Origin of the sequence: Streptomyces sp. URMC 129 (genome assembly GCF_051386415.1) — a bacterium.
Classification (GTDB): domain Bacteria; phylum Actinomycetota; class Actinomycetes; order Streptomycetales; family Streptomycetaceae; genus Streptomyces.
Map to the genome: position 1 here is coordinate 1 of NZ_JBPQTQ010000022.1, position 53,618 is coordinate 53,618.

The window sequence follows — 53,618 nt, forward strand, 5'->3', positions numbered from 1 at the left end:
GGTCGGTCGCTGCCACGTGCAGCCCGGGGGCGGACCTCGGCGGGGGAGGTGTTGACGCGGGGGAGCGCGTAGGGGTGGTTGTCGCGCAGCCAGGCGATCAGCTCCTCGCGGACCGCGCAGCGCAGCGTCCAGGCGTCGTCGGCGTTCTGCGTGGACATCGACGCCCGCACCTGGATGGTGGTGGGGGTGGTGTCGGTCACCACGAGGTCCCAGTGGCGGCCGTCCCAGTCCTTGCGGCCGGTCAGGAAGTCGCCCAGGCGCTTGCGCAGCTCGGGGACCGGGGTGGTGTGGTCGAGGTGGAGGAAGACCGTGCCGGTGATCTGGTTGCCGCCGCGCGACCAGTTCTCGTAGGGCTTGCTGTTGAAGTACGACACCGGCATCGTCAGCCGCCGGTCGTCCCAGATGCGGACCGTGAGGAACGCCAGGGACATCTCCTCGACCGTGCCCCACTCGCCGTCCACGACGACCGTGTCGCCGATCTTCACGGAGTCGCCGAACGCTATCTGCAGCCCGGCGAACAGGTTGCTCAGCATGGACTGGGCGGCGACACCGGCGATGACGCCGATGACGCCGGCGGAGGCCAGCATCGAGGCGCCCAGGGTCCGCAGGTCCGGGAAGAGCAGCAGCATGGTCACGGCCACCGCGACCACCGTGAGGATGGTGGTCACGACCCGGCGGATCATCGCGAGCTGGGTGCGGAACTGCCGCACCCGGGCGAGGTCCGTGGTGCGCGACTCGTAGCGGGCGAGCGAGTTCTCCGCGACGGCGCCCGCGGCCCGGACCGTCAGCCAGGCGGCCGAGAAGATCGCGAGTGTGGCCAGGGCGGACTCGATGATGTGGTCCCGGCGCAGATCGACGTTGAACGCGTCGTACGCCACCTGCCCGATCGCCGAGCCGAGCAGGAACTCGAAGGGGAGCTTGCAGCGCCGCAGGAGCTGCCAGAGCCGGGTGTGGGGTTCTCGCGCGTCGGCCGCGCACAGGGCGCGGTCGATGAGCCAGCCGATGACCACGGTGAGGGTGATGGTGCCGCCGAGGACGAGTAGCGGCCGCAACACATCATCCATGAATTCCTTCAGCTCCTTCGGCGCTCGAGTCGATTTGTCTCCGTCCGCCAGGCTAACTGGCAGGATGGGCGACCAAGGAGCACGCGTACCACTGGAAGGGCCCAGCAGACCGTGAGTAACGTCATGCTTTTCCACTCCGCGTACGGCCTGCGGCCGGCCGTGCACGAGGCGGCGGAACGGCTGCGGGAGGCCGGGCACCACGTCGTCGTGCCCGATCTGTACGACGGCCGCACCACGGACACCGTGGAGGACGGCATGGCGATCAAGGACGAGATCGGCCGGGACGAGCTGCTGCGGCGGGCGGTCGCCGCCACCGCCGAGCACTCGGACGCGGGTGTCGTCTACGCCGGGTTCTCGCTGGGCGCCTCGCTCGCGCAGACCATCGCGCTGGGGGATGTGAAGGCGCGCGGGCTGCTGCTGTTGCACGGGACCGGGGACATCGCGGAGGACGCCGTGACGGACGGGCTGCCGGTGCAGCTCCACGTCGCGGACCCGGACCCGTTCGAGCCGCACGACTGGCTGACCGCGTGGTATCTGCGGATGCGGCGGGCGGGCGGGGACGTGGAGGTCTTCCGCTACCGGGGGGCCGGGCACCTGTACACCGATCCCGGGCTGCCCGATTTCGACGCGGAGGCGGCGGAGGCCACCTGGCGGACGGCGCTGGGGTTCCTGGCCGGGCTGGACTGAGGCTCGCCGCGCGTCGCGGGGCGGGCAGCGGGGGTCCTCGTACAGGGTGAGGGTGTTGGACTGAGGCTCGCCGCGCGTCGCGGGCCGGGCGGGACGTGCCGCCCGGCCCGCGGTGGGCTTACCCGGCGTCGGTGCCCTGTTCCTCGACCAGCGCCGTCAGGTCCTCGGCGGTCTGCGGCGTCTCGACGACCTCGCCGTTGAACTTCACGGTCGGCGTGGAGGTGACGCCCTCGCTGCTGTCGAACGTGTCGGACATCCGCAGGGCCCAGACGGCGAAGGTGTCGCCGGTCACCGCGCGTTCGAAGTCCGCGTTGTCCTTCAGCTCGGGGACGGACTGGGCTATCTCGATCAGCCGCTCGTCGTCGGCGAAGGCGTCGTCGGTCTCCGCGGGGTGGAACTCCTCGGAGTACAGGGCGTCGTGGAAACCGGCGAACGCCTCGGGGCTGACGTCGAGGGCGGCGCCGAGGGCGTTGAGCGCGCTCTTGGAGCCGGAGCCGCCCAGGCTGCCGTCGAGGAAGGTGCCGAAGACGTACTCGACGGCGAAGTCGCCGTTCTCCACCCCCTCCTTCACCGCGTCGCCGAGCCGCTGCTCGAACGAGGCGCAGGCCGGGCAGCGGGGGTCCTCGTACAGGGTGAGGGTGTTGGCGGCGTCCTCCTCACCGAGGCGGATGGTCAGGCCGTCGTCGCCGGAGGCGTGGGCGGGGGCGGCGGTGGCGAAGTCGCCCTCGGCCGGTGCACCGCTCTCGCCGTCCTCGATCTGGGCGCGGACGGCGCTCCAGTCGGTGCTGTCGTTGCCGTCCTCCATGCCCGCGACGGCGACGCCGATGCCGGCGGCGATGGCCAGGATGGCCACGACCGAGCCGGCGACCGTCACCTGGCGGCGGATTTTCGCCCGCTTCTGCTGGCGTTCGCGTTCGGCGCGCAGCCGTTCGCGGGCGGCGCGCTTGGCCTCGGCGGAATTGCGCTTGCTCATGGGAATCGTCTCCGTGAAATCCGTACGTCCGTGCGACACGTGGGTGCGGAGAGCGCGCTCGCTCAGGCCGCGAGAGCGGCGGGGAGCGCGCGGCGGGGCGGCGGCCCGCGGCGGAGAACGGGGAGGAGCGGCGGGGCGGTGGCGGGCGTGACCCGGTCGCGGCGCGGGGCGCGGACGGCGGGCGGCGCGGCCGGGACGGTCGCGGTGGCGGCGCGGGCGGCGACCGCCAGCAGCAGCGGACGGAAGCCGGCGGCCACGGCGGCGCGCAGCAGCCGGACCAGGGCCCGTTCTCCGCAGCGCAGCCAGGCGGCGGCGGCCAGGCCGACCGCCAGGTGGACGGCGAGCAGCAGCCAGGGCGCGCCCGGGTGGGCGGCCGGGTCCGGGATCCCGTCCAGCGCGGGGAACGGGCTGCCCAGGTCGCCGCCGGCGCAGACCAGATCGACGCCGAGCAGCCGCAGCGGGCCGGTGACCGGGCCGCCGCCGGGGCCGTAACAGGTGGCCTGCCCGGTGGTGAACACGGCGTCCGCGCCGAGCTGGAGCGGCAGCAGCAGCGCGGCGATCGGCCGGAAGCCGCGCTCGCGATCGCCGGCGAGCGCCAGGGCGAGTGCCAGGACGACGGCCGAGACGGCGGCGACGGGCGCGACGGGCAACGGCGTTCCGGACAGCAGGACATGGGCCCCGGCGGACAGCGTCACGCAGAGCGCGGCGAACACCGCCGCGCGCGTCACCCGGATCCAGGAAGCCGATATGCCCATCGGAAGCGAGTGTGCCACGGCGCCGCGCACGGGCGGGACCAGGGGACCGCGTTGACCTTGGACGATGTCCCGCGCACCCCGTCTGACCTGCGGAAACGCCCAGGTTACGAGTCCGTTCCCGGGGGCTGCGGAGGGCGGGCGCCGATGTAGGGTTCGGGTATCCCTGACCCTGCTGCGGAAGGCCCGTGGAGTGACCAAGCCCTTCACACACCTGCATGTGCACACCCAGTACTCGCTGCTCGACGGGGCGGCGCGGCTGAAGGACATGTTCAAGGCGTGCCAGGAGATGGGCATGTCACATATCGCGATCACCGACCACGGCAACCTCCACGGGGCATACGACTTCTTCCAGCAGGCGCGCGGCGCCGGGGTCACGCCCATCATCGGGATCGAGGCGTACGTCGCGCCCGAGTCGCGGCGGCACAAGCGGCGTGTGCAGTGGGGTCAGCCGCACCAGAAGAAGGACGACGTCTCCGGCTCCGGCGGTTACACGCACAAGACGATCTGGGCCTACAACAAGACCGGCCTGCACAACCTGTTCCGGCTCTCCTCGGACGCCTACACCGAGGGCTTCTTCGTCAAGTGGCCCCGGATGGACAAGGAGACCATCGCGCAGTACAGCGAGGGCCTGATCGCCTCCACCGGCTGCCCCTCGGGCGAGGTGCAGACCCGGCTGCGGCTCGGCCAGCCGGACGAGGCGCTGAAGGCGGCGGCCGAGTACCAGGACATCTTCGGCAGGGACCGGTACTTCCTGGAACTGATGGACCACGGCCTGGAGATCGAGACCCGGGTGCGGGACGGGCTGCTGGAGATCGGCCGCAAGCTCGGCATCAAGCCGCTGGTCACCAACGACTCGCACTACACGCACGCCCACGAGGCCGACGCGCACGACGCGCTGCTGTGCGTGCAGACCGGCAAGAACCTCTCGGACCCCGACCGGTTCCGGTTCGACGGCACCGGCTACTACCTGAAGTCGCCGCAGGAGATGTACGCGATCGACTCCTCCGACGCCTGGCAGGAGGGCTGCGCCAACACGCTGCTGGTCGCCGAACAGGTCGACATCGACGGCTGGTTCGAGCCGCGCGACCTGATGCCGCGCTTCGACGTGCCCGACGGGTACACCGAGGTCACCTGGTTCCGGGAGGAGGTCAGGCGCGGGATGGCCCGCCGCTACCCGGGCGGGGTGCCGGAGGACCGGCAGAAGCAGGCCGAGTACGAGATGGACGTCATCATCCAGATGGGGTTCCCGGGGTACTTCCTCGTCGTGGCCGACTTCATCATGTGGGCCAAGGAGCAGGGCATCGCGGTGGGCCCCGGGCGTGGTTCGGCGGCGGGCTCGATCGTCTCCTACGCGATGGGCATCACCGACCTGGACCCGCTCGACCACGGCCTGATCTTCGAGCGGTTCCTCAACCCCGAGCGCGTCTCCATGCCGGACGTCGACATCGACTTCGACGAGCGCCGGCGCGGCGAGGTCATCCGGTACGTCACGGAGAAGTACGGCGCCGACAAGGTGTCGATGATCGGCACCTACGGCACCATCAAGGCGAAGGCCGCCATCAAGGACGCCTCCCGCGTGCTGGGTTACCCGTACGCGATGGGCGACCGGATCACCAAGGCCATGCCCGCCGACGTGCTCGGCAAGGGCATCCCGCTCTCCGGCATCACCGACAAGGACCACCCGCGCTACAGCGAGGCGGCCGAGGTCCGGGGGATGTACGAGAACGAACCGGACGTCAGGAAGGTCATCGACACCGCGCGCGGTCTGGAGGGCCTGGTCCGGCAGATGGGCATGCACGCGGCCGGCGTGATCATGTCGAGCGAGCGGCTGGTCGACCACGTGCCGCTGTTCGCGCCGAAGAACGACGGCGTGGTCGTCACACAGTGGGACTACCCCACCTGTGAGGCGCTCGGCCTGCTGAAGATGGACTTCCTGGGCCTGCGCAACCTCACGATCATGGACGACGCGGTCAAGCTGATCAGCAAGAACAAGAACGTCGAGATCGAGCTGCTGAAGCTGCCGCTGAACGACCCCAAGACCTTCGAACTGCTGGGCCGCGGCGACACCCTGGGCGTCTTCCAGTTCGACGGCGGCCCGATGCGCTCCCTGCTGCGCATGATGAAGCCCGACGAGTTCGAGGACATCTCCGCCGTCGGCGCCCTGTACCGGCCGGGCCCGATGGGCATGAACTCGCACATCAACTACGCGCTGCGCAAGAACGGCCAGCAGGAGATCACCCCGATCCACCCGGAGCTGGAGGAGCCGCTGCGGGAGGTCCTGGACGTCACCTACGGCCTCATCGTCTACCAGGAGCAGGTGCAGAAGGCCGCGCAGGTCCTCGCCGGGTACTCGCTCGGACAAGCGGACCTGCTGCGGCGGGCCATGGGCAAGAAGAAGAAGGAGATCCTCGACAAGGAGTTCGTCCCGTTCCAGAAGGGCATGCGGGACAACGGCTACTCCGACGAGGCGATCCAGGCCGTGTGGGACGTGCTGGTGCCGTTCTCCGGCTACGCGTTCAACAAGGCGCACTCCTCCGCGTACGGCCTGGTCACCTACTGGACCGCGTATCTGAAGGCCAACTACCCGGCCGAGTACATGGCGGCGCTGCTGACGTCGGTCCGCGACGACAAGGACAAGTCCGCGATCTACCTCAACGAGTGCCGCCGGATGGGCATCCGGGTGCTGCCGCCGGACGTCAACGAGTCGGAGGCGCACTTCACGCCGCGCGGCGACGACGTGATCGTCTTCGGCCTCACCGCCGTCCGCAACGTCGGGCAGAACGTGGTGGATTCGATCGTCGCGACGCGCAAGGCGAAGGGCAAGTACAGCTCCTTCCCGGACTTCCTGGACAAGGTCGAGGCGGTCGTCTGCAACAAGCGCACCGTCGAATCGCTCATCAAGGCGGGCGCGTTCGACACCCTGGGCCACACCCGCAAGGGCCTGACCGCGCACTTCGAGTCGATGATCGACAACGTGGTGCAGGTCAAGCGGAAGGAGGCCGAGGGACAGTTCGACCTCTTCGGCGGCATGGACGAGGACGGCGGCAGCGACGGGCCGGGCTTCGGCATGGACGTCGAGTTCTCCGAGGAGGAGTGGGACAAGACGTATCTCCTGGCCCAGGAGCGGGAGATGCTCGGCCTCTACGTCTCCGACCACCCGCTCTTCGGCATCGAGCACATCCTCAACGACAAGGCGGACGCCGCGATTTCGGCGCTGACCGGCGGTGACTACCCGGACGGCGCGATCGTCACCATCGGCGGCATCATCTCGACGCTCCAGCGGAAGATGACCAAGCAGGGCAACCCCTGGGCGATCGCCACCGTCGAGGACCTGGCCGGCTCCATCGACTGCATGTTCTTCCCCGCCAGTTACCAGCTCGTCTCCACGCAACTCGCCGAGGACGCCGTGGTGTTCGTCAAGGGCCGGCTGGACAAGCGGGAGGACGTGCCCCGGCTGGTCGCCATGGAGTTGATGGTGCCGGACCTGTCGGAGGCGTCGGCGGACGCGCCCGTGACGATCACCATCCCGGGGGTGAAGATCACGCCTCCGCTGGTGGCGCAGTTGGGGGAGGTGCTCGGGCAGCACCGCGGGGCCACCGAGGTGCGGCTGAAGGTCCAGGGCGTGCGCACCACCACGGTGCTGCGGCTCGACCGGCACCGGGTGCAGGCCGATCCGGCGCTCTTCGGCGACCTCAAGGCCCTGCTCGGACCAGCCTGTTTGGCCGGTTGATGGGCTGCTTGGCGGGTTGATGCCCGCCTGTTGGCGGGATGATGGACGCCGCTTTACCCCAACGCGGTGCTCTTCACATTAGCTTCGAAAGCGGAGCGAAATCACCGCGTGAGGGGTAGAACCGCCATGGATGTGCGGATGGTCCACAAGGCCATGTTTCTGATCCGTGAGGTGCACGCGTCCCGCCAGGACGCCGTGCACGCCCTTCTGGAGTATTTCCCGGGCACGGCTTTCGAGGACCGGCTGCGCTGTGTCCACGAAGCCTGGGACATGCTCAGCCGGACGGCGCACCGCGTCTAGCGGAAGCGGACCCGGCGGTCCCGAGGGGCGCACCCCGCGCGGTGCGCCCCTCACGGCGGTCCGGGCCCCGGTGCGTGGCCGGCCGTCAGTTGTGGCCGAATCGCTTCTCGCGTTTGCGCGACTTCGCGGACTCCGCCGGGGCCTCCGCCGTCCGGGCCTGTCCCGGCGGGGGTTGGGGTGCCGGAGGTCGGCTGCGGTTCTTGTTCTTGGCCATGATCGCCTCCTGATCGCAGTCGTGCCGTGGCGCGGAACGCTTGGCCGCGTTCAGGTTCGCACGAGCGGGCACAGTTCGCATTCCGGGTGGTATGGGGGTGGATTCGCCACGCCGAAGATCGAGTTGGCACAGATAACGGCGGCCGGGTCGGGCAGACTCAGGGAAAACCGCTTCCCGTGAAAGAAGGTGTGCAACGTGGACCGCTGCGTCGTCCTGGTGGACGCCGGGTATCTGCTCGGTGCCGCCGCCAGCCTTCTCGCCGGTGAAGCCGCCCGCCCCCGCATCTCCGTCGACCACGCCGCGCTCATCCAGGGGCTGCGCGAGCGGGCCGAGGCCGACACCGGCCGCGAGCTGCTGCGGATCTACTGGTTCGACGGCGCTCCCGACCGCGTCCCGCAGCCGGAGCACCGGCGGTTGCGCGTCATGCCCCGCGTCACCGTCCGCCTCGGCGCGCTGACCCGGTCCGACGGCCGCTGGGCGCAGAAGGGCGTGGACGCCGCGATGCACGCCGAGCTGACCGAGCTGGCGCGCAACCGGGCCTGCGCCGACATCGTGCTGGTCACCGGTGACGGCGACCTGCTGCCGGGGCTGATGTCCGCCAAGGAGCACGGCGTCGCCGTCCACCTCTGGGCCGTCCAGGCCGCCGGCGGCGACTACAACCAGTCCGAGGACCTGGTCGCGGAGGCCGACGAGCGCCGGGTGCTGGACCGGGCCTGGATCACCCGGGCCGTCCGCGTCAACGAGACGTCGGTGGCCGAGGCCCCGCACAGCGCGACCCGGCCGGAGATCGCGGCCATCCTGGCCGCGCCGTTTCCCGAGACCGCCTCCCCGCCCACCCCGGCCGAGCCGCGCGAGCGGCCCGCCGCCGCGAAGAACGGCGTGCACCGGGAGAACGGCGAGCACCCGTTCCCGCAGGCCGGGCGCGAACCGCAGGGCGCGTCGCCCGCCGCCAAGGGCGTGCCGACGCCCAAGGACCTGGCCACGCTCGGGCGTTCCGTGCAGCCCGCCGCCACGGCCACGCTGCGCTGGTCGTCCGACCGGGGCTGGGTGGACCGGGGCGTTCCCGAGGAGCCTCCCGAGATCGCGGCCCTGCCCATGCTCTCCCAGCTCACCACCGCCGAGCAGCGGTGGGCCGACCGGGAGGAGGACATCACGGCCGTCAGCGGCGACTCGTTCGAGGTGGGCCAGGTCTTCGCCCGCCGCTGGGCCGAACGCCTCGCCAACGCGGCGCACTTGGAGCGGCTGTCCAACGAGTACCCGCGCATCCCGCACCGCATCGACGGCGAACTGCTGCGGTACGCGGCCCGCTTCGGGCTGCTCGCGCACAAGGACGACCAGATCGACGAGCAGGACCGGTACGCGATCAGGGCCGGTTTCTGGCGCGAGGTGGACGCCCGCACGGGCACCGTGCGCACCTCCTGACAAACGCCGCGCCGCCCGCTGCGACATGTCCGGAACGTACCCCCGGGTCCTGGCACCCCTGTGACCCGCGTAGGCTCGTGCACCGTGGCCTCATCTATCGCACGGCCCTGGCCCCGGATCGCAGCACCCGAGCACACCCCGGACGGCACCGCGTCCGCCCCGGCGGCGTTCACCGTGCGCGGCCTGACCAAGACCTACCCGGCCCGCCGCCCGCGCGCCGGCACGGGGCAGGCGGCCCCGGCCAGCGACCGGATCACGCTGGACGTGGCGCGCGGCGAGATCTTCGGCCTGCTCGGCCCGAACGGCGCGGGCAAGACCACCCTCGTCAAGCAGCTCACCGGGCTGCTGCGCCCGGACGCCGGAAGCATCACCCTGCTCGGCCACGACCTGGTGCGCCACCCCCGCCGCGCGGCGCGGCTGCTGGCGTACCTGGGGCAGGAGTCCACCGCGCTGGACGAGCTGACCGTGGCCCTGGCCGCCGAGACCACCGCCCGGCTGCGCGGCATGGACGCCGGGGCGGCGCGCCGGGAGCGGGACGCCGTCATCGAGGAACTGGGGCTGGGCCCGCTGGCGTCCCGGCCGCTGAAGAAGCTCTCCGGCGGCGAGCGGCGGCTGGCGTGCGTGGCCGCGGCCCTCACCGGCAGCCGTCCGGTCCTGGTGCTGGACGAGCCGACCGCGGGCATGGACCCCGTCGCCCGGCGCGCCGTCTGGGCCGCGATCGACCGGCGCCGCGCGCTGGACGGCACGACGGTGGTGCTGGTCACGCACAACGTCATCGAGGCCGAGACCGTGCTCGACCGGGTCGCCGTGCTGGACGCCGGGCGGGTCATCGCCTGCGACAGCCCCGAGGGCCTGAAGGCGCTGGTGGGCGCCGAGGTGCGGCTCGACCTGATGTGGCGCGGGGACGCCCCGCTGGGCATCCCGGAGATCGCCGCGCTGCGCCGCACGGCCGCCGTCGCGGGCCGCCGCTGGACGCTGCGCCTGCCGCCCGAGCGGGCCCGCGCGGTCGTCGTCGCCGTCACCCAGGGCCCCGCGTTCTCCGCACTGGACGACTTCACGCTGGCCACGCCCACCCTGGAGGACGTCTACCTGGCGCTGGGCGGCCGGGGCGAGGGGCTGGTCCGGTCATGAGCTCCGCCGTGCCGCTGGCGTCGCGGGCGCGGCTGTGGCCCTCGCTGGTGGCCGTGTACCGGGCGCAGCTCTCGCGGGCGCGGGTGGCGCGGATTCCGCTGCTGTTCGTCGCCACCTTCCAGTCCGTCGGGATCATGGTGCTGATGCGCGGCGTCGTGGACGGCGGCGACGGGGACGAGGCGCGCGCCGTCGTCGCCGGGTCGGCCGTGCTGGTCGTGGCGTTCGTCGCGCTCAACCTCCTCGCCCAGTACTTCGGGCAGCTCCGGGCCGCCGGCGGGCTGGACCACTACGCCACGCTGCCCGTGCCCCCGGCCGCCGTGGCGCTGGGCACGGCCGCGGCGTACGCGTCGTTCACCGTGCCGGGCGTCGTCGTCACCGCCGTCTCCGGCGGCCTGCTGTACCGGCTCCCGCTGGGCGGCCTGTGGGTGCTGCTGGCCGTGGTGCCGCTGGCCGGGGCCGCGCTCGCCGGGCTGGGGGCCGCGCTGGGGCTGCTGGCCCCGCGCCCGGAGCTGGCCACGCTGTGCGGGCAGCTCGGCATGTCGGCGGCGCTGCTGCTCGGCGTGCTGCCCGCGGCGCGGCTGCCCGAGCCGGTGCGCTGGCTGCGCGAGCTGCTGCCCTCGACCTACGGCGTGGACGCGCTGGCCACCGCGCTGGAGCCCAGCCCCGACTGGGGCTCGGCCGCGGCCGACCTCGCGGTCTGCGCGGGCGTGGGCGTGGCGGCGCTGGCGCTGGCCACCTGGGCGTACCGCCGGGCCGCCCTGCGGTGACCGGCGGGGCGACCATACGCTCATACGCCCGAACGGTCGTCCCCCGGCCCGAACAGACGCCCGTACCTGGCAGGATGACAAGGTGACCGTTCCGCAGCCCACTCCCGACCACCGCGCCGCCTCCGGCACCGCCGCCGAGACCCCGGACGGAGGACAGGATCCCGGCGGCCCGGTGACCCGCCGGGCGGGCTGGGGACGGGAGATACGCGAGGTCCTGGTGGTGGCGCTGCCGGTCGCCGCACTCACCGGTCTGGTGCTCGGGCTGCTGTGGCTGTGGCGGGCACCGCGCGTGCCGCTGGTCTCGGACGGCGAGTCGGTGCTGCTGGCGAACTCCGAGGGGCAGCAGGCCATCGGCGCCGACGGCACCTTCCTGCTGCTGGGGCTGGCCATCGGGGCCGTGACCGGGGTCGTCGTCTTCCTGCTGCGCCGCGCCGGCGGGGTCGCCGTGGTGCTCGGGCTGCTGGCCGGGGCGCTGCTGGGGTCCGTGCTGGCCTGGCGGCTCGGCGTGTGGCTGGGCCCCACCGGCGACATCACGGCGCGCGCCCGGTCGGTGGGCGCCGACGTGGTGTTCGACGGCCCGCTGAAGATCAGGGCGTTCGGGGTGCTGCTGGGCCTGCCGTTCGCGGCCGTGGCCGCGCACATGTTCTGCGTGTCGGTCTGGGGCCCCCGCGACCCGGAGCTCCTTCCCGTGGAGCTGCCGCACTGGCGCGACCCCGGCCCCGGCGGGGCTGCCGGACCGGCCGGGGACTGAGCGGTCAGTCCCGGGCGATCGGGGCGGTGATCGCCGAGGTGAGGGCGATCAGGTCGGCCGGCGGCACCTCGATCTCCAGGCCGCGGCGGCCCGCCGAGACGAAGACCGTGGCGTGGGCGGTGGCCGAGGAGTCCACCACCGTGGGGAGCCGTCGGCGCTGGCCCAGGGGGGAGATGCCGCCCAGCACGTAGCCCGTGGCACGCTCGGCCGCCGCCGGGTCGGCCATCGCCGCCCGCTTGCCGCTGGCCGCCGCCGCCAGCGCCTTCAGGCCGAGGGACGCCGACACCGGCACCACGGCCACCGTCAGCGCGCCGTCCACGTCGGTGACCAGCGTCTTGAACACCCGGGCCGGGTCCGTGCCCAGCGCCCGCGCCGCCTCCTCGCCGTAGGACGGGGCGGCCGGGTCGTGCGCGTAGGAGTGCAGGGTGAACGCCACCCCCGCCCGGCCCGCCGCCACGGTCGCGGGGGTGCCTCCCCCGGACGCCGCCCCGCTCCGCTTCCTCGCCACGGGATCAGTTGAGACTCGTCGGGCGGATGGTGTACTCCGCCCCGGGGACGGACGGGAGCTTGCTGATCAGCGCCGTCTCCTGCCGCAGTATGCGCAGCTCCTCGGCCAGCCGGGTCGCGGTGTCCTTGGCCTGGAGCAGCCGCTGCTTGTCGCCCGTGTACAGCATCGTCGCCGCCGCCACCAGGTACGACACCACCGACGGGTCCTCCGGCAGGTCCTGGCCGGGCGCCAGGGTGCGCTCGTTCGCGCCGGCCAGCACCTTCTGGTACGCGCGGAACGCCCGCAGCACCCCGGACGCCAGCGCCCCCGCGCCCTCCCCGGCGACCTCCGGCAGCGGCTCCACCTCGGCCGTCAGATACGGGCCGCTCGCGTCCACGGACAGCAGCCGGAACCGCGTCGTGCCCGTCGCCAGCACCTCGTAGCTCTCGGCCGGCTGCCCGCTCTCGCCCGGTCCGGAACGGCCGCGGATCGTGGAGGCGTCGGCGACGCAGCCCACCGCGTGGAAGGAGCGCATGGGGTCGTCGGACGCGAACCCGGCGGCCGGCCCGGCCTCCGTCTCCTCCGTGGGGTCCGGCAGCCCGATGCCGCTGGGCGCCACCTCGTACCCGTCCTTGATGGCGATTACGCCGAACGGCCGCGGGCCGTCCTCGGGGAGGTCCAGCAGATCGCGCATCAGCGCCCGGTACCGGGCCTCGAAGACGTTCAGCGGCAGCACGAGCCCGGGGAACAGCACGGTGTTCAGCGGAAAGAGCGGCAGGCGCGTGGTCGTCACGACCGGCCAGCCTATCGGCTGCCTCGCGGGGCCGGGCCCGCATCGTGAAACGCGGCGGCGGCCCCGCGCGGCGTTCTGCGAGACTGGTTCCGTGCTGAACCGAATCGATCTGCGCGGTTCGTCGCCCGCCCCCGGCGGGATCGACCGCGACCTGCTGCCCCGCGCCGAGCTCGACGTCGAGGCCGCCCTGGAGAAGGTGCGGCCCATCTGCGACGACGTGCGCCATCGCGGCACCGCGGCGCTGATCGAGTACGCGCGGCGGTTCGACCAGGTCACCATCGAGCGGACCCGGGTCCCGGCCGAGGCGCTCACCCGCGCCCTGGCCGAGCTGGACCCGGCTGTGCGGGCCGCCCTGGAGGAGTCGGTCCGCCGCGCCCGCCTCGTCCACCGCGACCAGCGGCGCACGGACTCCACCGTGCGCGTCGTGCCCGGCGGCACCGTCACCGAGCGGTGGGTGCCCGTGGAGCGGGTCGGCCTCTACGTGCCGGGCGGGCAGGCCGTCTACCCGTCGTCCGTCGTCATGAACGTCGTCCCGGCGCAGGAGGCGGGCGTCGGCTCCCTCGCCGTGGCCTCCCCGCCGCAGAAGGTCCCGGGCAACGACTGGGGCGCGGGCCTGCCGCACCCCACCATCCTGGCCGCCTGCGCGCTGCTGGGCGTGACGGAGGTGCACGCGGCCGGCGGCGCCCAGGCCGTCGCCATGTTCGCCCACGGCACCGAGGAGTGCGCCCCGGTCCGGCTGGTCACCGGTCCCGGCAACGTGTACGTCGCCGCGGCCAAGCGCCTGCTGAAGGGCGTCATCGGCATCGACGCCGAGGCCGGGCCCACCGAGATCGCCGTGCTCGCCGACGACAGCGCCGACCCCGCGCTGGTGGCCGCCGACCTCATCAGCCAGGCCGAGCACGATGTGCTGGCCGCCGCCGTCCTGGTCACGCCGTCCGTCGCGCTGGCCGACGCCGTGGACGCCGAGCTGCGCACGCGGGTCCCGGCCGCCAAGCACCACGGCCGCATCGCGGAGGCCCTGGCCGGGCGGCAGTCCGGCGTCGTCCTCGTCGACGACCTCGACCACGGGCTGGCCGTCACCGACGCCTACGCCGCCGAGCACCTGGAGATCCACACCGAGAACGCGGCCGAGGTCGCCGCCCGGGTCCGCAACGCGGGCGCCGTGTTCATCGGCCCCTGGTCCCCGGTCTCGCTGGGCGACTACTGCGCGGGCTCCAACCACGTCCTGCCGACCGGCGGTTGCGCCTGCCACTCCTCGGGCCTGTCCGTGCAGTCCTTCCTGCGCGGCATCCACGTCGTGGACTACAGCCGCGACGCCCTGGCCGAGGTGGCGCACCACGTGGTGACCCTCGCCGAGGCGGAGGACCTTCCCGCCCACGGCGCCGCGGTCAAGGCACGGTTCGGATACGGAGAGGTTCCGCACAGCAAGTGACCCGCATCGACGATCTCCCCATCCGCGACGAACTGCGCGGCAAGACCCCGTACGGCGCGCCGCAGCTCGACGTCCCGGTCCGGCTGAACACCAACGAGAACCCGTACCCGCTGCCGGAGGCGCTCGTCCGGCGCATCGCGGAGCGCGTCTCGGAGGCGGCCCGCACCCTCAACCGCTACCCCGACCGGGACGCGGTGGTGCTGCGCACCCAGCTCGCCGCCTACCTCTCCCGCACCGCCGGGTACCGGGTCGGCCCGACCCAGGTCTGGGCGGCCAACGGCTCCAACGAGGTGCTCCAGCAGCTCCTCCAGGCGTTCGGCGGCCCCGGCCGCACGGCCCTCGGCTTCGACCCGTCCTACTCGATGCACCCGCTGATCTCGCGCGGCACCGGCACCGAGTGGATCTCCGGGCCGCGCACCGAGGAGTTCGGCATCGACGTGGCGGCGGCCGTCGCCGCGATCCACGAGCACCGGCCGCACATCGTGTTCATCTGCTCGCCCAACAACCCGACCGGCACGGCCGTCGCGGCCGAGACCGTTCTCGCGCTGTACGAGGCCGCACAGGCCGCCGCGACCGGCGGGCACGGCGCGCTGGTCGTGGTGGACGAGGCGTACGCCGAGTTCAGCCACCGGCCGTCGCTGCTGCCGCTGATCGAGGGCCGGCCGACGCTGGTGCTCACCCGCACGATGTCCAAGGCGTTCGGCGCCGCCGGGCTGCGGCTGGGGTATCTGGCCGCCGACCCGGGCGTGGTCGACGCGGTGCAGCTGGTGCGGCTGCCGTACCACCTGTCCGCGGTCACCCAGGCCACGGCGCACGCGGCGCTGGAGTTCGCGGATACGCTGCTGGGGTACGTCGCGGAGCTGAAGGACGAACGGGACCGGGTCGTCACCGAGCTGACCGACCTGGGGTGCGAGGTCACCGAGTCCGACGCCAACTTCGTGCAGTTCGGCCGCTTCGCGGACGCGGGGGACGTCTGGCGGCGGCTGCTGGAGCACGGGGTGCTCGTCCGGGACAACGGTGTGCCGGGGCGCCTGAGGGTCAGCACCGGGACCCGTGAGGAGAACGACGCGTTCCTCGACGCGGTACGCGCAGTGATGAAGGAGATCGGCCAATGACCCGCGTGGGCCGCGTGACCCGCAGCACCAAGGAGACCTCGGTCGCCGTCGAGATCGACCTCGACGGGACGGGGCAGGTCGACGTCTCCACCGGCGTCGGCTTCTTCGACCACATGCTGGACCAGCTCGGGCGGCACGGGCTGTTCGACCTCACCGTCAAGACCGAGGGCGACCTGCACATCGACAGCCACCACACGATCGAGGACACCTCGCTCGCGCTGGGCGCCGCGTTCAAGCAGGCGCTGGGCGACAAGCGGGGGATCGTGCGGTTCGCCGACGCGTCCGTGCCGCTGGACGAGTCGCTGGCACAGGTGACCGTGGACCTGTCGGGGCGGCCGTATCTCGTGCACCGCGAGCCGGAGGGCATGGCGCCGATGATCGGCGCGTACGACACGACGATGACCCGGCACATCCTGGAGTCGTTCGTCGCCCAGGCCCAGATCGCGCTGCACGTCCACGTGCCGTACGGGCGCAACGCGCACCACATCGTGGAGTGCCAGTTCAAGGCCCTGGCCCGCGCGCTGCGGTACGCCAGCGAGCTGGACCCGCGGCAGACGGGCATTCCGTCGACGAAGGGCGCCCTGTGAGCGACGCACGCGCGGCTGCCGGGCCGAGGGTGACGGGGTTGCTCGCGGGGTGCCGCGAGGGCGGAGAAGCGAACGGGGAGACGCTGTGAGCGGGTCGGCGGCGCTGTTTCTCGCTGTGGGGCTCTTTCTCATGGGCGGGGTGTACTCGTTCGCCAAGCAGGGGCTGCCCAAGGGTGTCGTCGTGCTGCTCGCTCTCGCCAGCGGGCTGTGTCTGGTCGCCGGTGTGCTCCGGCTGGAGGTGTGAGGTCGTGACCAGCAAGAAGGTCGTCGTCTTCGACTACGGCTTCGGGAACGTGCGTTCTGCCGAGCGGGCCGTCGCCCGCGCGGGCGCGGAGGTCGAGATCACGCGTGACCTCGACGCCGCCATGAACGCCGACGGGCTGCTCGTGCCCGGCGTCGGCGCGTTCTCCGCCTGCATGCGGGGCATCCGTGAGGCGCGCGGCGACTGGGTGGTCGGGCGGCGGCTGGCCGGTGGCCGGCCCGTGCTCGGCATCTGCGTCGGCATGCAGATCCTCTTCGCGCGCGGCATCGAGCACGGCGTGGAGACCGCGGGGCTCGACCAGTGGCCGGGCACCGTCGGGCCGCTCCAGGCCGGCATCGTGCCGCACATGGGCTGGAACACGGTCGACGTCCCCGAGGGCTCCGTGATGTTCGCCGGGCTGCCGTCGGACGCGCGGTTCTACTTCGTGCACTCCTACGCGGTGCACGACTGGGAGCTGCCCGCCGACAGCGGCGGGACGGCGGCCGGGCTGGCCGCGCCCCGCGTCACCTGGTCCACGCACGGCAAGCCGTTCGTCGCCGCCGTGGAGAACGGCCCGCTGTGGGCCGCCCAGTTCCACCCCGAGAAGTCCGGCGACGCCGGTGCCCGCCTCTTCACCAACTGGATCGAGACGCTCTGAGATGTCCACGCTGACGCCCACGCTGGAACTGCTGCCCGCCGTCGATGTCCGCGGCGGCCAGGCCGTGCGCCTGGTGCACGGCGAGTCCGGCACCGAGACCTCCTACGGCGACCCGCTCCAGGCCGCCCTGACCTGGCAGCGCTCGGGCGCCGAGTGGCTGCACCTGGTCGACCTGGACGCCGCGTTCGGCACCGGGAACAACCGGGAGCAGATCGCGGAGGTGGTGCGCGCCATGGACATCAAGGTCGAGCTGTCCGGCGGCATCCGCGACGACGACACGCTCGCCGCCGCGCTCGCCACCGGCTGCACCCGCGTCAACCTGGGCACCGCCGCGCTGGAGTCGCCGGAGTGGGTCGCCCGGGCGATCGCCGAGCACGGCGACCGGGTGGCCGTCGGCCTCGACGTGCGCGGCACGACACTGCGCGGCCGGGGCTGGACCCGGGACGGCGGCGACCTGTACGAGACGCTGGCGCGGCTGAACGCCGAGGGCTGCGCGCGGTACGTGGTCACCGACATCAACAAGGACGGCACGCTCCAGGGCCCGAACCTGGAGCTGCTGCGGAACGTGTGCGCCGCCACCGACCGGCCCGTCGTGGCCTCCGGCGGGGTCTCGTCGCTGGACGACCTGCGGGCGCTGGCCGGGCTGGTCGGCGTCGGCGTCGAGGGCGCCATCGTCGGGAAGGCGCTGTACGCCGGGGCGTTCACCCTGGAGCAGGCGCTGGAGACCGTGGCCGGATGAGCGTCGAGCGCGCGCCGGACACCGGCTCCTGGGACGAGGCCCTCGGTGCCGCACGCGTGGTCGCGGCCGGCGACCTGGTGCTGGTCGGCGGGACGCTGCCGCCCGCGACCGGGGCCGCCGGGGGCGACCCCTACGAGCAGGCCAGGTCGGCGCTGGCCGAGGCCATCGCGGCGCTGGAGCGGTTCGGGCTCGGTGCCGATTCCGTCATCCGCACCCGGATCTACATCAGCCACGCCCGCGACGCGGAAGAGGTGGCGCGCGCCCATCAGGACCTGCTGGGGTCCGTCCGTCCGGTCGCCACACTGGTCCTGGTGGGCGGCTTCGCCGACTCGCGGGCGCTGGTCCAAGTCGAGCTGGAAGCCTACCGAGGAGCCGCGACGTGAGCCTCGCCGTACGAGTCATCCCCTGCCTGGACGTGGACGCCGGCCGGGTCGTCAAGGGCGTCAACTTCGAGAACCTGCGGGACGCGGGCGATCCGGTCGAGATGGCCAAGGTCTACGACGCCGAGGGCGCCGACGAGCTGACGTTCCTCGACATCACCGCCTCCTCGGGCAACCGCGAGACGACGTACGACGTCGTGCGCCGGACCGCCGAGCAGGTCTTCATACCGCTCACGGTGGGCGGCGGTGTCCGCACGTCCGACGACGTGGACCGGCTGCTGCGCGCGGGCGCGGACAAGGTGGGCGTGAACACGGCGGCGATCGCGCGCCCGGAGCTGATCCGGGAGATCGCGGAGCGGTTCGGCAACCAGGTGCTGGTGCTGTCGGTCGACGCCAGACGCTGCCCCGAGGGCACGTCGACGCCTTCGGGGTTCGAGGTGACCACGCACGGCGGGCGGCGTGGCACGGGGATCGACGCGGTGGAGTGGGCGCACCGGGCGGCCGGGCTGGGCGCGGGGGAGATCCTGCTGAACTCGATGGACGCCGACGGCACCAAGGACGGGTACGACGCCGCGATGATCGCGGCGGTGCGCGAGCGGGTGACGGTCCCGGTGATCGCCTCCGGCGGGGCGGGGCGGCTGGAGCACTTCCCGCCGGCGATCCGGGCCGGTGCCGACGCGGTGCTGGCCGCGTCGGTCTTCCACTTCGGCGATCTGCGGATCGGCCAGGTCAAGGGCGCGCTGCGCGGGGCCGGTTACACGGTCCGCTGAGAGAGTGGGCGGGGGCGGTCCTCCGGCGCGGGGAGCCGAGCCGCTCCCCCAGCCATGGGGGCCCCTCCCGGACGTCGGTCCGGGGAGGCTGGGAGGTGCCCCCACCGCTGCGGGGGACCGCCCCCGCGTTCCGGGGGGAGGGCGTTACGCGCCCCTGCCGAGCGCGCGCAGGTATTCGCGGTTCATGGTGGTGATCGAGGTGAGCGGGATGCCCTTGGGACAGACCGTGGCGCACTCGCCGGTGACCGTGCAGCCGCCGAAGCCCTCGCCGTCCATCGTCCCGACCATGTTCAGCACCCGGCTCTCGCGCTCCGGGGCGCCCTGCGGCAGGGAATTGAGGTGGACCACCTTGGCCGAGGTGAACAGCATCGCGGAGCCGTTGGGGCAGGCCGCCACGCAGGCGCCGCAGCCGATGCACTCGGCGTGCTCGAACGCCGTGTCGGCGGCGGGCTTGGGGACCGGCGTGGCGTGCGCCTCGGGGGCGCTGCCGGTGGGCGCGGTGACGTAGCCGCCGGAGCCGATGATGCGGTCGAACGCGGACCGGTCCACCACCAGGTCCTTCACCACGGGGAACGCGGCGGCCCGCCACGGCTCGATGTCGATGGTGTCGCCGTCCGCGAAGTGCCGCATGTGGAGCTGGCAGGTCGTGGTCCGCTCCGGGCCGTGGGCCTCGCCGTTGATGACCATGCCGCAGGCGCCGCAGATGCCCTCGCGGCAGTCGTGGTCGAACGCGACGGGCTCGTCGCCGCGCAGGATCAGCTCCTCGTTGAGGGTGTCCAGCATTTCGAGGAACGACATGTCCGGGGAGATGCCGGTGACCTCGTAGGTGGTCATGGCCCCCGGGGCGTCGGGGCCCTGCTGGCGCCAGATGCGCAGGGTGAGGTTCACGCGTAGCTCCGCTGGGTGGGGTGGACGTGATGGAAGACCAGGTCTTCCCTGTGCAGCACGGGCGCCTGGCCGGGAGCGGTGAACTCCCAGGCGGCGGCGTAGGCGTAGGTGTCGTCGCGGCGGGCCGCCTCGCCGTCCGGGGTCTGGCTCTCCTCGCGGAAGTGGCCGCCGCAGGACTCGGCGCGGTGCAGCGCGTCCAGGCACATCAGCTCGGCCAGCTCCAGGTAGTCGGCGACGCGATGGGCCTTCTCCAGCGACTGGTTGAGCTCGGTGCCGCTGCCGGGCACCTTGATCCGCTCCCAGAACTCGGCGCGCAGGGCCGGGATCCGGTCCAGCGCCTTGCGCAGCCCGGTCTCGTTGCGGGCCATGCCGCACTCGTCCCACAGCAGCTCGCCCAGCTCGCGGTGGAACGAGTCGGGGGTGCGGTCGCCGTTGTTGGACAGCAGCTGGTAGAGGCGGTCGGTGACGGCGAACACGGCCTCGGTGACCGCCGGATGGTCGGCGGGGACCTCGTCGTTCGGGGTGCGGGCCAGGTAGTCCGCGAGGGTCGCGGGGAGGATGAAGTACCCGTCGGCCAGGCCCTGCATCAGCGCGGAGGCGCCCAGCCGGTTGGCGCCGTGGTCGGAGAAGTTGGCCTCGCCGATGGCGAACAGGCCCGGCACGGTGGTCTGGAGGTCGTAATCGACCCACAGGCCGCCCATCGTGTAGTGGATCGCCGGGTAGATGCGCATCGGCACGCGGTACGGGTCCTCGGCGGTGATCCGCTCGTACATCTCGAAGAGGTTGCCGTACTTGGCGGCCACCGCGTCGCGGCCCATGCGGGCGATGGCGTCCGCGAAGTCCAGGTAGACGCCCTGGCCGCCGGGTCCGACGCCGCGGCCCTCGTCGCACACGTTCTTCGCGGCGCGGGAGGCGATGTCGCGGGGGACGAGGTTGCCGAAGGAGGGGTAGATCCGTTCCAGGTAGTAGTCGCGCTCCTCCTCCGGGATGTCGGCGGGGGGGGGGGTGTCGCCCGCCCGCCGCGGCACCCAGATGCGGCCGTCGTTGCGCAGCGACTCGCTCATCAGCGTCAGCTTGGACTGGTGCTCGCCCGAGCGCGGGATGCAGGTGGGGTGGATCTGGGTGAAGCAGGGGTTGGCGAAGAACGCGCCGCGCCGGTGGGCGCGCCAGATGGCGGTGGCGTTGGAGTTCTTGGCGTTGGTGGAGAGGTAGAAGACGTTGCCGTAGCCGCCGGTGGCCAGGACCACGGCGTCCGCGAGGTAGGTGTCGACGCGGCCGGTGATCAGGTCGCGGGCGACGATGCCGCGGGCCCGCCCGTCGACCACGATCAGGTCCAGCATCTCGGTGCGCGGGTGCATCTCCACGTTCCCGGCGGCGATCTGGCGGGAGAGCGCCTGGTAGGCGCCGAGCAGGAGCTGCTGCCCCGTCTGGCCGCGGGCGTAGAAGGTGCGGGAGACCTGGACGCCGCCGAAGGACCGGGTGTCGAGCAGGCCGCCGTACTCGCGGGCGAACGGCACGCCCTGGGCGACGCACTGGTCGATGATCTCGACCGACACCTGGGCCAGGCGGTAGACGTTGGACTCGCGGGCCCGGAAGTCGCCGCCCTTGACGGTGTCGTAGAAGAGGCGCCGCACCGAGTCGCCGTCGTTGCGGTAGTTCTTCGCGGCGTTGATGCCGCCCTGGGCGGCGATCGAGTGGGCGCGGCGCGGGGAGTCCTGGTAGCAGAACTGGATGACGCGGTAGCCCTGTTCGGCGAGGGTGGCACCGGCGGCGCCACCGGCCAGGCCGGTGCCGACCACGATGACGGTGTGCTTGCGCCGGTTGGCCGGGTTGACCAGCTTGGCCTCGAAGCGGCGGCGGTCCCACCGCTCGGCGATCGGGCCGTCCGGGGCCTTGGTGTCCACCAGGGCGTCGCCCGTGGTGTAGTCGAGGTAGCTGCTCACGCTGATCACTCCGCTACTTGACGAGTCCGGTCATCACGCCGAAGGGGACGGACAGGAAGCCGGCGGTCAGCACGAGGGCGAGACCGTTGCCGGTGGCCCTGAGCGCGCGGTCGCGGGCGCGGCTGCCCGCGCCGAGCGTCTGGGCGGCGCTGTAGAAGCCGTGCTGGACGTGCAGGCCGACGGCGATCATCGCGACGGTGTAGATCACGTTGCCGTACCAGGTGTCGAACGTGGCGACGATGTTCTGGTACGGGCGCCCGCTCTCGCCGTTCGGGTTCACGGTGCCGGTGGTGAGGTCGAGGATGTGCCAGACGATGAAGAGGGCCAGGATCACGCCGCCCCAGCGCATGGTGCGGGTGGCATAGCTGCTCCGGCGGGGCCGGTGCGCGTACTTCACCGGGCGGGCCGCGCGGTCCAGGCGGCTGAGCTGCCAGGCGGCCAGCCCGTGGGCGCACACGGCCGTCAGCAGGACGGCCCGCAGGATCCACAGGAACCACTCGTGGTGCAGCACCGGCTCGCCGAGGGTGCGCAGCCAGTGCGCGTACCCGTTCATGTCGTCGGGGCCGAAGAAAACCTTCAGGTTTCCGATCATGTGCGCGATCAGGTAGAGGAGCATGATCGCGCCGCTGACGGCCATCACCGTCTTCTTGCCGATCGTCGACTGCCACAGCCTGCCCGCCGCGGTCGTCGGCCGGCGGTCCGTGCGCGTGGTGGTGCGGGGCCGCGTCGCCAGTGCCATGACACCAGACGGTAGGACCGTCCCCGGAAGGCCGTCCAAGACAGAGAAGAGCTGCTTTCGATAGGCTGTGCCTATCGGGGACCGACCGCCTCCCGGGACGGATCACATGCAGCTCCAGCAGCTCCGTTACTTCACCGCCGTCGCGGAGACCCTGCACTTCACCCGGGCCGCGCGCCGTGAACACGTCGCCCAGCCGTCGCTCTCGCAGCAGATCCGCTCCCTGGAGCGGGAGCTGGGCGCCGAGTTGTTCCACCGGGCGCGCGGCCACATCTCCCTGACGGACGCGGGCGCGGCGCTGCTGCCGCTGGCCCGCCGGATCCTCGCGGACACGGAGACCGCGCGCCGCGAGGTGCAGGAGGTGGCCCAGTTGCGGCGCGGGCGGGTGCGGCTCGGCGCGACGCCGAGCCTGTGCGCCAGCCTGGTGCCGGGCGTGCTGCGGTCGTTCCGCGACAGCTATCCGGGGGTGGAGCTGTTCGTGCACGAGGACGGCTCCCAGGACCTGGTGCGGATCCTGGCCGCCGGTGAGCTGGACCTGGCGCTGATCATCACGCCGCTGCCCGGGCAGGCTCCGGCGCTGGCCACGCAGGAGCTGCTGCGGGAGGACCTGGTGGTGATCTCCTCGCCCACCGCGCCCGCGCCGGTGGCGGGCCCGCGCGTCCGGGTCGCGGATCTGCGGGACCGGCCGCTGGTGATGTTCCGGCACGGCTACGACCTGCGGGAGCTGACGGTGGCGGCGTGCCACGGGGCCGGGTTCGAGCCGTCGTTCAGCGTGGAGGGCGGCGAGATGGACGCGGTGCTGGGCTTCGTGCGGGCGGGGCTCGGGCTGGCGGTGGTGCCGAGCATGGTCGCGGACCGTTCCGGGCTGCGCGTCACGCCGTTCGCCCCGCCGGGCCTGCACCGCACGATCTCGGTCGCGCACCGGGGCGACGTGTCGCCGCCGCGCGCGGCGCGCGAGTTGCAGCGGATCCTGCTGACGCACCGGCGGCAGCCGCCGGGTCTGCCCGGCCGGGCCCTTCCGGCGTCCGGCCCCGACCACGGGGGCGCGGCATGAGACACCTGGGCATCCTCGGCCACAGCGCGGAGGGCGCGGCGCTGTGCTTCCGGGCGTTCTGCCGGGAGGGCTTCCGCCGCATCGGCCCCGACGAGCACCCGGACGTGACGCTGGACGTCATCGCGCTGGCCCGCAGCATGCCGGGCTGGGACTCCGGGGACCACGCGTCGGTCCGGGACGTCCTGGCGGTGAGCGCGGAGCGGCTGGCGCGGGCGGGCGCCGACTTCTTCGTCTGCCCGGACAATACTGCCCATATGGCTCTGGAACTGCCGGGCACAGAGCTGCCGTTGCCCGGTCTGCACATCGCGGAGGCGGTGGCCGACCGGGCGGCGCGCGAGGGGCGCACCCGGGTGGGCGTGCTCGGCACCCGGTACACGATGGAGGGGCCGCTCTACCCGAGGGCGCTGGCGGCCCGGGGCATCGCCGCCGAGGTGCCGGACGCGGACGACCGGCTGCTCGTCCACGAGGTCATCTTCCGTGAGCTGCTGAACGGCGTGCTCCGCGCGGAGTCGCGCCGCGCGTACGTGCGGATCATCGGGGACCTGGCGGCGCGCGGCTGCGACGCGGTCGCCCTCGTCTGCACCGAGATCCCGCTGCTGGTGACGCCGGACGTCTCGCCGCTGCCGGTGCTGGACTCGACGCGGCTGCTGGCCCGCGCGGCGTTCGACGTCGCGGTCGGCGAACGGCCGTTCCCCGCGTGGCGCGGCGGCCCGGTCAGCGCGTGAGGACGTCGGCGAGGGCGCGGCGCGGCTGCGGGCGCGCGGGCGGCCCGTAGCCCAGGCGCAACAGGACCTGCGGGTGGCCGGGGCGGCCGGTGAGGGCGGCCGTCCTGGGGCGGAGGGCGGGTACCTGGACGGGCTGGTTGAAGAACGAGGCGGCGGCCCCGGCGGCGGTGGCGCGCAGCAGCACCCGTTGCAGGGCCTGCCCGGCGGTCAGCCAGTCGCGCGGGGTGTCGCCGCCGGTGCCGAGCACCGCCAGGGCGGCGGACCGCCGGGCGTCCCCGCGGTCCCGCGCGGCCCGGCGGGTGCCGGTGTCGAGCGCCCGGACGAGGAGCGGCGCGGCGAACGACGCCGGGAGGCCGAGGCCGAACCCGTAGCCCCGGATCCCGTCCGGGCGCCGGCCGCGATTGGGCGCCATCCACCGGGCCAGCTCCGCGCGGTAGGCGCGGTCGGCGTGCTGCGCGCGGTCGCCCTCGGCCACCAGGGCGGCCAGCATCGCCTTGCCGCGCGCGTCGGGCACCAGGTGCAGCCAGGCGCCCTCGCGTTCGGCCTCCGCGACGAGGCGGGACGCGAGGTCGGCGGGCAGGTGCCGCCGCCGTTCGGACGGCGCCCGGTTGGTGTGGCGGCGCGGGATGAACGCGGCCAGGACGGCGTCGTCCGTCCGCCGGTCGGCGGGCGGACCGGGCCGTACCCGGGCCAGCAGGTCGGGCTCGGCCGGTTCGGGGAACGGCTGGACCAGCGGCGTGTGCCCGAGCCGGGTGAACGCGAGGCGCAGGTTGAGCAGCGCGGCGCCGCAACTGATGACCAGCTCCCGGCCGTCCGGGTCGACGACCGGGAGCAGCCGGGCGCGGTCGGCACACAGCTCGACCGCGCCGCCGCCCACGCGGAACCGCCACGGCTGGGTGTTGTGCGAGGAGGGCGCGAGCACCGCGTACCGCACGGCCAGCCGGGCGGTCTCGTCGCCGCCCGCGCGGGCGGGCCGTGCCAGCGGGTCGACGTCCCAGGCCGTGAACGGGTCCGACCGGTGATTCCGCATGTCCGCCTCCGCGCCGCCGTGCCCGTTCCGGTGCGGCCATTGATACCGCCCGGGGCTCCGGCGCCCGGTCCGCGACACCCGGCCCGGTCGGCCGCTCACCGGGATGGGGCGACCGCGGCGGGTCCGGTCCGTCAGGCGCCGGTCGCGCGGCCCGGCGCGGGCCGGGACCGCGGCCGGAGGGCCGGCACCACGGCCGGGCCGAAGGCCGCGAGGAGCGCCGCGACGGCGAACGTCCGGTGCGTGCCGCGGGACCCGGTGGCCACGGTCCCCGAGCGCCGCACCGCGAACCCGCGGCAGGGGGTGTGGTCCTTCCCGCTGCCGTTCCGCGTGCCCGGACCGACGGTGTCGCCGCTGGGGCACGCCCGGCTCGGCGCGGACCCGGCCCACCGGTGGCCGCGCGACCGCGTGTTCGCGGTGTGCCGCGCCGGAGGAGAGGACTGGCCGGGAGAGGGGTGAACGGGCGCGGCGGAGAGTGCCGCGCCGGGCGTCAGACGCTGCCGACCGGGTCCGGGTCGAGGCGGGCCAGGAGCTGGGCGCGATGGAGGTCGGCGACCGGCGCGACCAGGTCGGGGTGGCGCAGCAACATCGCGGCCCGGCGGTCGGGTTCGGCCGGGAACGTCAGGCGGCGGAACTCGATCGGGGTCTCGGTGGCGTGCTCGCCGCCGGCGACCGCCGCCACGGCCTGCGCCGCCAGGGCCGGGGAGCTGAGCAGGCAGGCGGCCCAGCTCGCCACGGCCTCGTCCACCCAGGAGCGCCAGGCGAACTCGTCGCCCTCGGGAAGCACGGTGTCCGCGCCGACGACCCAGTCCAGCCGGGCCGAGCCGCCCGGCCCCGCCATCGCGACCAGCGCGGCGTCCACCGGCGTCGGGTAGCGCAGCCAGGCGGCGACCGTCACGGCCTGCCGGGCCTGCACCTCCGCGAGCACCTCGCTCAGCGTGCCGTCAGCGGCCGGGTAGGCGCGCAGGAGCCACTGCGTGGTGGCGGCTATGACGGGGGAAAGATCGGCGCACACGGACGAACACCCTCCCGCTCCTGCGTGCGAAACGTGGCAAGCGTACTCCCCCGTTCCGGTGAGCGGGATGACCGGGGTCACGTTCTGTTGCTCCCGTGCCGTCAGCCTTTCGGCCCAGTCCGGCGTGCGGCTCGCCGGGCAGTCACACAGAGTAGCGGCGGGGGCGCGCATCGCGCCCCGAGTCCACAGAAACGGAGTGTCACCGTGATTCCTGCCCGACTGGCCGTGGGTTCGCTCGCCGCCCTCTTCCTCGTCGGCGCGACGGCCGGCCTCGCCCGCGCGGACCGGGGGATATCCCCGGTGGACGCGACCTTCCTCAAGAGCGCCCACCAGGGCAACCTGGCGGAGATAGCCGCGGGCACCGACGCCGGGGCGCACGCGACCACCGACTGCGTCAAGGAGGTCGGCGCCACGCTGGTGCGCGAGCACACGCGCCTGGACGACGCCCTCACCGCCCTCGCCGACCGGCTCCATGTGCCGCTGCCCGAGAAGCCGACCCCCGAACAGCAGCGGCAGCTGGAGGAGATACGCGCCAAGGCCGGGACGCCCGCGTACGACGAGGCGTGGCTGGCGGCCCAGGACGCCGCGCACCGGGAGACCCTGGCCCTGATCGACGAGGAGCTGAACGACGGCGAGAACGACGAGGTCAAGGCCGCGGCGGAGGCGGCCCGGCCGGTGGTGGAGGCGCATCTGGAGCTGGTCGCGGGCGGCGAGTGCCACCTCGGCGAACAGTCCGGTGACAGCTCGGGCACGGCGTCCGGCTCGGGCACGGCATCCGGCTCCGGAGCGGGCGCCGGGGCGGGATCGGCGTCGGATCCGGCACGCATCCCGGCCGGTGCCGGCGGGCATGCGGACGAGGCGGCCGGTGACCGGGCCGGGGCCGGTGCCGTGGCGCTGACCGGCGGCACGCTGCTGACGGTGGCGGGCGCGGTCTGGCTCGCGCGGCGGCGCGGGGCGGAACCGGCGGATCCCCGGTGAGCGCGCGGTGCCGGGCGGACGCCGCCCCGCCGCGGCCCTGACGGCGTTCGGTATCTGCGCGGCACTGGCCGGCTCCCTCCTGCTCTGGGCGGAGCCGGCCCGCCTCGCGGACGAGGGCGTGCTGCCGGGGCTCGCCCCGGACGGTGCGGAGGCGCGGGCCGCCGCGCCCACCGCCTCGCCGCCCGAACTCCTCACGCTGCCGGGCCGGTCGCGGGCCGAGGTGGTCCCGGTCGCGGCCGGTGCCGACGGGGCCCTCGACCTGCCCGAGGCGCCGCACGCGGTGGGCTGGTGGCAGGGCGGCGCCCAGCCGGGCGCCGCGCGCGGCACCGTTCTCATCGCGGGCCATCTCGACACGGCGGGCGGCGGCGACGGCCCGTTCGCCGCGCTGCCGGACGTGCCGGTGGCGGACCGGGTGGAGATCACCTCGGCGGACGGGCGGCGGCACGGGTACCGCATCACCGCGCGCCGCACGTACGACGGGGACGAGCTGCCCGCGGACCTGTTCGCCGCCACGGGCCCGGCCCGGCTCGCCCTGGTCACCTGCGCCGGCCGGTACGACGAGCGCACCGGCCGGTACGAGCAGAACCTCGTGCTCTACGGCCGGCCGGTGTAGGGGCCGGTGATGTTTCCGCCGTGCGCCGCGGGACACCCGGCGGCGCGCGGCGGACCACCCTTCACGCGCCGCGGAAAGGCAGGAGACGTCATGGGCCACGGAGGAGACATCGTCCGGGAACTCGTCGCGGACCACCAGGAAGTGGAGGACATGTTCCGGGAGATCGAGCGGCTGCCGGTCGGCGAGAAGCGCCGCAAGCTGCTGGTGGACCAGGTGACCATCGAGCTGGTCCGGCACTCGATCGCGGAGGAGATGCACCTGTATCCGGCCGTGCGCGAGCACCTCACGAACGGGGACCTCATCGCGGACAAGGAGATCGAGGACCACGCGACCGCCGAGCGGATCATGAAGGAACTGGAGCGGCACGACGCGGACGATCCGGAATTCGACCGGCTGATCGACCAGTTGACGATGGAGATCCGCAGCCATCTGCAGGACGAGGAGGACAACCTCTTTCCCGCGCTGCGGATCTGCTGCCCGGAGGAGAAGCTGGAGCAGCTCGGGGAGAAGGTCCGCCACGCCAAGAGGACCGCGCCGACCCGCCCGCACCCGGCGGCTCCCGACAAGCCGCCGTTCAACAAGCTGCTCGCGCCCGGCACCGGCCTGGTGGACCGCGCCCGCGACGCGCTCTCGGGACGCGGCAGGCGCTGAGCACGCCGGGCCGCATGAGCCGGGCCGTTCCGGGGAACCCCGGATCGGTGTCGTAGCGTGTCCCCCCGGGCGGGAGTCCGCCCGCGCAATCGCTGAAGTGCCAACCAGTCAGGGGGGATTGATGGCAAGGAAGACGCGTGGCGGCGGGCCGGCGGTGGTGGCGGCCTCGGTGGCCGTACTGCTCGTCGCGGGCGGCGCGGTGTTCATGGCCCGGGGCGGGGACGACGGCGGCACGGACGGGGCCGGGGCGGACGCGGTCGCCCCGGACGGCGAGGTGCTGACCGGGCTGTGGCGCACCGGTGCCGTGCCCGCCGGGGAGCCGCCCCGGGAGATGGCGGTCCCCCGGGTGTGGGCCACGGACGACGTCGTGACCGGGGTCCTGGCGAGCGGACTGCGGGGCTATGACCCGGCGACCGGCGAGGAGCTGTGGGCGCTGACGGCCCCCGATCGTATCGGGGCGCCGTGCGTCGCGGCTCCCGCGCCGAACGGGCAGGGCGTCGGCGCCGTCGTCCACCGGGACGAGGACGGCGCCTGCTCCGTGGTGAGCGCCGTGGACACCCGCGCCGGGGAACTGCTGTGGAGCCTCCCGCTGTCGGCCGAGGCCGCCGGCGAGGCGGCGGTGACCGTCGGGGACGAGGTGATCACGGTCGACACGGGGAGCGCGGCCGTCGTCCAGCGGTTCTCGGCGGCGGGCGAGGAGCTGCCGTTGCCCGAGGTGCCGGGCGGCGCGGAGTGCGGGCCGCTGGCCGAGTGGACCCACAGCGCCGACCACCTGCTGGCCATCAGCTCATGCGGCGTGGCGGGCGACGTGGGCCAGGTGACCGCGTTCGACGCGGACAGCGGGCAGGAGCTGTGGACCGCGTCCGCGACCTCGGAGGTCGCCACGGGACCGGTGAGCATCGTGTCGGACGAGCCGCTGGCGGTCCTGGCCCGGCAGCGGGTGGTGACGTTCGGCGACGACGGGCGGGTGGTGGCCGACGCGGCCCCGGCGGAGGGCGGGGTGGGACTCGCCGCCGCCTGGACGCTCGCCCGGGAGCCGGCCGTCGTCATCGGCGGGACGGCACCGCACTCCTCGGAGTACCTGGAGGTCCTCGTCGGGGTCGACCCGGCGACCGGCGAGGAGCTGTGGCAGCGGGAGCTTCCCCAGTTCGCCGTGGCGATCGGCTCCGGGGACGGCCTGGCGCTGGCGCTGTGGGCGTCCGGCACCATCGACGCCCCCGCGTTCCACCTGGTGAGGGTCGCGGCCGACACCGGACGGACGGCGCCCGAGGCGCGACTCCCGGCGGACGCGGGCACTCCGGTCCCCGAGAACGCGGGCCGCCCGGCCCCGCTGACCGTGCTGAACGGCACGCTGTACGTCCTGGCGGAGCCGCGCGACGCCGAAGGTCAGGTGCGGATCGAGGCGTACCGGCTGCTCCCGGAGTAGCGGCCGGGGCGGCGGGTTATCGGGCCGCCCACTCCGGGTCCCTGAAGTGGGGGGTCAGGGTGCCGGGCGCGACCTCCTCGCGGCAGGAGCCGCAGACGACCACCGGCTCCAGGCGTGCGCCGCAGGCATGCTCGAACGTCACCGGCGGCTGCTCCGACACGTACCGGTCGCCCCAGGCCATCAGCATCATCAGCACCGGCCTGAGGTCCTGACCCGCCTGGGTCGGCCGGTACTCGAAGCGCCGGGGCCGCTCGTTGTACGGGACCCGCTCCAGCACGCCCGCGTCCACCAGGCGCCGCAGGCGGGCGGTCAGGATGTCGCGGGGCGCGCCGACGTTGCGGGCGATCGCGTCGAACCGCCGGACGCCGAAGAAGATCTCCCGGAGCACGAGAACGGAGTACTTCTCGCCGATCACACCGAGCGTGGCGGCGATCGAGCAGGGGCGCTGGGTCTTCATGGCCTCCAGCGTAAGTCACCCCACCCAGTCCGTTGGATTTTCCAACTCACCTGCGTATGGTGGTACTCGCGAGTAAGTCCAGTTTTCAAACCCTGAGCGAGGAGTCGACCGTCATGCGCGACGCCGTCATCGTCGAAGCCGTCCGCACCCCCATCGGCAAGGGCAAGCCGGACGGGGCGCTGGCCGGGGTCCACCCCGTGGACCTGCTCGGGCACACCCTCCGCGCCCTCGTCGACCGCAGCGGCGTGGATCCCGCCCTCGTGGACGACGTGATCGGCGGCTGCGTCGACCAGGTCGCGGAACAGGCCATGAACACCACCCGGCTCGCCTGGCTCGGGGCCGGGCTCCCCGAGTCCGTGCCCGCCACCACCGTCGACCGCCAGTGCGGCTCCTCGCAGCAGGCCGCGCACTTCGCCGCGCAGGGCGTCATCTCCGGCGCCTACGACCTCGTCGTCGCCTGCGGCATCGAGTCCATGAGCCGTGTCCCGATGTGGTCCAACGTGCCGCCCGGCGCCGACCCGTTCGGCGCCGCGCTCGCCGCCCGTTACCCCGAGGGCCTGGTCCCGCAGGGCATCAGCGCCGAGCTGATCGCCGCCAAGTGGTCCCTCGGCCGCGAGCAGATGGACGAGTTCGCCGTCACCTCGCACCGCCGCGCCGCCGCCGCGCACGCCGCCGGCCTCTTCGCCGACGAGATCGTGCCCGTGCCGACCGGGGCCGGCGAGGTCACCGCCGACGAGTCCGTGCGCCCCGGCACCACGCCGGAGGTGCTGGCCGGACTGCGCCCGTCGTTCGTCGACCCGGCCAGCGCCGAGCGCTTCCCGCAGATCGACTGGTCCGTCACGGCGGGCAACAGCAGCCCGATCAACGACGGCGCCTCCGCCGTCCTCATCACCAGCGGCGAGACCGCGGAACGCCTGGGCCTGCGCCCGCTCGCCCGCCTGCACAGCTTCGCCGTCACCGGCTCCGACCCGCTGCTGATGCTGACCGGCGTCATCCCCGCCACCGAGAAGGTGCTGCGCCGCGCGGGACTGCGGCTGGACGACATCGATCTGTTCGAGGTCAACGAGGCGTTCGCCAGCGTCGTCCTGGCCTGGCTCCAGGAGACCGGCGCCGACCCGGCGAAGCTCAACGTCAACGGCGGCGCCATCGCCCTCGGCCACCCGCTGGGCGCCAGCGGCACCCGCCTGATGACCACCCTGGTGCACGCCATGCGGCAGCGCGGCGCCCGCTACGCCCTCCAGACCATGTGCGAGGCCGGCGGCCTGGCCAACGCGACCGTCCTGGAGAACCTGGACGCCGCCTCCTGACAGCGCGGCGCGGGGGCGGGAGCGCGGGGCGGGGGCGCGGCGGCGTCAGGCGATCGCCTCGTCCGGGGACAGGGCGGCGCCCCTGGCGTGCTCCGCCGCGAACCCCGCCCCGCCCGGGGCCGCGCGCACCCGGGCCGTGACGCGGTCGACGTCCGCGCGCTCGCCCGGGGGCCCCGACCGAGCGGGCCGCCGCGCAGCCGTCCCGTTGCAGGCGCAGCGCCTGTTCCGCGTCGCCGCGCGGCTCCCCGAGGAAGCCCGGCTCCGCCAGGACGAACGCCACGCCCGCCGTTCCCCGGACGCCGCCGAGCCGGCTCAGCCGGCCGCGCAGCTGCCGCTCGGCGTCGTCCAGACGGCCCCGGCGCCGGGCCACCAGCCCGAGGCCGAACCTCCGCGAACTCCTCGGCTGGTCGGCCGGAGTGAGCACCCCTGAGCGCATGACGCCGGGTCACCTCAGGCCAAGGCTCGCCGGTGACCGCGCCGGAAGCTCGGCGCGGTCACCGAGGACCCACCGCGGGCCACCGGTAGCCCGCCCCGCAGCGCGCCCGTGGCCGTCCGGAAGCGCGATCGCGCAGGGTGACAACCGCGCGCACAAGCGAAGGGTGAAAGAAGGGACGTCCTGGCGACTCGGGAAGAAGGCCGAGGCGCCGCGCCCCCACGCCGCCGCGTACCCGGGGGAGGAGAACAACCCCACACGCAGGCGGTCGGCGCCGAGCACGTCGTCGACACCTTCCGCGACGCGGGGATCGACACCGGCACCGCCACCGCCGTCAGCCGCCTGTTCGCCGCCGCCGACGCGGCCGGGCCCGGCGCCGAGGGCCTGACCAGCGTCATCGAGGTGATCAAGAAGCCCGCGCGGCCATAACCGCGGCCGTAACCGGGGCCGCGGCCGGGGCCGTCACGGGAGGCCGAGCCGCGCCGTCCGCGCCGCCGCGATCGCGTCCTCGTCGCCCGCCAGCTCCACCCGCGCCGCGCCCTGCCGCCCGTAGGCGAACAACAGCAGCTCACCCGGCTCGCCGGTCACTGTCACCACCGGCACCCCCTTGCGGGCCACGACCGTCTGACCGTTGGGCCGCCGCAGCACCAGACCGACCGGGCTGCGGCGGCCCATCAGCCGCGCCGCCGTCTCCAGCCGCCGCCACAGCGCCTCGTCGAACACCGGGTCCGGCGTGCGCGGCTCCCAGTCCGGCCGCGCCCGCCGCACGTCCTCGGTGTGGACGAAGAACTCCACGGTGTTCGCCGCCTCGTCGACCTGCTTCAGCGCGAACGGCGACCTGCGCGGCGGCCCCGTCCTGATGAGCTGGACCAGCTCGTCGAAGGGCCGGGCCGCCGTCTCCGCCCGCACGCGCTCGGCGCGCGCCGCCAGCGGCCTCACGACCGCCGATGTCAGGGGCTCGAGATTCCGCTCCCGCGTCACCAGGTGCGCCGCCAGATCCCGGGCCGCCCAGCCCTCGCAGAGGGTGGGCGCGTCGGGCCCGGCGGCCTCCAACTCGTCTGCCAGCAGAAGACGTTCGCGCTTCGCGTGAGTCGACATGCGCTTACCCTACGACCCGGCGGCACCCTTCGCCCCGCATCGGCGCCCCGGCCGTCCGGCGTGAGTACCCCCGAATGGCGGCAGAATGAAGCCATGTCCAGCAGCACGCCCGGCGCCCCCGGCACGCCCGTTCTCGATCCCGCCATCGCCGCCCGCCTCAAGCGCACGGCCGACGGCCTGGTGCCCGCCATCGCCCAGCAGTACGACACCGGAGAGGTGCTCATGCTCGGCTGGATGAACGACGAGGCCCTGCGCCGCACCCTGACCACCGGCCGCTGCACCTACTGGAGCCGCAGCCGCCGCGCGTTCTGGGTGAAGGGCGACACCTCGGGACACGTGCAGTACGTGAAGTCCGTCGCCCTGGACTGCGACGGCGACACGGTCCTGGTCCAGGTCGACCAGGTCGGCGCCGCCTGCCACACCGGCGACCGCACCTGCTTCGACGCCGGGCGCCTCCCGCTCGAAACCCCCGAGAAGTAGGCTCGGCCGCCATGACGACGCCAGACCTCGAGCGCTTCCGGATCCTCGCGAAGGACCGCCGGGTCATCCCGGTCACCCGTCGCCTCCTCGCCGACGGCGACACCCCGATCGGGCTGTACCGCAAGCTGGCGGGCGAGCGCCCCGGCACGTTCCTGCTGGAGTCCGCCGAGAACGGCCGCACCTGGTCCCGTTACTCCTTCATCGGCGTGCGCAGCTCGGCCACCCTCACCGTCCGAGACGGCCTGGCGCACTGGCTGGGCAGCCCGCCCGTCTCGGTGCCCGCCGCCGGCGACCCGCTGGCCGTGCTGCGCCAGACGCTCCAGGCCCTGCACACCCCACGCTCGCCCGGCCTGCCGCCCTTCACCGGCGGCATGGTCGGCTACCTCGGCTACGACGTCGTCCGCCGCCTGGAGACCATCGGCGACAGCGCCGAGGACGACCTCGGCCTGCCCGAGCTGACCATGCTGCTCGCCTCCGACGTCGCGGTCCTCGACCACCGCGACGGCACGGTGCTGCTGATCGCCAACGCCATAAACCACAACGACCTGGAGACCGGCGTGGACGAGGCGTGGGCCGACGCCGTCGCCCGGCTCGACGCCATGACCGCCGACCTCGCCCGCCCCGCCCCCGCCCTCCCCGTCGCCGCCCTGCCGCCGTCCGAGCTGCCGTCCTACGACGCGCTCTGGGGCGGCCCCGACTACCAGCGGGCCGTCGAGCGGGTCAAGGAGTACATCCGGGCCGGCGACGCCTTCCAGGTCGTGCCCTCGCAGCGCTTCCAGACGCCCTGCCCGGCGAGCGCCCTCGACGTCTACCGCGTGCTGCGCGCCACCAACCCCAGCCCGTACATGTACCTGCTGCGCTTCGAGCACTGCGACGTGGTCGGCTCCAGCCCGGAGGCGCTGGTCAAGGTCGAGGACGGGCACGCCATGCTCCACCCCATCGCCGGCACCCGGCCGCGCGGCGCCACCCCGCAGGAGGACGCCGCGCTCGGCGACGAGCTGCTGGCGGACCCCAAGGAGCGCGCCGAGCACCTGATGCTCGTCGACCTCGGGCGCAACGACCTCGGCCGCGTCTGCGCCCCCGGCAGCGTCGAGGTGGTCGACTTCATGTCGATCGAGCGCTACAGCCACGTCATGCACATCGTGTCCACCGTCACCGGGCGGCTCGCCGCCGACCGCACCGCCTTCGACGCGCTCACCGCCTGCTTCCCGGCCGGCACCCTCTCGGGCGCCCCCAAGCCCCGGGCCATGGAGATCATCGAGGAGCTGGAGCCCACCCGGCGCGGCGTCTACGGCGGCTGCGTCGGCTATCTCGACTTCGCGGGCGACGCGGACACCGCCATCGCCATCCGCACCGCCGTGCTGCGTAACGGCGTCGCGTACGTGCAGGCCGGGGCCGGAGTGGTGGCCGACTCCGACCCCGTGGCCGAGGACACCGAGTGCCGGAACAAGGCGGCGGCCGTTCTCCGGGCGGTGGCCACGGCGGGCAAGCTGCGCGGTAGCGTGGACAGGTGACTGCCGACCCCGCCGACCCCGCCGCCGGCACCGACACGACCGGTCTCACCGGGACCCCGGACACCGACCGGACCCCCGGCACCACCGGAACCGCCGACCTCACCACGATCCCTGACCCCACGGACCCCGCCGGCCCCACGGACCTCGCCGCCGCCACCGACCCGGCCGTCACCGGCCCCGGAACGGCGCGGCGCACGCTCGCCGTGGCGCTGCTCAGCGGCGCGACCGGAGCCGCCGTCGTCCTGATCTCGGCGGGGCAGACCTGGGGCGAGGGCGAGACGGCCGTCTCCGGCGCGGAGCTGCCGGTGACCGCGAGCGGCAGCGCCGTCTCCGGCCTGCCGAGCGCCCTGGCCCTGGTCGGGCTCGCCTCCCTGGTCGCGGTCTTCGCGGTGCGCCGCACCGGCCGGGCCGTCGTCGCGTCCGTGCTGGCCCTCAGCGGCGCCGGGGCGATCGGCGCGGCGCTGCTCGGCTCGGGGGACACCGAGGCGCTGGAGGCGAACGCGGCCGAGGCGATGGGCCTCACGGAGGCCGCCGTCACGGGCGTCAGCCACACCGGCTGGCCGTGGTTCTCGGCGCTGGGCGGGCTGCTGCTGCTGTGCGCCGGGCTGCTCGCGCTGAGCTACGGGCAGCAGTGGCCCGCGATGTCCGGCCGGTACGAGCGGTCGGCGCGGCGCCCGGCGGGATCGCGCCGCGCGGGCGGCGCGGGGACCGGCGCCGGTGCCGGGGCGGCGGGAGCGGGCGCCGGGGAGGACGCGGACCGGCCGGAGGACATCTGGCGGGCGCTGGACCGGGGTGAGGACCCGACGTAGAAGTCCCGGCGCGGGGACGCGGGGCCCCGCCGGGGACTGTCGGAGCGGCCTGCCACAATGGCTGAGGGCGTGCTGAGGCAGCGCGCCCGCGAATCCTGACCCACGAGGAGCACACACATGCCGGGCCCTTACCACCACGGAAACTCTCCGGCCGCCTGGACCGGTGTCGTCATCGCCTTCATCGGGTTCGGTATCGGCGGCGCCTACACGGTGATGGCCGAGCCGCTGGGCGTGGCGGCCGGCGCGGTCGTCGTCGGCCTCGGTGGCGTCGTCGGCCTGGTGCTGCGGGCCATGGGATACGGCCAGCCCCCGGCCCAGTTCCACGCCACCCCGGCCCAGAAGGCCAGGGCGCAGGCCGCCGCCGCGGGCGTGACCACCACGGCGGACGGCGTCCCGGCGCCCGCCACCTCGACCGAGTCGGAGCGGTCGGCCGTCAGCGGCTGACGCACCACGGCCCGTGCCCGGGCGCCCGCTCGCCGCGGTGGCCGCGCCGCTGGCGGCTCTGGCCGCCGCGGGCGCGGCGTTCGGGTATGTGGCGGCGGTCGATCCCCGCGAGCCGGGGCACTACCCGGCCTGTCCCGTTCTCGCCCTCACCGGGCTGTACTGTCCGGCCTGCGGCGGGCTCCGCAGCGCGCACGCCCTGGCCCACGGCGACCTGGCGGGCGCCCTGGGGGCCAACGCGGCGGCCGTCGCCGGGTTCACCGCCCTGGCCGTGGGGCTGGTGGTGTGGCTGGTGCTGACGGTGCGCGGGACGGCCCGCGCGCCCGCCGTCCGTCCGGCCCACGCCTGGGCGCTCGGCGGGGCGCTCGTGGTGTTCACGGTGGTGAGAAATCTCCCCCTGGGCACCTCCCTGGTCCCCTGACCAGCGGCTTGACAGGCGGATGCGAACGCTCCGCCATTTGGCGGATACCATCAAAGGGTCTGGTCGCCCGGACCAGACAGGAAGGGGCCGGTCGCGTGAGTGTGCTCGACGAGATCATCGAGGGAGTCCGCGAGGACCTCGCCGAGCGGCAGGCGCGGGTGAGCCTCGACGAGCTCAAGGAGTCCGCCGCGAAGGCCCCGCCGAGCAAGGACGGGGTGGCCGCGCTCAAGGGCGACAGCGTCCGGGTGATCTGCGAGGTCAAGCGGTCCAGCCCGTCCAAGGGCGCCCTGGCCGCCATCGCGGACCCGGCCGGCCTCGCCGCCGACTACGAGGCGGGCGGCGCGGCGGCGATCTCCGTGCTGACGGAAGGCCGCCGCTTCGGCGGCTCCCTGGCCGACCTGGCCGCCGTCCGGTCCCGGGTGGACGTGCCGCTGCTGCGGAAGGACTTCGTCGTCACCTCGTACCAGCTCTGGGAGGCCCGCGCGTACGGCGCGGACCTGGTGCTGCTGATCGTCGCCGCGCTGGAGCAGGAGGCGCTGGTGTCGCTCGTGGAGCGGGCCGAGTCCATCGGGCTCACGCCGCTGGTCGAGGCGCACGACGAGGAAGAGGTGCGGCGCGCGGTCGACGCGGGCGCCAAGGTCATCGGGGTCAACGCGCGGAACCTGAAGACGCTCCAGGTGGACCGCGCCACCTTCGCCCGGGTCGCCCCGGAGATCCCCGACCACATCGTGAAGGTCGCGGAGTCCGGCGTGCGCGGCCCGCACGACCTGATCTCCTACGCCAACGACGGCGCCGACGCGGTGCTGGTCGGCGAGTCCCTGGTGACCGGCCGCGACCCGCGCGCCGCCGTGGCCGACCTGGTCGCCGCCGGCGCCCACCCGGCCCTGCGCCAGGGGCGCTGAGCACCGTGCGCGCGGCGAGGAACCCGTTCCGGGGCACGCGGCCACGTGGCTGCCGCGCCCCCGCCCGGCGCGTGCTGGGCCGCCGCGTGCGGTATCACATCGGCTGCGAGCCCGGCCAGATCAACGGCCGCCGATGGCGCCCCCGGCCGACGGCCCGCACGGCCACGACGCACGACCAGTAGGCACGGCTTCCCGGCCGGACCGCTCTCCGCACGGACGGTGACGAGCGGCCCGGCTCCGGCCCGCGCACACCGCGACGACGGCGGAGTCCGGCCGCGCCCGACCCGGGCGTGCCCACCGCGAGGCGAGAGCCGCACCGGCGGGCCGCACCCGGCACCGGCGGACCGTGAGACCGTCCGGGGCCCCACCGGGGGCGCCGGTGCGGCCGGCGGCTCACCCGTCGGCGGAGCGTCTCGCCGAGCCCTTCGGGTCCGGTCGGCAGACCGGCTCCGGTCGCTCGTCGCTCGGCGCCGGTCGCCTCGGCCGGACGCCCGGCCGTGGCCCGGCCGGGACCGGCGGTCCGCCCCGGCACGCGGTTGGTGACCCGCCGGTCTCCGGCCGCCCCCGCGTCCCGCGTCCGTCGCCGGGGCGTGTGCCCGTGGCCGGTCGTGGGCCGTGTCGGTGCGCCGTCCCCGCCGGTCCTGGCCGTACGGTCGGGCCGCCCCGTCAACGCGCACGCGTACTCCTCGTTCCGTTCAACTCGCCCGGAAGGCAAGGCACCGCATGTCCGCACACCACTTCTTTCCCGATCCCGACGGGCAAGTCCCCAACGCCGGGGGCTACTTCGGTGACTTCGGCGGCACGTTCATCCCCGAGGCCCTGCGGGCCGCCGTCGAGGAGGTCGCCGCCGAGTACGAGAAGGCCAAGGCCGACCCGGCCTTCGCCGCCGAACTGGACGACCTGCTCGTCCACTACACCGGCCGCCCCAGCCCCCTCACCGAGGTGCCGCGCTTCGCGGAGCACGCGGGCGGCGCCCGCGTCTTCCTCAAGCGGGAGGACCTCAACCACACCGGCTCGCACAAGATCAACAACGTGCTGGGCCAGGCCCTCCTCACGCGCCGCATGGGCAAGACCCGCGTCATCGCGGAGACCGGCGCCGGTCAGCACGGCGTGGCCACCGCCACCGCCTGCGCCCTGTTCGGCCTCGACTGCACCATCTACATGGGCGAGATCGACACCCAGCGCCAGGCGCTGAACGTCGCCAGGATGCGCATCCTGGGCGCCGAGGTCATCCCCGTCGCCTCCGGCAGCCGCACCCTGAAGGACGCCATCAACGAGGCGTTCCGCGACTGGGTCGCCAACGTCGAGCACACGCACTACCTGTTCGGCACGGTCGCCGGCCCGCACCCGTTCCCCACCCTCGTACGCGACTTCCACCGCGTCATCGGCGTCGAGGCCCGCCGCCAGATCCAGGAGCGGGCCGGGCGGCTGCCGGACGCCGTCGTGGCGTGCGTGGGCGGCGGGTCGAACGCCATCGGCCTGTTCCACGCGTTCATCCCGGACACCGCCGTCCGCCTGGTCGGCTGCGAGGCCGCCGGGCACGGCGTGGAGTCCGGCGAGCACGCCGCCACCCTCACCGCCGGCGAGCCCGGCATCCTGCACGGCTCCCGCTCCTACGTCCTCCAGGACGACGAGGGCCAGATCACCGAGCCGTACTCCATCTCCGCCGGTCTGGACTACCCCGGCATCGGCCCCGAGCACGCCTATCTGAAGGACCTCGGCCGTGGCGAGTACCGCCCGGTCACGGACGACGAGGCGATGCGCGCGCTGCGGCTGCTGTCGCGCACCGAGGGCATCATCCCCGCCATCGAGAGCGCCCACGCGCTGGCCGGCGCCCTCGACGTCGGCCGCGAACTGGGCCCGGACGGCCTGATCGTGGTCAACCTCTCCGGCCGGGGCGACAAGGACATGGACACCGCCGCCCGCTACTTCGGGCTCTACGACGACGGAGGCAACCAGTGAGCGGCAACGCGCGGGCGCTCGGCGCCGTGCTGGCGGCGGCCAGGGACGAGAACCGGGCCGCTCTCATCGGCTACTTCCCGGCCGGATTCCCCACCCTGGAGGGCGGCATCCGCGCCGTGACGGCGATGGCCGAGGGCGGCTGCAACATCGTGGAGATCGGGCTGCCGCACAGCGACCCGGTGCTGGACGGCCCGGTGATCCAGACCGCCGACGACATCGCGCTGCGCGGCGGCATCCGGATCGCGGGGGTGCTGCGCACGGTCCGCGAGGTGCACGCCGCGACCGGCGTCCCGGTGCTGTGCATGACGTACTGGAACCCGGTGGACCGGTACGGGCCGGAGCGGTTCGCCGCCGAGCTGGCCGAGGCGGGCGGCGCGGGCTGCATCCTGCCGGACCTGCCGGTCGAGGAGTCGGAGGCGTGGCGGAAGGCGGCCGAACGGCACGGCCTGGCAACGGTCTTCGTCGTCGCGCCCAGCAGCAAGGACGCCCGGATCGCGGACATCACGGCGGCGGGCAGCGGCTTCGTCTACGCGGCGTCGCTGATGGGCGTCACCGGCACCAGGGAGTCCGTCGGCCGGGACGCGGCCGACCTGGTCCGGCGCGTGCGGACGACGACCGAGCTGCCGGTGTGCGTCGGTCTCGGCGTGTCCAACGCGGCGCAGGCGGCGGAGGTGGCGGCCTTCGCGGACGGCGTGATCGTCGGATCGGCGTTCGTCCAGCGGCTGCTGGACCACGCCGGGGACGAGGAGGCCGGGGTGACGGCGCTGCGGGCGCTGGCCGCCGACCTGGCCGCCGGTACGCGCCGCTGAGGCCCGGGGCGGTTCCCGGGGGCGGTTCCCGGCCGGGGCGAGACGCGTACCGGCCGGGGGCCACGCCCGCTACAGTCGTGACCATGGGGATTCAGGGGGCCGCGGGAAGCGCCCCGTGGCAGGCGCCGACGACCGTGGAACAGGGCCTGTTCGACGCGGGAAGCAGCGAGAACTGGCCCGCGTTCTTCGACATCCTGGCCGGTACGGATCTGTACTTCCCGATGTCCCGTGAGCTGATGGACGCCGTGCCCGGCAGCATCCCGTTCCGGCCGTTCCGCGACCCGAAGTTCGACGGCCTGGCGCTGGCCGTCTTCACGCGCGGCATGCTGGAGCCGCCCGTCGGCGACCACGTGTTCGAGCGCAGCGATCTGCGGTCGCTGGCCAAGGTCTGGCCGAAATCGGTGCGCTGGCTCGCGGTCAACCCGGGTACGCCCGTGGAGACCTTCCTCCCCGCCGACCCCAAGCGGTGGAAGCGGCATGCCAAGAACCCGCCCGCCGAGCGGCAGTTGAAGACGCTGTGGACCGGCGACCGGCACGGTCCGCTCGCCCACGGCATGGCGTGCGGGGCCATGCTGCTGGTGAACAACGGCTCGATCTGGAACCACCTCGGGTGGCAGTGGGGCGGCTACACCGAGGAGAAGGAACTGCTGCGCAAGTGGTGGAGCGTCACCGGGCGGGCCGAGTGGCTGGAGACCGTGGAGCGGCTGCTCAGCGGTGAAGTGGTGTCCCCGGCCTGGGAGTTCGTGCTGCGGGTGCGGCAGGCGCTGATCCTGGAGTACGGGGTCCTGCCGGAGGCGGCGCAGTGGCGCGAGACGGCGGAGCGGGTACTGGTGTCGCGGACCGCCGAGGTCGTGGACCAGACGGGCCGGCCGCCGGAGTTCGACCTCGAAGCGGACATCGAGCTGGTGCAGGAGCTGATCGGGCGCGTGCTGCGCTACGAGGCCCGGTTCCGCGCCGACGGCCTGCTGGACGGCGACACGTGCGTGCGTTCCGTCCTGGCATGGGACTTCGGGCGCGCTTCCTGCATGGCGCGGTGGGGCCTCGGCGCCCGGTACGGCGAACGGGACGAGACCGAGCGGGCGTTGCTGCGGGTGGGCGACTCCAGCCGCCAGGTGTACCGGTCCTGGGCGGAGTTCGCGGTCGGCTTCGTGCTGGGGCGCTGTCTGCACTTCGACAGCGAGGAGTTCGGCGACTGGTACACGGACATGGTGACCGTGCATCAGATTCTCAGCACCGAGCCGGACAGCCCGTGGCTCAGCGTGCCGTGGGAGCAGTCCCCGGCGGACCTCCCGGAACGCTGACGCCCCGCGCCGCCCGGGGGGTTCAGCCCTCTTCCAGCACCGTCCGGATCACGTGCCGGGCGTTGCGCGCCATCGCGGGGTTGGTCGAGCGGTAGTGCGGCAGCGCGATCAGCGCCTGCGAGAGCGTCCGGGCCCGGCCGCGCGTCCAGGTCGCGTCGTCCACGCCGAGCGCGTCGCGGAAGACCTCCCGCGCGCCGGCCGGCAGCAGATTCCACGCCGGGAACAGATCGCAGGCCGGATCGCCCACGCCCGCGCAGCCGAAGTCGATCACCGAGGTCAGCCTGCCACCGGCCACCAGCAGATTGCCCGGCATCAGATCGGCGTGCAGCCACACCGGCGGCCCGTCCCAGCCCGGGGCCCGCAGCGCGTCCTCCCACACGGCGGTCGCGGCGTCGCAGTCGACGGCCTCCCGCGGGATCCCGCGCAGCCGCTCGATCGCCGCCCGGGTCGCCGCGTCGAGGGAGGCCGGCGGCCCGCTACGGTGGGCCCGCGGCGCCCCCGGCAGGGCGATGCCCCGCATCGCCGTCACGAACCGGGCCAGGTCCCCGGCCAGCGGCACCGGCTCGCTCAGCGCCCCCGCCTCGGGGTTCTCCCCGGCCAGCCACCGGTACACCGACCACGGCCACGGATAGCCCTCGGCGGGCTCCCCGGCCCCGAGCACCTCGGGGATGGCCGTGGGCAGCAGGGGCGCGAGGCGGGGCAGCCACTCCCGCTCCCGCGCCAGGTCCGCGACACCGCCCTTCACCAGGGGCAGCCGTACGACCATGGTGTCGCCCAGCCGGTACACGGCGTTGACCGTGCCACCGGACGGGAACCGTTCCACCGCCAGCCCCGCCCACTGCGGGAACTGCCGTGCGATCAGCCGCCGTACGAGTCCGTCGTCGATGGGGCGCGGGCCGGTGCTCACGGCACGCCATCCCATCGCCGGACACCGACCGCGGTCAACCGCTTTCCCGCCCTCTCCCGGCTCCCGGCTCCCGGCGGCCGGGCGTCAGCCTGGTGAGGTCGCCGCGTCGTCAGATCCGTCGAACCGGCGTGTCCTGGCCGGGTCCGGTTCGTTGGCTCAGGACGTGAGCGAACGGAATCGTGTGGGAAAGCGCAGCGCCCGTGAACGACTGCGCGAGGAACGGGAGCGCGAGCGGGCCGCCGAGCGCAGGAAGCGCACCGCCAAGGTCGCGGCCGTCTCCGTCGCGGCACTGGCGGTCGCGGCCGTGGTGGGCGTCTTCGCGGCGAACGGCGGCGAGACCACGGAAGGCCCGTCGGTCGACCCCATCTCGGTGGGGGACAAGGACGCCCCCGCCACGCTCGCGATCTACGAGGACTTCCGCTGCCCGGCCTGCGGGCAGTTCGAGACGACGTTCCGGGACACGATCCACGAGCTGACCGACGCCGGGAAGCTGCGCGTGGACTACCACCTGGTGACGATCATCGACGGCAACATGGGCGGCACCGGCTCGAAGAACGCGGCCAACGCCGCCGTCTGCGCGGAGGACGAGGGCAAGTTCACCGAGTACCACGACGTGCTGTTCGAGAACCAGCCCGCCGAGTCGGACGACGCGTTCGCCGACAACTCCCGCCTGATCGACCTGGCCGGTGACGTGGAGGGCCTGGACACCGAGTCGTTCCGGGCCTGCGTGCAGGAGGGCGACCACGACCAGTGGGTCGAGAACTCCAACGCCGGTTTCCTCGACTCGGACTTCAACGCGACCCCGACCGTGCTCCTGAACGGCGACACCATCTACGGCCAGTCCACCGACCCCCTCACCCCGGACCGCCTGCGGCAGCGAGTGGACGAGATCGCCGAAGCGGAGAGCTGACACTGCCCGGCGGCGGGAGCGGAGCAATGTTGCGATTCGGTCTCGCCGCCGGTTGGTCCAGTCCTCATCGTGGTCCTATATGCGCATCTTCCCCCCGTGAGTGACACTCCGCCAGAGTGCGCCCATCTTGCGCAGACCATGTGAAGGCGCAACCGTGGGCCTCTCACGTCTCATTGCACCTGGGGGGATTCCGTGCGCCGTGCACGCTGGCTTGCCCTGCCCGTCGCGGCGCTCATGGCGTCCCTGACGGCCCTCGATCCGGCAGCCGCGGCGGTCAGCCAGTGGCACCGTGCCTCCGCGACCGCCACGGGCGAGAGCCCGGACCAGTTGTGGGGCAGCGCGGACGGCGAGGACCACACCGCCGGCACGGACGAGACAACGGCACCGACGGACGGCACCGGCACCGCACCCGAGGAGGCACCGGGCCAGCTCCCCCTCGAGGAGCCGATCACCGGTGACGACCTCGGCGACACCGCCGCCCCGCCGGAGCCCGGCACCGTCGAGGAACTGGAAGCCCTGGCCCCGGCTGAGCTGACAGGCTTCGACGAGGAGACCAGCGTCGAGCAGGAGGGCATGCGGGAGGAACAGGCCCGCACCTACCTCAACGCGGACGGCACGTACACCACGCGCTTCTACGACGAGCCGGTCAACTACCAGCGGCATGACGGAAGCTGGACCGAGATCGACCCGACCCTGCGCCGGATGGACGCCAGTTGGGCCACCACCGCCACCGAGACACCCTTGAGCTTCGCCGAACAGGCGGACGGCGAACCCCTGGTCCGCATGCGGCTCGACGACGGCGTCACCATCGGCTATGCCCTGGAGGGCGCCCGGGCCGTCCCCGGCCTCGCGGACGGCCCGGTCATCACCTACCAGGGCGTACTCGACGGCGCGGACGTGGAGTTCATCGCCACCAACGACACCCTGAAGGAGACGCTCGTCCTCCACGGCGCCGACGCACCGCGTGAGTGGCGCTTCCCGCTCGCCCTCGACGGCGTGACCGCCGCGCTGGACGAGCAGGGCGGTGTCGTCTTCACCGACGCCGACGGCACCGTCCGCGCCCACACGCCTCCCGGGTGGATGGAGGACGCGAACACCGGTGAACACTCCGGCGACGCCGCGATATCCGACGGGGTGACCTACCGGCTCGCCGAAGAGAACGGCCGCCAGGTCCTCGTGGTCACACTGGACGAGGAGTGGCTCTCCAGCCCGGAGCGCGTCTTCCCGGTGCGCGTCGACCCCTCTGTCACCCGCGTCGAGGCCTCGTCCTCCACCTACGTGCAGCGCCCCTACAACACCAACTTCTCCACCGACACCGTCCTCAAGACCGGCACCTACGACGGGGGCGACCACGTCGCCGCCTCCTTCCTCCGGTTCAGCGGCGTGGATTCGTCCCTCGACAACGCCTGGGTTCTCGACGCGCGGCTCGCCCTCTACAACACCTGGTCCTATTCCTGCGAGCCGCGCCCGGTCAGCATCCACCCCATCACCCAGAACTGGTCCGCGACCACGCTGGAGAACTACCCCGGCCCCTCGACCGGTGCCGCCCTCGCCTCCGACCGCTTCGCCCACGGCTGGCGGCCGGCCGGATCGAGCGACTGGACCTGCGGCCCGGCGTGGGAGACCATCCCGCTCGGCTCGGCGGGCCGGGCCCTGGTCGACGACTGGACCCACGGCAGGAAGAACAACTACGGCCTGGCCGTGAAGTCCTCGACCACCGACTCCCGGGGCTGGAAGCAGTTCGGCTCCACCCGCTACCCGAACGGCAAGCCCAGCCTCGACGTCACCTGGACCAAGTACGGCGCCACCTACCGCCCCGGCCAGCTCACCGCCGCGGTCACGGCCGTGGACGAGGGGGTGCAGAAGGTCACCGTCACCAACCAGGGCCGGGAGACCTGGCCGGCCGGCGGCAACTACAAGCTGCGCTACAACCTTTACGACTCCGCCGGCGCGGAGCTCACCGACTCCTCGCTGCGCCGCTACACCGAGATGCCCGAGGCCGTCTCGCCCGGGGAGAGCGTCACCCTCAACGCGCGCATCGCGCCGCTGCCGCCCGGTACGTACACCGTCGAGTGGACCATGACGGACTACGGCGTCACCCGCTTCACCAGCCAGGGCATCCCCGGCGCCCGCGTCCGCCTGGCCGCCGTCAACATCCCGCCCGAGCTCGTCGCGGAAGCCCCCGGCAGCGGCGCGGTCGTGGAGACGCTCACCCCGACGCTGTGGGCCGAGGGCACCGACGAGGACCACTACAAGGACGCCGCGCTGCGCTACACCTTCGAGGTCTGCGAAGTGGACGGCGACAACACGCGGAAGAACTGCCGCACGGGCACCAGGAGCACGGCCCAGCAGTGGGCCGTGCCGTCCGGCTGGCTGTCGTGGAACAAGACCTACGCCTGGTACGCCTACGTCTACGACGGCGTCGACACATCCCTGCGCCCCAGGCCCGCCCGGTTCCGCACCCAGGTGCCCCAGCCCCCGGTCACCGGCCACCTCGGCGGCGGCGACGGGCACGAGTTCAACGGAGCCAGCGGCAACTACTCGACCTCGGCCACCGATGCCGCGCTCAGCACCGTCGGCCCGGAACTCGCCGTCACCCGCACCTACAACTCGCTCGACCCGCGCGGCGACACCGCGTTCGGCCCCGGCTGGACGACGCGCTGGGACATGCGCGCGGTCGCCGAGAGCGGCAGCCACGTGGTCGTCACCCTGGCCGACGGCACCCGCACCCGCTTCGGCCGCAACGCCGACGGCACCTTCGCCTCCCCGGCCGGCGGCAGCATGACCCTCACCGCCGCGTCCGGCGGCGGCTGGGTGCTGCGCGACCGCTCCGGCCTCACCCACACCTTCGGCAGCGACGGACGGCTCACCCGGATCACCGATGTCGCCGGACGTGAACAGCGCCTCACCCACACCAGCGGCAGGCTGACCACCGTCCAGGACATGCTCTCCGGCCGCACCCTCACCTTCTCCTGGGCGGACAACCGGGTCGCCACCGTGACCACCAGCCCGGCCAACGCCGGCCGGCCCGGCCTGACATGGACCTACGGCTACACCAACGGGCAGCTCACGAGCGTCTGCGCGCCCGGCGCCGCCTCCGACGCGTGCACCCGGTACACCTATGAGAACGGCTCCCTCTACCGCGGCGCCGTCCTCGACGGCGGCCCGCACTCCTACTGGCGCCTGGGCGAGCCCGAGGGCGCGATCGCCGTCAGCGACGCCCCTTCGGCCACCGGCTTCAACGACGCCGAGTACTACAACGTCGACCACGGCGCGACCGACGCCCTGGCCGGCACGGAGGACGGCGCCGTCACGTTCAACGGCACGGACTCGTCCGTGCGGTTGGCGGACGACTCGATCCGGACCACCACGTTCCTCAGCATCGAGCTGTGGTTCCGCACCACCCGGCCGGGCGTGCTGGTCGGCTTCCAGAACGAACGCCCGGAGGACGGCCGCCCCGGCAACCTCGCCCCGCCGCTCCTGATCGACGGCAACGGCAGACTCAGCGGCTTCTTCTTCACCGGCGACACCACCGCCATCAACCCGATCAAGAGCTCGGCCGCCGTCACCGACGGCAACTGGCACCACGCCGTCCTCACCGGTGCGGGCACCACCCAGACCCTGTACCTGGACGGCGTCGCCGTCGGCAGCCGCACCGGACCGATCAGCCACCAGCAGTGCTCCTACACCTACCTCGGCGCCGGCTACTCCGACGCCAACTGGGACGGCGCCACCCACGGCCTGCGCCGCTTCACCGGCCAGCTGGACGAAGTCGCCGTCTACCACGAGCCGCTGAACGCCGGCACCGTCGCCCAGCACTACGCGCTGCGGCAGAGCACCGGCCGCCTCACCGGCGTCACCCTGCCCTCCGGCCGCACCCACTCCCAGGTCGCCTACGACGCCATCACCGGCCGCGCCAGCCAGGTCACCGACGCCAACGGCGGCACCTGGCAGGTCTCCGACCCGGAGTACCGCAGCATCTCCGACTCCTATCCCATGGCCGTCATCAACAACCACCCCACCGGCTACTGGCGCCTGAACGAACGCACCGGCAGCGTCGCCGCCAGCGCCATCGACGACAACCTCCACGGCGACTACCTCGGCGGGGTGAACCTCGGCGGGCCCGGCATCTACCCCGACGGCGCCAACGCCGCCCCCTACTTCACCGGTATGCGCGACAGCGCCGTGGAAGTGCCCAGCGAGGCCCTGGGCGGCGACGACGAACAGACGATCGGCCTCTGGTTCAGGACCAGCGACTCCGGCGTCCTGGTCTCCACCCAGAACACGCCGCTGGACGAGACACCCACCGGATACTGGCCGATGCTGCTGGTCGACTCGTCCGGCAAGCTCCGGGGCCGGTTCCGGTACCCCGGCGACGACTCGACGCTGATCTCCGACGTGCGCGTGGACGACGACGAGTGGCACCATGCGCTCCTCACCGGGTCGAGCCAGGGACAAGCGCTCTACCTCGACGGGGAGATGCAGGCGTCCAACCGCAACGGCGCCGACGACCGCCGGATGTCCCACGTCTACATCGGCACCGGCTACTCGGCCACCAGCTGGGACGGACAGGCCGCCGGCTACCGGCCCTTCACCGGACAGATCGCCGAAGTCGCCTTCCAGAACGAGACCATGTTCCGGTACTGGGGAGGCGAGTTCCTCCACGACTCGCGCGCCTCCATGGCCACCGACATGCGGAACGCGGGCATGGTCGGGGACCGCTTCGCCTACGTCGGCGCGGTCATGGGCGACGCGCCGACCGCCTACTGGCGTATCGAGGACTTCACCGGCTCCACCGCCGCCGACGAGACGGGCCGCTTCCCCGGCACCTACCTGGGTGCCCCCGTCATCGACCGTATCCGCACCACCCCCCTCGCCAGTGGCCGCGGTGCGGTCCTGTCCGGGGACGCCATCGAGATCCCCGGCGACGTGCTGGGCGGCACGACCGCCCTCAGCGCCGAACTGTGGTTCAGGACCACCACTCCGCGCGGCGTGCTCCTGGGATTCCAGAACCAGCCACTCGGTTCCACCCCCACCTCCTGGACGCCCGCCATCACCATCGACGGCAGCGGGAAGCTGCGCGCCCAGTGGCGGGTCCCGGGCACGAGTCCGCAGCCCATCACCTCCAGCGGGCCGGTCACCGACGACGCGTGGCACCACGTGGTCCTGACCGGAGCGGGGAACGTCCAGACCCTCTACCTGGACGGGGTGAAGGTCGGTGAACTGACCGGGACGATCGGCGATCAGGCCAGGGCCCACGGCTACGTCGGCGCCGGCTACGCCAGCAGCGACTGGACCGGATTCCCCAACGGCACCGCCTACTTCAACGGCACCGTGGACGAGATCGCGGTCTACCGACGGGCCCTGACCCAGGACGAGGTCACCGCCCACTACCTCGCCCAGGCACAGTGGACCGCGTCGTCGCTCACCGCCACCGTCGACGTCACCGACCCGGCGGGCGGGATCACCACCACGGCATACGACGCGCGGCGCGGCTACCGCAGGACCTACGTGACGGACCCGGAAGGGCGGGTCACCTCCTACGCCTACGATGTCGGCGGCTTCCTCCACACGGTCACCGACCCGAACGGGAACCCGACCATCACCGGTCACGACGCGCGCGGCAACACGGTCTCGACCACGACCTGCCGTTCGCGGCACGACTGCCGGACGTCGTTCACCGACCACTACCTCAACGCGGGCAACCCGCTCGATCCGCGCAACGACAAGCCCGTGTCGGCCGGCGACGCCCGCTCCTCCGGTCCCGGCGACGACACCTACCGCACCGAGATGACCTACACGGCCCTCGGCCTGCCCGCCACCACCGTGCTGCCGGACGGGCGCACCACCCGGCGCACCTACACGACCGGCACCGAGGCCGCCGTCGGCGGCGGCACCACCCCCGCCGGGCTGCTGGCCACCGACGAGGGCCCGGACGGCGCGGTCACCCGGTACGCCTACTACGCCACCGGCGACCTGGCGCGCGTCACCTCGCCCTCCGGCCTGGTCACCGAGCACACCTACGACGGGCTGGGCCGCAGGCTCTCCTCCACGGAAACCTCGGACAGCCAACCGGACGGCGTGACGGTGACGTTCACCTACGACGCGCTCTCCCGCGTGGTCACCGAGACCGGCACCGGGGCCGAGAACGAGATCACCGGCGCCACCCACACCGCCCGCGTCACCCGTACGTTCGACGCCGACGGCCAGGTGCTGAGCGAAACGGCGACCGACCTGACGGGTGACGACCCCGAACGGGTGGTCAGTTACCGGTACGACGCCTTCGGCCGGACCGACCGCGTCATCGACGCCGAGGGGAACGCCACCTTCTACGTCCACGACACCATGGGCCGGCTGATCCGGGAGACGGACGCGGCCGGGACGGTGTTCCGGTACACGTACACCCCACGCGGGCTGCACGCCGAGACCATCCTCCAGGACTGGCAGGGCGATCCCTCGGGGCAGGTCCGTGACCTGACCCTGGAGTCGTTCGCCTACGACCCGGCCGGCCGGCTCGCGTCCAGCACCGACGCGATGGGCGCCACCACGTCCTACACCTACTTCGGTGACGGTCTCACCGCCACCGTCACCGCCGAGGACGTGACCCAGTCCGACGGCACCCGGCACGACATCGTGCTGGAGGCCAACACCTACGACCGCGCGGGCCACCTGGTCCGCCAGGTGACCGGCGGCGGCGCGACCGAAGTCGTCCACGAGGTGGACACCTCCGGGCGCGTCGTCAGTACCACGCTCGACCCGGGCGGCCTCAACCGCGAGACCACCTTCACGTACGACCCGGCCGACCGCCCCCTGGAACAGCGCCAGTCGGGCGCCACGGCCGCCGAGTACCTGGCGACGTCGTTCACCTACGACACGGCGGGCAACGTCCTCACCGAAACCATCGCGGACGCCGACGGGCAGAGCACCACCACCCACACCTACGACCAGCGCGGCCTGCGGACCTCCACCACCAGCCCGCGCGGCGCGACCACCGACTACCGCTACGACGCGCTCGGCCGCCTCGTCGCCGAGACCGCGCCCGAGGTCGGCGTGGAGACGGCGGGCGGGCCCGCGCAGCAGGCCCGCCCCGCGGCCCTGACCGGCTACAACACCTTCGGCGAGGTCACCGGGACCCGGGACCCGAACGGCCGGGTCACCCGCATCAGCCACGACCTCCGCGGCCAGGTCACGGCCGTCACCCGCCCCGACTACACGCCCCCGGGCGGCAGTCAGCCGATCACGGCCACCGAGACGTTCACCCATGACGTCCTCGGCCGCACGGTCGCGGCGACCGACCCCCTGGGCCGCACCACCGACTACGCCTACGACCAGCTCGGGCAACTCCTCAGCGTCACCGACCCGGTCGCCGGGGGCGAGGGCGGGGAGACGCCCGGCTTCCCGGGAACGTTCCCGCGCGGCCAGACCACCTACACCTGGACCCCGACCGGCCTCCAGCTGTCCGCCACCGACCCGACCGGAGCCAGGACCGAGGCCACCTACGACGAGCTGGGCCGGCGCCTGACCTCAACCGTGGTGGAGCGGCACCCGCACCTGGCCCACCACACCGCGACGTTCACCTGGGACGACGCGGGCAACCAGATCGCGTCCTCGTCCCCCGGCGGAGTCACCGTCCAGGCCGTCCACAACGCGGCCGGGGAGGTCCTCCGGGTCACCGAGGGCGGCTTCGCCACCACCCGTTTCGGCTACGACGCCTTCGGCCGCCCGACCGCGACCACCGACGCGTCCGGACGCCGCACGACCACCCGGTACAACCACCTCGGACTGCCCGTCCGTACCGAGGAGTTCGGTACCGGAACCGACGTGCTGCGCACCACGCGGGCGTCGTACGACGCCGACGGCAACCAGACCTCGGCCACCGCCCCCGGCGGAGCCGTGACCACCTTCGCCCACGACGCGCTGGGCCGCCTCACCGAACAGACCGAACCGGTCGACGCCGACACCGACATCACGACCACCTTCGGTTACGACGCGGCGGGCAACCGGACCCGGTACACCGACGGCCGGGGCAACACCACGATCCACACGTTCACTTCCTGGGGCCTGCCCGAGTCCACCATCGAACCGGCCACCGACGCCCACCCGGCGGCGGCCGACCGCACCTGGACCACGGTCTACGACGCGGCGGGCCGGCCCGTCACCGATCTGCTGCCCGGTGGCGTCGAGCGCCACCGCACCTACGACGGCCTGGGCCGCCTGATCCGCGAGACCGGCACCGGCGCCGAAGCCGACACGCTGGACCGGAGGTTCGTCTACGACCTCGCCGGCCGGATGACCGAGCAGGCCACCAACGAGGTGCTGGGCCGCGACATCTACACCTACAACGACCGCGGCCAACTGCTCACCGCGGACGGGCCGGGCGGCGAGTCCTCGTACGCCTACGACGCGGACGGCCGCATGACCGGGCGGACCGACGCCTCCGGCACCACGACGTTCACCTACGACGCGCTGGGGCGCCTGGAGTGGGCCGGGCACGGCACGGACGGCTTCGGCACCTTCTACGGCTACGACGCGGCCGGCCGCACCACGCTGCGGACGTACATGACGCGGACCGGGACCGGCTCGCAGATCCACGCCACCCGCGCGTACACCTACGACGCGCTGGGCCGCCTCACCGGCGACCGGCTGGAACAGGGGCACGGCGGCAGCGAGATCACGGCCGTCACGTACGGATACGACCTGGACGACAACCTCACCACCAAGGAGACCCGCGGCACGGCGGGCGCCGGCACCAACACGTACACCTACGACCGGGCGGGCCGCCTCACGTCCTGGTCCGACGGCGCCACGACCACCGCCTATGCCTGGGACGCGGCGGGCAACCGCACCTGGGCGGGCCGCGGGACGGCTGTCTTCGACGCGCGCAACCGGCTTCTGTCGGACGGCGATTCCACGTACACCTACACACCGCGCGGCACGCTGTCCACGGTGACCCCGGCCGGCGGCGCGACCCGCACCCTGACCCACGACGCGTTCGAACGCCGCGTCACGGACGGCGAGTCGACGTACGCCTACGACTCGCTGGACCGCGTGACGCAGACGGACGGCACGGCCTTCACCTACGACGGCGGCTCCAACAACCTGGTCTCCGACGGCACATCGCTCTACCACCGCGACCCGTCCGGCGCGCTGCTCGGCACTGACTCCGCCCAACTCCTCACCGACCGGCACGACGACGTGGTGGCCACCCTCTCCCCGGACGCCACCACGGTCACCGCGTCCCGCGCCTACGACCCGTTCGGTGAGGTCACGGCCACCAGCGGCACGTCCCCGTCCCTCGGCTACCAGTCCGGCTGGACCGACCCGGACAGCGGCGACGTCAACATGGCCGCCCGCTGGTACCAGCCCGGCACAGGCTCGTTCACGTCACGCGACACCTGGCTCCTCGAACCGACCCCGTCCGCCAACGCGAACCGGTACGGCTACATCAACGGCTCGCCACTCAACGGCACGGACCCCAGCGGCCACTGCTTCTGGGACGCCTGCGTCCTGGAAGTCGCCGTTGCGGCGACCGCGGCCGTCGCCGTCGGCGTTGCCGCCTCCTATGCCATAGAGAACTATGAGGCGCCGAACTTCGACCTTTCGTGGGGCGGTTCCAGCTCACACAGCAGCACTTCGCACGCCGATGTCATCCCCAACTACGGCAGCCGCCTCGCGGACGCGATGAGGGCCCAGGCAGCGGCACAAGCCGCGGCGGCGGCTCAGGCATGGTGGAGGAACTTCTGGCGCTCGCTCTTCGACTGGATCAGAGCCGGCGGAAGCGGCGGCGGGGGAGGCGGCGGTGATGGGGGAGGCGG

49 protein-coding genes and 1 pseudogene are annotated in these 53,618 nt (G+C 73.6%); 36 read left to right on the plus strand and 14 right to left on the minus strand.

Features of this window, described 5'->3' with window-relative positions:
• A partial coding sequence (locus ACSNOC_RS06980) for a mechanosensitive ion channel family protein (protein WP_436746375.1) occupies positions 1–1,064 on the minus strand: 1,064 nt, incomplete at its 3' end.
• A 123-nt stretch (positions 1,065–1,187) separates the two neighbouring features.
• Here ACSNOC_RS06980 and ACSNOC_RS06985 point away from each other — a divergent pair.
• Positions 1,188–1,751, plus strand: a complete 564-nt coding sequence (locus ACSNOC_RS06985) for a dienelactone hydrolase family protein (RefSeq protein WP_436746376.1) — start codon at positions 1,188–1,190, stop codon at positions 1,749–1,751.
• A 118-nt stretch (positions 1,752–1,869) separates the two neighbouring features.
• On the opposite strand, the gene ACSNOC_RS06990 is transcribed toward ACSNOC_RS06985, so the two are convergent.
• Entirely contained in the window at positions 1,870–2,724 is an 855-nt protein-coding gene (locus ACSNOC_RS06990; RefSeq protein WP_436746377.1) for a thioredoxin domain-containing protein, read from the minus strand.
• Between the two features lie 62 nt (positions 2,725–2,786).
• Positions 2,787–3,479 carry a hypothetical protein gene (locus tag ACSNOC_RS06995; RefSeq protein ID WP_436746378.1) on the minus strand — a complete coding sequence of 231 codons (693 nt, stop codon included), beginning with the start codon at positions 3,477–3,479 and terminating at the stop codon, positions 2,787–2,789.
• A gap of 190 nt (positions 3,480–3,669) precedes the next feature.
• On the opposite strand from ACSNOC_RS06995, the gene dnaE reads away from it, so the two are divergent.
• Positions 3,670–7,209: a DNA polymerase III subunit alpha gene (dnaE, locus tag ACSNOC_RS07000; RefSeq protein ID WP_436746379.1), complete on the plus strand. Its 3,540-nt coding sequence runs from the start codon at positions 3,670–3,672 to the stop codon at positions 7,207–7,209.
• 108 nt (positions 7,210–7,317) lie between these two features.
• Positions 7,318–7,509: a hypothetical protein gene (locus ACSNOC_RS07005; RefSeq protein WP_436746380.1), complete on the plus strand. Its 192-nt coding sequence runs from the start codon at positions 7,318–7,320 to the stop codon at positions 7,507–7,509.
• An 85-nt stretch (positions 7,510–7,594) separates the two neighbouring features.
• Here ACSNOC_RS07005 and ACSNOC_RS07010 read toward each other — a convergent pair whose 3' ends face one another.
• Entirely contained in the window at positions 7,595–7,723 is a 129-nt protein-coding gene (locus ACSNOC_RS07010) for a hypothetical protein (RefSeq protein WP_436746381.1), read from the minus strand.
• 195 nt (positions 7,724–7,918) lie between these two features.
• On the opposite strand from ACSNOC_RS07010, the gene ACSNOC_RS07015 reads away from it, so the two are divergent.
• The 4 genes and pseudogenes from ACSNOC_RS07015 (at position 7,919) to ACSNOC_RS07030 (ending at position 11,794) form a co-directional block, all read left to right on the plus strand.
• Positions 7,919–9,145, plus strand: coding sequence for an NYN domain-containing protein (locus tag ACSNOC_RS07015; RefSeq protein ID WP_436746382.1), 1,227 nt, complete (start codon positions 7,919–7,921; stop codon positions 9,143–9,145).
• Between the two features lie 264 nt (positions 9,146–9,409).
• Positions 9,410–9,856: pseudogene (locus ACSNOC_RS07020) on the plus strand (ATP-binding cassette domain-containing protein); the annotation flags it as partial.
• A gap of 257 nt (positions 9,857–10,113) precedes the next feature.
• Positions 10,114–11,043: an ABC transporter permease gene (locus tag ACSNOC_RS07025; protein ID WP_436746420.1), complete on the plus strand. Its 930-nt coding sequence runs from the start codon at positions 10,114–10,116 to the stop codon at positions 11,041–11,043.
• Between the two features lie 82 nt (positions 11,044–11,125).
• Complete coding sequence (locus ACSNOC_RS07030) at positions 11,126–11,794, plus strand: ABC transporter permease (protein ID WP_436746383.1); 669 nt, start codon at positions 11,126–11,128, stop codon at positions 11,792–11,794.
• 4 nt (positions 11,795–11,798) lie between these two features.
• Here the strand turns inward: ACSNOC_RS07030 and ybaK are convergent, their stop codons facing one another.
• Both ybaK and ACSNOC_RS07040 read right to left on the minus strand, forming a co-directional pair.
• Complete coding sequence (gene ybaK / locus ACSNOC_RS07035; RefSeq protein ID WP_436746384.1) at positions 11,799–12,302, minus strand: Cys-tRNA(Pro) deacylase; 504 nt, start codon at positions 12,300–12,302, stop codon at positions 11,799–11,801.
• A gap of 4 nt (positions 12,303–12,306) precedes the next feature.
• Positions 12,307–13,074, minus strand: a complete 768-nt coding sequence (locus ACSNOC_RS07040) for an LON peptidase substrate-binding domain-containing protein (RefSeq protein ID WP_436746385.1) — start codon at positions 13,072–13,074, stop codon at positions 12,307–12,309.
• A gap of 91 nt (positions 13,075–13,165) precedes the next feature.
• Between ACSNOC_RS07040 and hisD the strand changes: the two genes are divergently transcribed.
• The 8 genes from hisD to hisF all read left to right on the plus strand — a co-directional run bounded on the left by hisD (position 13,166) and on the right by hisF (position 18,996).
• Positions 13,166–14,506, plus strand: coding sequence for a histidinol dehydrogenase (gene hisD / locus ACSNOC_RS07045; protein WP_436746386.1), 1,341 nt, complete (start codon positions 13,166–13,168; stop codon positions 14,504–14,506).
• The gene (locus ACSNOC_RS07050; RefSeq protein ID WP_436746387.1) at positions 14,503–15,621 is read left to right on the plus strand and encodes a histidinol-phosphate transaminase; all 1,119 of its coding nucleotides are present in this window, start codon (positions 14,503–14,505) and stop codon (positions 15,619–15,621) included. The genes hisD and ACSNOC_RS07050 overlap by 4 nt, the downstream gene beginning before the upstream one ends.
• Positions 15,618–16,208, plus strand: a complete 591-nt coding sequence (gene hisB / locus ACSNOC_RS07055) for an imidazoleglycerol-phosphate dehydratase HisB (RefSeq protein ID WP_436746388.1) — start codon at positions 15,618–15,620, stop codon at positions 16,206–16,208. The genes ACSNOC_RS07050 and hisB overlap by 4 nt, the downstream gene beginning before the upstream one ends.
• Before the next feature lie 115 nt (positions 16,209–16,323).
• A complete protein-coding gene (locus ACSNOC_RS07060) occupies positions 16,324–16,452 on the plus strand; it encodes a hypothetical protein (protein ID WP_436746423.1) in 129 nt (42 codons plus the stop codon).
• The gene (hisH, locus tag ACSNOC_RS07065; RefSeq protein WP_436746389.1) at positions 16,430–17,107 is read left to right on the plus strand and encodes an imidazole glycerol phosphate synthase subunit HisH; all 678 of its coding nucleotides are present in this window, start codon (positions 16,430–16,432) and stop codon (positions 17,105–17,107) included. Before ACSNOC_RS07060 ends, hisH begins: the two co-directional genes overlap by 23 nt.
• Position 17,108: 1 nt before the next feature.
• Positions 17,109–17,846 carry a bifunctional 1-(5-phosphoribosyl)-5-((5-phosphoribosylamino)methylideneamino)imidazole-4-carboxamide isomerase/phosphoribosylanthranilate isomerase PriA gene (gene priA, locus ACSNOC_RS07070; protein ID WP_436746390.1) on the plus strand — a complete coding sequence of 246 codons (738 nt, stop codon included), beginning with the start codon at positions 17,109–17,111 and terminating at the stop codon, positions 17,844–17,846.
• Positions 17,843–18,229: a Rid family hydrolase gene (locus ACSNOC_RS07075; protein ID WP_436746391.1), complete on the plus strand. Its 387-nt coding sequence runs from the start codon at positions 17,843–17,845 to the stop codon at positions 18,227–18,229. Before priA ends, ACSNOC_RS07075 begins: the two co-directional genes overlap by 4 nt.
• On the plus strand, positions 18,226–18,996 hold the full coding sequence (hisF, locus tag ACSNOC_RS07080) for an imidazole glycerol phosphate synthase subunit HisF (RefSeq protein ID WP_436746392.1): 771 nt from the start codon (positions 18,226–18,228) through the stop codon (positions 18,994–18,996). The genes ACSNOC_RS07075 and hisF overlap by 4 nt, the downstream gene beginning before the upstream one ends.
• Before the next feature lie 144 nt (positions 18,997–19,140).
• Here the strand turns inward: hisF and ACSNOC_RS07085 are convergent, their stop codons facing one another.
• The 3 genes from ACSNOC_RS07085 to ACSNOC_RS07095 are packed head-to-tail and all read right to left on the minus strand — an operon-like array spanning position 19,141 to position 22,566.
• Positions 19,141–19,884, minus strand: coding sequence for a succinate dehydrogenase/fumarate reductase iron-sulfur subunit (locus ACSNOC_RS07085; protein WP_436746393.1), 744 nt, complete (start codon positions 19,882–19,884; stop codon positions 19,141–19,143).
• Complete coding sequence (locus ACSNOC_RS07090) at positions 19,881–21,827, minus strand: fumarate reductase/succinate dehydrogenase flavoprotein subunit (protein ID WP_436746394.1); 1,947 nt, start codon at positions 21,825–21,827, stop codon at positions 19,881–19,883. Before ACSNOC_RS07090 ends, ACSNOC_RS07085 begins: the two co-directional genes overlap by 4 nt.
• 13 nt (positions 21,828–21,840) lie before the next feature.
• A complete protein-coding gene (locus tag ACSNOC_RS07095) occupies positions 21,841–22,566 on the minus strand; it encodes a succinate dehydrogenase cytochrome b subunit (RefSeq protein WP_436746395.1) in 726 nt (241 codons plus the stop codon).
• A 106-nt stretch (positions 22,567–22,672) separates the two neighbouring features.
• On the opposite strand from ACSNOC_RS07095, the gene ACSNOC_RS07100 reads away from it, so the two are divergent.
• Both ACSNOC_RS07100 and ACSNOC_RS07105 read left to right on the plus strand, forming a co-directional pair.
• Positions 22,673–23,617, plus strand: a complete 945-nt coding sequence (locus tag ACSNOC_RS07100; RefSeq protein WP_436746396.1) for a LysR family transcriptional regulator — start codon at positions 22,673–22,675, stop codon at positions 23,615–23,617.
• Positions 23,614–24,342 carry an aspartate/glutamate racemase family protein gene (locus tag ACSNOC_RS07105; protein ID WP_436746397.1) on the plus strand — a complete coding sequence of 243 codons (729 nt, stop codon included), beginning with the start codon at positions 23,614–23,616 and terminating at the stop codon, positions 24,340–24,342. The genes ACSNOC_RS07100 and ACSNOC_RS07105 overlap by 4 nt, the downstream gene beginning before the upstream one ends.
• On the opposite strand, the gene ACSNOC_RS07110 is transcribed toward ACSNOC_RS07105, so the two are convergent.
• Entirely contained in the window at positions 24,332–25,372 is a 1,041-nt protein-coding gene (locus tag ACSNOC_RS07110) for an Acg family FMN-binding oxidoreductase (protein WP_436746398.1), read from the minus strand. The genes ACSNOC_RS07105 and ACSNOC_RS07110 overlap by 11 nt on opposite strands.
• A 240-nt stretch (positions 25,373–25,612) precedes the next feature.
• On the opposite strand from ACSNOC_RS07110, the gene ACSNOC_RS07115 reads away from it, so the two are divergent.
• Complete coding sequence (locus tag ACSNOC_RS07115) at positions 25,613–25,828, plus strand: hypothetical protein (RefSeq protein WP_436746399.1); 216 nt, start codon at positions 25,613–25,615, stop codon at positions 25,826–25,828.
• A gap of 31 nt (positions 25,829–25,859) precedes the next feature.
• Here ACSNOC_RS07115 and ACSNOC_RS07120 read toward each other — a convergent pair whose 3' ends face one another.
• On the minus strand, positions 25,860–26,384 hold the full coding sequence (locus ACSNOC_RS07120) for a hypothetical protein (protein WP_436746400.1): 525 nt from the start codon (positions 26,382–26,384) through the stop codon (positions 25,860–25,862).
• A 204-nt stretch (positions 26,385–26,588) separates the two neighbouring features.
• Between ACSNOC_RS07120 and ACSNOC_RS07125 the strand changes: the two genes are divergently transcribed.
• The 4 genes from ACSNOC_RS07125 (at position 26,589) to ACSNOC_RS07140 (ending at position 30,052) form a co-directional block, all read left to right on the plus strand.
• The gene (locus tag ACSNOC_RS07125) at positions 26,589–27,362 is read left to right on the plus strand and encodes a DUF4142 domain-containing protein (RefSeq protein WP_436746401.1); all 774 of its coding nucleotides are present in this window, start codon (positions 26,589–26,591) and stop codon (positions 27,360–27,362) included.
• A 7-nt stretch (positions 27,363–27,369) separates the two neighbouring features.
• Positions 27,370–27,975 (plus strand): class F sortase, encoded by a 606-nt coding sequence (locus ACSNOC_RS07130; protein WP_436746402.1) that lies wholly within the window; start codon positions 27,370–27,372, stop codon positions 27,973–27,975.
• Between the two features lie 90 nt (positions 27,976–28,065).
• The gene (locus ACSNOC_RS07135; protein ID WP_436746403.1) at positions 28,066–28,626 is read left to right on the plus strand and encodes a hemerythrin domain-containing protein; all 561 of its coding nucleotides are present in this window, start codon (positions 28,066–28,068) and stop codon (positions 28,624–28,626) included.
• A 121-nt stretch (positions 28,627–28,747) separates the two neighbouring features.
• Positions 28,748–30,052 (plus strand): outer membrane protein assembly factor BamB family protein, encoded by a 1,305-nt coding sequence (locus ACSNOC_RS07140; protein WP_436746404.1) that lies wholly within the window; start codon positions 28,748–28,750, stop codon positions 30,050–30,052.
• 16 nt (positions 30,053–30,068) lie between these two features.
• Here the strand turns inward: ACSNOC_RS07140 and ACSNOC_RS07145 are convergent, their stop codons facing one another.
• Positions 30,069–30,509, minus strand: coding sequence for a winged helix-turn-helix transcriptional regulator (locus tag ACSNOC_RS07145; RefSeq protein ID WP_436746405.1), 441 nt, complete (start codon positions 30,507–30,509; stop codon positions 30,069–30,071).
• Between the two features lie 113 nt (positions 30,510–30,622).
• On the opposite strand from ACSNOC_RS07145, the gene ACSNOC_RS07150 reads away from it, so the two are divergent.
• The 3 genes from ACSNOC_RS07150 (at position 30,623) to ACSNOC_RS07160 (ending at position 32,678) form a co-directional block, all read left to right on the plus strand.
• Positions 30,623–31,816, plus strand: a complete 1,194-nt coding sequence (locus ACSNOC_RS07150; protein WP_436746406.1) for a thiolase family protein — start codon at positions 30,623–30,625, stop codon at positions 31,814–31,816.
• 205 nt (positions 31,817–32,021) lie between these two features.
• Positions 32,022–32,246: a hypothetical protein gene (locus tag ACSNOC_RS07155; protein ID WP_436746407.1), complete on the plus strand. Its 225-nt coding sequence runs from the start codon at positions 32,022–32,024 to the stop codon at positions 32,244–32,246.
• A 186-nt stretch (positions 32,247–32,432) separates the two neighbouring features.
• Positions 32,433–32,678 (plus strand): hypothetical protein, encoded by a 246-nt coding sequence (locus ACSNOC_RS07160; protein ID WP_436746421.1) that lies wholly within the window; start codon positions 32,433–32,435, stop codon positions 32,676–32,678.
• A 33-nt stretch (positions 32,679–32,711) separates the two neighbouring features.
• On the opposite strand, the gene ACSNOC_RS07165 is transcribed toward ACSNOC_RS07160, so the two are convergent.
• Positions 32,712–33,347 carry a TIGR03085 family metal-binding protein gene (locus tag ACSNOC_RS07165; protein WP_436746408.1) on the minus strand — a complete coding sequence of 212 codons (636 nt, stop codon included), beginning with the start codon at positions 33,345–33,347 and terminating at the stop codon, positions 32,712–32,714.
• Positions 33,348–33,440: 93 nt separating this feature from the next.
• Between ACSNOC_RS07165 and hisI the strand changes: the two genes are divergently transcribed.
• The 9 genes from hisI to ACSNOC_RS07210 all read left to right on the plus strand — a co-directional run bounded on the left by hisI (position 33,441) and on the right by ACSNOC_RS07210 (position 41,986).
• Positions 33,441–33,827, plus strand: a complete 387-nt coding sequence (gene hisI, locus ACSNOC_RS07170) for a phosphoribosyl-AMP cyclohydrolase (RefSeq protein WP_436746409.1) — start codon at positions 33,441–33,443, stop codon at positions 33,825–33,827.
• A gap of 11 nt (positions 33,828–33,838) precedes the next feature.
• Positions 33,839–35,341, plus strand: a complete 1,503-nt coding sequence (locus ACSNOC_RS07175; RefSeq protein ID WP_436746410.1) for an anthranilate synthase component I — start codon at positions 33,839–33,841, stop codon at positions 35,339–35,341.
• A 107-nt stretch (positions 35,342–35,448) separates the two neighbouring features.
• Positions 35,449–36,150 (plus strand): TIGR02234 family membrane protein, encoded by a 702-nt coding sequence (locus ACSNOC_RS07180; protein ID WP_436746422.1) that lies wholly within the window; start codon positions 35,449–35,451, stop codon positions 36,148–36,150.
• Positions 36,151–36,267: 117 nt separating this feature from the next.
• Positions 36,268–36,594, plus strand: a complete 327-nt coding sequence (locus ACSNOC_RS07185) for an HGxxPAAW family protein (RefSeq protein ID WP_436746411.1) — start codon at positions 36,268–36,270, stop codon at positions 36,592–36,594.
• Between the two features lie 13 nt (positions 36,595–36,607).
• Positions 36,608–37,012: a DUF2752 domain-containing protein gene (locus tag ACSNOC_RS07190; protein WP_436746412.1), complete on the plus strand. Its 405-nt coding sequence runs from the start codon at positions 36,608–36,610 to the stop codon at positions 37,010–37,012.
• A 95-nt stretch (positions 37,013–37,107) separates the two neighbouring features.
• Entirely contained in the window at positions 37,108–37,914 is an 807-nt protein-coding gene (gene trpC, locus ACSNOC_RS07195; RefSeq protein WP_436746413.1) for an indole-3-glycerol phosphate synthase TrpC, read from the plus strand.
• A 723-nt stretch (positions 37,915–38,637) separates the two neighbouring features.
• Positions 38,638–39,876, plus strand: a complete 1,239-nt coding sequence (gene trpB, locus ACSNOC_RS07200; protein WP_436746414.1) for a tryptophan synthase subunit beta — start codon at positions 38,638–38,640, stop codon at positions 39,874–39,876.
• A complete protein-coding gene (trpA, locus tag ACSNOC_RS07205) occupies positions 39,873–40,685 on the plus strand; it encodes a tryptophan synthase subunit alpha (protein WP_436746415.1) in 813 nt (270 codons plus the stop codon). The genes trpB and trpA overlap by 4 nt, the downstream gene beginning before the upstream one ends.
• 83 nt (positions 40,686–40,768) lie before the next feature.
• Entirely contained in the window at positions 40,769–41,986 is a 1,218-nt protein-coding gene (locus ACSNOC_RS07210) for a DUF1266 domain-containing protein (RefSeq protein ID WP_436746416.1), read from the plus strand.
• A gap of 22 nt (positions 41,987–42,008) precedes the next feature.
• Here ACSNOC_RS07210 and ACSNOC_RS07215 read toward each other — a convergent pair whose 3' ends face one another.
• Positions 42,009–42,893 carry an aminoglycoside phosphotransferase family protein gene (locus ACSNOC_RS07215; protein ID WP_436746417.1) on the minus strand — a complete coding sequence of 295 codons (885 nt, stop codon included), beginning with the start codon at positions 42,891–42,893 and terminating at the stop codon, positions 42,009–42,011.
• Positions 42,894–43,074: 181 nt separating this feature from the next.
• Between ACSNOC_RS07215 and ACSNOC_RS07220 the strand changes: the two genes are divergently transcribed.
• Positions 43,075–43,803: a DsbA family protein gene (locus tag ACSNOC_RS07220; protein ID WP_436746418.1), complete on the plus strand. Its 729-nt coding sequence runs from the start codon at positions 43,075–43,077 to the stop codon at positions 43,801–43,803.
• Between the two features lie 192 nt (positions 43,804–43,995).
• The coding region (locus ACSNOC_RS07225) for a LamG-like jellyroll fold domain-containing protein (protein ID WP_436746419.1) at positions 43,996–53,618 on the plus strand (9,623 nt) is incomplete at its 3' end.

Coding starts and splice junctions, on each gene's coding strand:
- ACSNOC_RS06985 (WP_436746376.1), top strand. CDS start 1,188: ATGCTTTTCCACTCCGCGTACGGCCTGCGGCCGGCCGTGCACGAGGCG.
- ACSNOC_RS06990 (WP_436746377.1), bottom strand. CDS start 2,724: ATGAGCAAGCGCAATTCCGCCGAGGCCAAGCGCGCCGCCCGCGAACGG.
- ACSNOC_RS06995 (WP_436746378.1), bottom strand. CDS start 3,479: ATGGGCATATCGGCTTCCTGGATCCGGGTGACGCGCGCGGCGGTGTTC.
- ACSNOC_RS07010 (WP_436746381.1), bottom strand. CDS start 7,723: ATGGCCAAGAACAAGAACCGCAGCCGACCTCCGGCACCCCAACCCCCG.
- hisB (WP_436746388.1), top strand. CDS start 15,618: ATGACCCGCGTGGGCCGCGTGACCCGCAGCACCAAGGAGACCTCGGTC.
- priA (WP_436746390.1), top strand. CDS start 17,109: ATGTCCACGCTGACGCCCACGCTGGAACTGCTGCCCGCCGTCGATGTC.
- ACSNOC_RS07075 (WP_436746391.1), top strand. CDS start 17,843: ATGAGCGTCGAGCGCGCGCCGGACACCGGCTCCTGGGACGAGGCCCTC.
- ACSNOC_RS07095 (WP_436746395.1), bottom strand. CDS start 22,566: ATGGCACTGGCGACGCGGCCCCGCACCACCACGCGCACGGACCGCCGG.
- ACSNOC_RS07100 (WP_436746396.1), top strand. CDS start 22,673: ATGCAGCTCCAGCAGCTCCGTTACTTCACCGCCGTCGCGGAGACCCTG.
- ACSNOC_RS07105 (WP_436746397.1), top strand. CDS start 23,614: ATGAGACACCTGGGCATCCTCGGCCACAGCGCGGAGGGCGCGGCGCTG.
- ACSNOC_RS07110 (WP_436746398.1), bottom strand. CDS start 25,372: ATGCGGAATCACCGGTCGGACCCGTTCACGGCCTGGGACGTCGACCCG.
- ACSNOC_RS07135 (WP_436746403.1), top strand. CDS start 28,066: ATGGGCCACGGAGGAGACATCGTCCGGGAACTCGTCGCGGACCACCAG.
- ACSNOC_RS07140 (WP_436746404.1), top strand. CDS start 28,748: ATGGCAAGGAAGACGCGTGGCGGCGGGCCGGCGGTGGTGGCGGCCTCG.
- ACSNOC_RS07145 (WP_436746405.1), bottom strand. CDS start 30,509: ATGAAGACCCAGCGCCCCTGCTCGATCGCCGCCACGCTCGGTGTGATC.
- ACSNOC_RS07150 (WP_436746406.1), top strand. CDS start 30,623: ATGCGCGACGCCGTCATCGTCGAAGCCGTCCGCACCCCCATCGGCAAG.
- ACSNOC_RS07165 (WP_436746408.1), bottom strand. CDS start 33,347: ATGTCGACTCACGCGAAGCGCGAACGTCTTCTGCTGGCAGACGAGTTG.
- hisI (WP_436746409.1), top strand. CDS start 33,441: ATGTCCAGCAGCACGCCCGGCGCCCCCGGCACGCCCGTTCTCGATCCC.
- ACSNOC_RS07175 (WP_436746410.1), top strand. CDS start 33,839: ATGACGACGCCAGACCTCGAGCGCTTCCGGATCCTCGCGAAGGACCGC.
- ACSNOC_RS07185 (WP_436746411.1), top strand. CDS start 36,268: ATGCCGGGCCCTTACCACCACGGAAACTCTCCGGCCGCCTGGACCGGT.
- trpB (WP_436746414.1), top strand. CDS start 38,638: ATGTCCGCACACCACTTCTTTCCCGATCCCGACGGGCAAGTCCCCAAC.
- ACSNOC_RS07210 (WP_436746416.1), top strand. CDS start 40,769: ATGGGGATTCAGGGGGCCGCGGGAAGCGCCCCGTGGCAGGCGCCGACG.